Annotated in this window: 51 protein-coding genes and 1 pseudogene; 18 read left to right on the top strand and 34 right to left on the bottom strand. The window is 64.0% G+C overall.

Annotation, left to right across the window (positions count from 1 at the left end):
- Positions 1 to 89 precede the first annotated feature (89 nt).
- A complete protein-coding gene (locus ON40_RS07575; RefSeq protein ID WP_306305376.1) occupies positions 90 to 404 on the top strand; it encodes a 2Fe-2S iron-sulfur cluster-binding protein in 315 nt (104 codons plus the stop codon).
- Positions 404 to 1657 carry an NAD(P)/FAD-dependent oxidoreductase gene (locus ON40_RS07570; RefSeq protein ID WP_040819963.1) on the top strand — a complete coding sequence of 418 codons (1254 nt, stop codon included), beginning with the start codon at positions 404 to 406 and terminating at the stop codon, positions 1655 to 1657. The genes ON40_RS07575 and ON40_RS07570 overlap by 1 nt, the downstream gene beginning before the upstream one ends.
- An 828-nt stretch (positions 1658 to 2485) precedes the next feature.
- On the opposite strand, the gene ON40_RS07565 is transcribed toward ON40_RS07570, so the two are convergent.
- The 9 genes from ON40_RS07565 to ON40_RS07525 form a co-directional block, all read right to left on the bottom strand.
- Entirely contained in the window at positions 2486 to 4102 is a 1617-nt protein-coding gene (locus ON40_RS07565; RefSeq protein WP_040819960.1) for an AMP-binding protein, read from the bottom strand.
- A gap of 130 nt (positions 4103 to 4232) precedes the next feature.
- Positions 4233 to 5831, bottom strand: coding sequence for a GMC family oxidoreductase (locus ON40_RS07560; RefSeq protein ID WP_040819959.1), 1599 nt, complete (start codon positions 5829 to 5831; stop codon positions 4233 to 4235).
- Between the two features lie 103 nt (positions 5832 to 5934).
- On the bottom strand, positions 5935 to 7101 hold the full coding sequence (locus ON40_RS07555; protein ID WP_040819957.1) for an acyl-CoA dehydrogenase family protein: 1167 nt from the start codon (positions 7099 to 7101) through the stop codon (positions 5935 to 5937).
- Between the two features lie 17 nt (positions 7102 to 7118).
- Positions 7119 to 8558 carry an aldehyde dehydrogenase family protein gene (locus ON40_RS07550; RefSeq protein WP_040819954.1) on the bottom strand — a complete coding sequence of 480 codons (1440 nt, stop codon included), beginning with the start codon at positions 8556 to 8558 and terminating at the stop codon, positions 7119 to 7121.
- Positions 8555 to 9361: an SDR family oxidoreductase gene (locus tag ON40_RS07545; RefSeq protein ID WP_040819950.1), complete on the bottom strand. Its 807-nt coding sequence runs from the start codon at positions 9359 to 9361 to the stop codon at positions 8555 to 8557. Before ON40_RS07545 ends, ON40_RS07550 begins: the two co-directional genes overlap by 4 nt.
- A 3-nt stretch (positions 9362 to 9364) precedes the next feature.
- The gene (locus tag ON40_RS07540; protein WP_051192807.1) at positions 9365 to 10543 is read right to left on the bottom strand and encodes an amidohydrolase family protein; all 1179 of its coding nucleotides are present in this window, start codon (positions 10541 to 10543) and stop codon (positions 9365 to 9367) included.
- A 141-nt stretch (positions 10544 to 10684) separates the two neighbouring features.
- Positions 10685 to 12808, bottom strand: a complete 2124-nt coding sequence (locus ON40_RS07535; protein WP_083895474.1) for an acetate--CoA ligase family protein — start codon at positions 12806 to 12808, stop codon at positions 10685 to 10687.
- Between the two features lie 50 nt (positions 12809 to 12858).
- Complete coding sequence (locus tag ON40_RS07530) at positions 12859 to 14112, bottom strand: cytochrome P450 (protein WP_040819948.1); 1254 nt, start codon at positions 14110 to 14112, stop codon at positions 12859 to 12861.
- On the bottom strand, positions 14109 to 14570 hold the full coding sequence (locus ON40_RS07525; RefSeq protein WP_040819946.1) for a nuclear transport factor 2 family protein: 462 nt from the start codon (positions 14568 to 14570) through the stop codon (positions 14109 to 14111). Before ON40_RS07525 ends, ON40_RS07530 begins: the two co-directional genes overlap by 4 nt.
- A 213-nt stretch (positions 14571 to 14783) precedes the next feature.
- Between ON40_RS07525 and ON40_RS07520 the strand changes: the two genes are divergently transcribed.
- Entirely contained in the window at positions 14784 to 15914 is a 1131-nt protein-coding gene (locus tag ON40_RS07520; RefSeq protein WP_040819944.1) for an acyl-CoA dehydrogenase family protein, read from the top strand.
- Between the two features lie 52 nt (positions 15915 to 15966).
- On the opposite strand, the gene ON40_RS07515 is transcribed toward ON40_RS07520, so the two are convergent.
- The 7 genes from ON40_RS07515 to ON40_RS07485 are packed head-to-tail and all read right to left on the bottom strand — an operon-like array spanning position 15967 to position 22453.
- Positions 15967 to 16734, bottom strand: a complete 768-nt coding sequence (locus ON40_RS07515; RefSeq protein ID WP_051192806.1) for an SDR family NAD(P)-dependent oxidoreductase — start codon at positions 16732 to 16734, stop codon at positions 15967 to 15969.
- A 32-nt stretch (positions 16735 to 16766) separates the two neighbouring features.
- Positions 16767 to 17201, bottom strand: coding sequence for a MaoC/PaaZ C-terminal domain-containing protein (locus tag ON40_RS07510; protein WP_040819943.1), 435 nt, complete (start codon positions 17199 to 17201; stop codon positions 16767 to 16769).
- Positions 17202 to 17210: 9 nt separating this feature from the next.
- The gene (locus ON40_RS07505; protein WP_281033008.1) at positions 17211 to 17720 is read right to left on the bottom strand and encodes an FAS1-like dehydratase domain-containing protein; all 510 of its coding nucleotides are present in this window, start codon (positions 17718 to 17720) and stop codon (positions 17211 to 17213) included.
- Between the two features lie 8 nt (positions 17721 to 17728).
- Positions 17729 to 18991 (bottom strand): acyl-CoA dehydrogenase family protein, encoded by a 1263-nt coding sequence (locus tag ON40_RS07500; RefSeq protein WP_040819937.1) that lies wholly within the window; start codon positions 18989 to 18991, stop codon positions 17729 to 17731.
- Positions 18988 to 19968, bottom strand: a complete 981-nt coding sequence (locus tag ON40_RS07495; RefSeq protein WP_051192805.1) for a hydroxymethylglutaryl-CoA lyase — start codon at positions 19966 to 19968, stop codon at positions 18988 to 18990. Before ON40_RS07495 ends, ON40_RS07500 begins: the two co-directional genes overlap by 4 nt.
- Before the next feature lie 60 nt (positions 19969 to 20028).
- On the bottom strand, positions 20029 to 21177 hold the full coding sequence (locus ON40_RS07490; RefSeq protein ID WP_040819934.1) for an acyl-CoA dehydrogenase family protein: 1149 nt from the start codon (positions 21175 to 21177) through the stop codon (positions 20029 to 20031).
- A gap of 37 nt (positions 21178 to 21214) precedes the next feature.
- Positions 21215 to 22453, bottom strand: a complete 1239-nt coding sequence (locus ON40_RS07485; RefSeq protein ID WP_051192804.1) for a CaiB/BaiF CoA transferase family protein — start codon at positions 22451 to 22453, stop codon at positions 21215 to 21217.
- 359 nt (positions 22454 to 22812) lie between these two features.
- Between ON40_RS07485 and ON40_RS07480 the strand changes: the two genes are divergently transcribed.
- The 12 genes from ON40_RS07480 to ON40_RS07425 all read left to right on the top strand — a co-directional run bounded on the left by ON40_RS07480 (position 22813) and on the right by ON40_RS07425 (position 33594).
- The gene (locus ON40_RS07480) at positions 22813 to 24066 is read left to right on the top strand and encodes a TetR-type transcription factor C-terminal domain-containing protein (protein WP_040819931.1); all 1254 of its coding nucleotides are present in this window, start codon (positions 22813 to 22815) and stop codon (positions 24064 to 24066) included.
- Positions 24067 to 24311: 245 nt separating this feature from the next.
- Positions 24312 to 25742 (top strand): OB-fold domain-containing protein, encoded by a 1431-nt coding sequence (locus ON40_RS07475; RefSeq protein WP_040819928.1) that lies wholly within the window; start codon positions 24312 to 24314, stop codon positions 25740 to 25742.
- A 1-nt stretch (position 25743) separates the two neighbouring features.
- Positions 25744 to 26955 (top strand): acetyl-CoA acetyltransferase, encoded by a 1212-nt coding sequence (locus ON40_RS07470; protein WP_040819927.1) that lies wholly within the window; start codon positions 25744 to 25746, stop codon positions 26953 to 26955.
- A gap of 35 nt (positions 26956 to 26990) precedes the next feature.
- A complete protein-coding gene (locus tag ON40_RS07465) occupies positions 26991 to 28136 on the top strand; it encodes a thiolase family protein (protein WP_040819926.1) in 1146 nt (381 codons plus the stop codon).
- 21 nt (positions 28137 to 28157) lie between these two features.
- The gene (locus ON40_RS07460) at positions 28158 to 28928 is read left to right on the top strand and encodes an SDR family NAD(P)-dependent oxidoreductase (protein WP_040819925.1); all 771 of its coding nucleotides are present in this window, start codon (positions 28158 to 28160) and stop codon (positions 28926 to 28928) included.
- Positions 28929 to 28954: 26 nt separating this feature from the next.
- On the top strand, positions 28955 to 29770 hold the full coding sequence (locus ON40_RS07455; RefSeq protein WP_083895473.1) for a crotonase/enoyl-CoA hydratase family protein: 816 nt from the start codon (positions 28955 to 28957) through the stop codon (positions 29768 to 29770).
- 137 nt (positions 29771 to 29907) lie between these two features.
- The gene (locus tag ON40_RS07450; protein ID WP_040819922.1) at positions 29908 to 30129 is read left to right on the top strand and encodes a hypothetical protein; all 222 of its coding nucleotides are present in this window, start codon (positions 29908 to 29910) and stop codon (positions 30127 to 30129) included.
- Positions 30130 to 30204: 75 nt separating this feature from the next.
- A complete protein-coding gene (locus ON40_RS07445; protein WP_157186226.1) occupies positions 30205 to 30972 on the top strand; it encodes a hypothetical protein in 768 nt (255 codons plus the stop codon).
- A 62-nt stretch (positions 30973 to 31034) separates the two neighbouring features.
- Positions 31035 to 31565, top strand: coding sequence for a cytochrome c oxidase subunit 3 (locus ON40_RS07440; protein WP_245567706.1), 531 nt, complete (start codon positions 31035 to 31037; stop codon positions 31563 to 31565).
- Positions 31562 to 31819 (top strand): cytochrome C oxidase subunit IV family protein, encoded by a 258-nt coding sequence (locus ON40_RS07435; RefSeq protein WP_040819918.1) that lies wholly within the window; start codon positions 31562 to 31564, stop codon positions 31817 to 31819. The genes ON40_RS07440 and ON40_RS07435 overlap by 4 nt, the downstream gene beginning before the upstream one ends.
- 259 nt (positions 31820 to 32078) lie before the next feature.
- Positions 32079 to 32915: an alpha/beta fold hydrolase gene (locus tag ON40_RS07430; RefSeq protein WP_040819915.1), complete on the top strand. Its 837-nt coding sequence runs from the start codon at positions 32079 to 32081 to the stop codon at positions 32913 to 32915.
- Between the two features lie 175 nt (positions 32916 to 33090).
- Positions 33091 to 33594 carry an IS1182 family transposase gene (locus tag ON40_RS07425; protein WP_051192801.1) on the top strand — a complete coding sequence of 168 codons (504 nt, stop codon included), beginning with the start codon at positions 33091 to 33093 and terminating at the stop codon, positions 33592 to 33594.
- A gap of 550 nt (positions 33595 to 34144) precedes the next feature.
- On the opposite strand, the gene ON40_RS07420 is transcribed toward ON40_RS07425, so the two are convergent.
- From ON40_RS07420 to ON40_RS07375, 11 genes are all read right to left on the bottom strand, one after another.
- Positions 34145 to 34804: a hypothetical protein gene (locus ON40_RS07420; protein WP_245567705.1), complete on the bottom strand. Its 660-nt coding sequence runs from the start codon at positions 34802 to 34804 to the stop codon at positions 34145 to 34147.
- 62 nt (positions 34805 to 34866) lie between these two features.
- Positions 34867 to 35829 (bottom strand): MlaD family protein, encoded by a 963-nt coding sequence (locus ON40_RS07415; RefSeq protein ID WP_306305375.1) that lies wholly within the window; start codon positions 35827 to 35829, stop codon positions 34867 to 34869.
- Positions 35826 to 36833, bottom strand: coding sequence for an MlaD family protein (locus tag ON40_RS07410; RefSeq protein WP_051192800.1), 1008 nt, complete (start codon positions 36831 to 36833; stop codon positions 35826 to 35828). Before ON40_RS07410 ends, ON40_RS07415 begins: the two co-directional genes overlap by 4 nt.
- Positions 36830 to 37933: an MlaD family protein gene (locus ON40_RS07405; protein WP_040820134.1), complete on the bottom strand. Its 1104-nt coding sequence runs from the start codon at positions 37931 to 37933 to the stop codon at positions 36830 to 36832. The genes ON40_RS07410 and ON40_RS07405 overlap by 4 nt, the downstream gene beginning before the upstream one ends.
- A gap of 1 nt (position 37934) precedes the next feature.
- The gene (locus ON40_RS07400) at positions 37935 to 38948 is read right to left on the bottom strand and encodes an MlaD family protein (protein ID WP_051192799.1); all 1014 of its coding nucleotides are present in this window, start codon (positions 38946 to 38948) and stop codon (positions 37935 to 37937) included.
- On the bottom strand, positions 38936 to 39943 hold the full coding sequence (locus ON40_RS07395; protein ID WP_040819912.1) for an MlaD family protein: 1008 nt from the start codon (positions 39941 to 39943) through the stop codon (positions 38936 to 38938). The genes ON40_RS07400 and ON40_RS07395 overlap by 13 nt, the downstream gene beginning before the upstream one ends.
- Entirely contained in the window at positions 39940 to 41034 is a 1095-nt protein-coding gene (locus ON40_RS07390) for a hypothetical protein (protein ID WP_040819911.1), read from the bottom strand. Before ON40_RS07390 ends, ON40_RS07395 begins: the two co-directional genes overlap by 4 nt.
- A 4-nt stretch (positions 41035 to 41038) precedes the next feature.
- A complete protein-coding gene (locus tag ON40_RS07385) occupies positions 41039 to 41866 on the bottom strand; it encodes an MlaE family ABC transporter permease (RefSeq protein ID WP_051192824.1) in 828 nt (275 codons plus the stop codon).
- 53 nt (positions 41867 to 41919) lie between these two features.
- Entirely contained in the window at positions 41920 to 42810 is an 891-nt protein-coding gene (locus ON40_RS07380) for an MlaE family ABC transporter permease (protein ID WP_051192798.1), read from the bottom strand.
- 291 nt (positions 42811 to 43101) lie between these two features.
- The gene (locus tag ON40_RS51720; RefSeq protein ID WP_157186224.1) at positions 43102 to 43302 is read right to left on the bottom strand and encodes a hypothetical protein; all 201 of its coding nucleotides are present in this window, start codon (positions 43300 to 43302) and stop codon (positions 43102 to 43104) included.
- 10 nt (positions 43303 to 43312) lie between these two features.
- Positions 43313 to 44353 (bottom strand): ABC transporter ATP-binding protein, encoded by a 1041-nt coding sequence (locus ON40_RS07375; RefSeq protein ID WP_051192797.1) that lies wholly within the window; start codon positions 44351 to 44353, stop codon positions 43313 to 43315.
- A gap of 922 nt (positions 44354 to 45275) precedes the next feature.
- On the opposite strand from ON40_RS07375, the gene ON40_RS07370 reads away from it, so the two are divergent.
- Positions 45276 to 46568, top strand: coding sequence for a TetR-type transcription factor C-terminal domain-containing protein (locus ON40_RS07370; RefSeq protein ID WP_040819908.1), 1293 nt, complete (start codon positions 45276 to 45278; stop codon positions 46566 to 46568).
- A 347-nt stretch (positions 46569 to 46915) separates the two neighbouring features.
- Here ON40_RS07370 and ON40_RS07365 read toward each other — a convergent pair whose 3' ends face one another.
- The 3 genes from ON40_RS07365 to ON40_RS07355 all read right to left on the bottom strand — a co-directional run bounded on the left by ON40_RS07365 (position 46916) and on the right by ON40_RS07355 (position 51473).
- Entirely contained in the window at positions 46916 to 48847 is a 1932-nt protein-coding gene (locus ON40_RS07365) for a flavin-containing monooxygenase (protein WP_040819907.1), read from the bottom strand.
- A gap of 292 nt (positions 48848 to 49139) precedes the next feature.
- A complete protein-coding gene (locus tag ON40_RS07360; RefSeq protein ID WP_040819906.1) occupies positions 49140 to 50711 on the bottom strand; it encodes an aldehyde dehydrogenase family protein in 1572 nt (523 codons plus the stop codon).
- 264 nt (positions 50712 to 50975) lie between these two features.
- On the bottom strand, positions 50976 to 51473 hold the full coding sequence (locus tag ON40_RS07355) for a DoxX family protein (protein ID WP_040819904.1): 498 nt from the start codon (positions 51471 to 51473) through the stop codon (positions 50976 to 50978).
- A 165-nt stretch (positions 51474 to 51638) separates the two neighbouring features.
- Between ON40_RS07355 and ON40_RS07350 the strand changes: the two genes are divergently transcribed.
- On the top strand, positions 51639 to 52070 hold the full coding sequence (locus ON40_RS07350) for an SRPBCC family protein (RefSeq protein WP_040819903.1): 432 nt from the start codon (positions 51639 to 51641) through the stop codon (positions 52068 to 52070).
- A 281-nt stretch (positions 52071 to 52351) separates the two neighbouring features.
- Here ON40_RS07350 and ON40_RS07345 read toward each other — a convergent pair.
- The 4 genes and pseudogenes from ON40_RS07345 to ON40_RS49675 form a co-directional block, all read right to left on the bottom strand.
- Positions 52352 to 52723 (bottom strand): annotated as a pseudogene (locus ON40_RS07345) (IS21 family transposase); the annotation flags it as partial.
- 47 nt (positions 52724 to 52770) lie between these two features.
- Entirely contained in the window at positions 52771 to 52992 is a 222-nt protein-coding gene (locus tag ON40_RS07340; protein ID WP_040819901.1) for a nuclear transport factor 2-like protein, read from the bottom strand.
- On the bottom strand, positions 52959 to 53288 hold the full coding sequence (locus ON40_RS51715; RefSeq protein WP_157186223.1) for a hypothetical protein: 330 nt from the start codon (positions 53286 to 53288) through the stop codon (positions 52959 to 52961). The genes ON40_RS07340 and ON40_RS51715 overlap by 34 nt, the downstream gene beginning before the upstream one ends.
- Before the next feature lie 568 nt (positions 53289 to 53856).
- Complete coding sequence (locus ON40_RS49675) at positions 53857 to 55449, bottom strand: DNA/RNA helicase domain-containing protein (RefSeq protein WP_083895469.1); 1593 nt, start codon at positions 55447 to 55449, stop codon at positions 53857 to 53859.
- Positions 55450 to 56603: 1154 nt separating this feature from the next.
- On the opposite strand from ON40_RS49675, the gene ON40_RS07325 reads away from it, so the two are divergent.
- Positions 56604 to 57566, top strand: coding sequence for a glycoside hydrolase family 43 protein (locus ON40_RS07325; RefSeq protein ID WP_051192795.1), 963 nt, complete (start codon positions 56604 to 56606; stop codon positions 57564 to 57566).
- Positions 57567 to 57671: the final 105 nt, after the last annotated feature.

The following is a 57671-nucleotide window of genomic DNA, read 5'->3' as shown; positions in this document are numbered from 1 at the left end:
CTCGACGCTACCAGCAGGTTGTTCGTCGCGTCGGAGGCGTGGTGTGCGCCGATGAATCGGTAACTGGAGGGAGATCAATAGTGGCTAAAGTGACCTACGTACGTCCCGACGGGGACGACGTGATCGTCGAGGTCCCCGACGGAACCACGGTAATGCAAGCAGCATTGGCGAACGACGTCAGCGAGATCGTCGCCGAGTGCGGCGGCACGCTGGCCTGCGCCACCTGCCATGTCTATGTCGACGACAACGACATCCAGCGTCTCGATGCGCCCAGCGCGGACGAGGACGAGATGCTCGGCTACACGGCTTCCCCACGGCTGCCCGGAAGCCGCCTCAGCTGCCAGCTCGTCCTCGGCCCAGAGCTCGACGGCCTCGTCGTGCGCGTCGTGCCGGAGCAGTACTGATGGCGCGGCCCACTGTCATCGTCGCCGGCGCCGGCCAGGCCGGCACCCAGACCGCGGCATCGCTCCGCGAGTTCGGTTTCGACGGGAACATCGTGCTCGTCGGCGACGAACCTCATCTGCCGTATCAGCGCCCACCGCTGTCGAAGGGTCACATCACCGGGAAAGCCGCGCGGGACACGCTCTGGCTGCACCCCGCGACTTTCTACGACCACCACGAGATCGAGCGGCGCATCCCCGACCGAGTGTGCGCGATCGAGCGCACCGCCGGTCGAGTCGAACTTGTCTCAGGCACCACCCTGGACTACGACCATCTCGTGCTCGCGCTCGGTGCCCGCAACCGCACACTGCCTCTGGACGGCGCCGATCTGGACGGCGTGGTCGGCCTGCGGACGCTCGCCGAGGCCGACGATCTGCGCGAGCGGCTGGGCCGCGCCCACAACGTCGTCGTGATCGGCGGAGGATTCATCGGGCTGGAAGTCGCCGCGACGGCGGTCGCACTCGGGCTGCATACCGTCGTGATCGAGGTCGCCGACCGGTTGATGGGACGAGTGTTGTCGCCCCCGATGGCAAGCTTCCTTCTCGATACGCACCGAGCGCGCGGCATGCAGATCGAACTCGGAGCCACCGTCGAGCGCATCGCTGGAACCAGCGGACGAGTCACGGCGGTGTCCACGGCCGACGGCCGGGAATTTCCTGCCGACGTGGTGCTGATCGGCGTCGGTGCCTTGCCGAATACCGAACTCGCCGAAGCGGCGGGACTACCGGTCGCGAACGGCATCGTGGTCGACCAGTATCTGCGGACCGCGGACCCCCGAATCTCCGCCGTCGGCGACTGCGCATCGTGCCCCAACTCCTTCGCCGGCGGCCGCAGCATCCGATTGGAATCCGTCCATAATGCGACTGCGCAGCCACGTGCTCTGGCGGCTCGGATCGTCGGGCGTCCCGAGCCCTATCGCAGTGTGCCCTGGTTCTGGAGCGACCAGTCCGACATGAAGCTCCAGATTGCCGGGCTCACCGCCGCGACCAGCGAATTCGTCTTTCGCGGCGACCCCGAGTCGGGACGTTTTTCGATCTTCTGCTTCGATGACGGACGACTTCAGAGCGTCGAGTCGCTCAATCGCCCGGGCGATCACATGGCGTCCCGGAAGCTGCTGGCAATCGGTGATTGCCTTTCTGCCGAACAGGCCGCCGACACAGAGTTCGATCTGCGTATGCACCTCTCGAGCCTCGCCACGGCGGCCACATCACACTGACAGCCCCGCTGCGCGGCTTGTCGAAGTCGACCCCTGAACCGGCACCGGCAGGACCGGTGTCGCACAGGTGAATGAATCTCCTTGACCCGGGTCCCGGCGGTGCCGGCCACATGGCCGCAAGGATGCTCGCCGAAATCCGCGGAAGCGATGTCGGGGACGATTGCGATACTTGCGGGGATGCTGAATCGGGTCGCTTCGGTGTGGTCGGCAAGGCCATAACGATGCCGCACACCACAGCCGGGCCATCGGCGATCGCAGTCGCTCGGTGAAAGAACCGACATCCAATCCGGGAGAGTGGACGCACCGATTCTGCCGTGCTGGACAGCCCGGTTCACCACGTCCTGGATGGGAGCCGGGGTGCGGGTTCAGCGGGTGATGATGAATCGAAAGCTATCGGCGGGACCGTCGGCTGCCACGGCCTCGACGCCTTGCCTGATGCGGACGTTGATCTCTGCATCCACCTGGGTGCGGCACGCGCTGGGTCTTGCGAAGAACTCGAAAACTCACAGCGGCTCCTGACCTGACGGCTTCACCGCCAGCAGCCGAGATACGAAGAGGATCTGCGACCCGGGTGGCCGGCCAGCCTGCGAACGCCGAACTCGTTCAACACACTGGGCCGGTTCCACACCGCAGGGACTGCTCGATCTCCGAGGAGCGTCAACGCAGACGCCGACTCCAGATGAGCAGTCCCGATCGCGATCAATTACCTTCTCCTCAACGAGTTGCGTCGCTATCCACTGCGTTGAGAAACGACACTCCTGGAGATATCGATTACACCGTTGATCTCCCTGAGCCCATATGGCAATCACGAAATTGCCGTAGCGGGAGTCAGCTCGCCCGGCGATCCGCACGGGCGACGACGTGACCCAGTTTCTCGAAGTCGAATGTGGTCTCGGTGATGCCGCGCTCACGGAGCTTGAACTTCTGCACTCGGCCGTTCACATTCGCCGGCAAGGCATCGAGGAACTCGACGTAGCGAGGAATCGCGTAGTACGGCACCGATTTACGGAAAAACTCGAACAACTCGGGCAGCTCGATCTTGCATTGCGGGGCCAGGACGAGACAGACCTTGATGTCGTCCTCACTCAGCTCGGACGGCACTGCGTGCACGGCTGCCTGCGCGATGGACGGATGGGCGATGATGGCCTGCTCGAGTTCCACCGAGGAGACGTTCTCGCCACGGCGCCGCAGGGAATCCTTCTTTCGGTCGGAGAACCAGAAGTAGCCTTCTTCGTCGACTCGCGCCTTGTCGCCGGTGTGATGCCACAGATTGCGGAATGTCTCCACGGTGCCCCGATCATTGTTCCAATAACCGGAGAACAGCCGGAATGGCTCGTCGGGGCGAACGACGATTTCGCCGGACATACCGATGGGGACCTCGATGTCGTTATCGTCGACGATCTTCACCCGCAGGCCCGGAGTCATCTTGCCCATGCTCCCGGGCCGGCGCTCGCCCCGCGGGTCCCCCAGTAGCGCGGGCCAGCACTCGGACTGGCCGAACACCTCCGCGAACGGCTCGATCCCGAACCTCTCCGCGAACTGCTCGGTGAACTCCGCCGTCGACGGCATGAAGGTGATATGCCGCAGCTTGTGGGTGCGGTCCTCGTCCGACGGCGGCTGGGCAAGGATCGCCATGCCCATCGCGCCCATACCCAGGGCCGCGGTCGCGCCGGTCTCACGAATCCGCGCCATATACCGGCTGGCACTGAACGCCGGTTCCACGATCACGGACCCGCGAACAGCCAACGCCGCTGCCACCAGCCATGTCTGACCGCTGAAGTGGAACAGCGGATTGGCGCCGAATATCACATCACCCTGCTCGTACCAGCCGTAGTCGACGAATACATTGATCAGGTTGCAGTAGTAGCCGTGTGTGATCGCGCAGCCCTTGGACGGGCCGGTCGTTCCCGAGGTGTAGATGATCGCGCACGTATCAGCAGGTGTGATCTCCGGCGCGATGACCTGCGCCGAATTCGCCTCCAGCTCTGCGTAATCCAGCACGGAAGGCCGGGTGCCCGCGGCGGGGTCGTCTCCGACCAGAACGGGCTGGGGCTGCACGGGCAGACCCGCCGACACGGGGGAAAGCATGTCCAGCGCGGCGCTGTCGCCGATATAGATCTTCGGCGTCGTCTGAATCAGCTGGTGCCGCAGGAACTCGCCTCGCAGGTAGGTGTTGAGCGGCACCTGAATCGCGCCGGTCTTCGCTATCGCGTAGATCAGGACGATGTATTCGATCCGATTGGAAAGGTTGACCGCAACGCGGTCTCCCTTCTCGACGCCAAGCGATTGCAGACCGGCGGCGACCCGATCCGAACGCCGATCGAGCTCGGCCAGCGTCACCCAGTCGCTCGCACATTGGACGAATTTCCGGTCCGGGTCGAGCGCCGCTTCTTCCCGCAGCCAATCACCGACAATTCGGTTCGATCGGTTCTTGCCTAGTTCCATGACGATCCCCTTTGTGGCATCCGTCTGCAGCAGATCAGGAGAAGACACGACAGGGTCGTTCTCACGATTGATTTGTTCGAGGCTGGTATTGATTGAAGATGTCATCGCTGACCTACCGTTAGTTCTGAGATCAAGCGCCGAGTATCAGTTCCGCGGCGCGCTCACCGATCATCATGGATGGCGCATTGGTATTTCCGGTGGTAATTTTCGGCATGATGCTGGCATCAGCGACGCGCAGGTTTCGAATGCCGTGTACTCGCAGTTCGGGATCCACCACCGCGAGATCATCGACACCCATCTTGCATGTGCCGACCGGGTGATACGACGGGGTTACCGTCTGCCGGACGTAGCGTTCCCAGTCCGCATCGGTCCGGCAGTCTGCTTCGGGTTGCAGCTGCCCGTTGGTGATGGCGGTCATCGCTGGCTGGGACATGACGCGGTGCACTTCGCGGACCCCACGCAGGCAGTCCCGAACGTCGTCCTGGTTCGCGAGGAACTGGTACGAGATGCGGGGCGTGGAGTCAGGCGCGGAATCGCGGAGTGTGATCGTGCCGCGCGCACGCGGCCTGAGAAATGTCGATGCCGACAGAAAGCCCTCTTCCTTGGCCGGCTGAACGTTGAACATACCGTTCTTGTCCACCGCGCGCGTGATCGCGAAGGGAACGAACTGCAGTTGCAAATCCGGTGAATCCAGACCGGGCTCGGTCCGTCCCATGCACTGAACCTGAACCATCGTCATCGCCAGCAGGCCGCTGCCGTTCCTGACATAGTCCGTGAGGGCTTTGACAATGGTTCCGGCCCGCATCTTGTTGATGGTCGGGATCGTGGACCGCCACCGCTGCATGAGATAAGGGTGCTCGTGCAGATTCTCCCCGACGCCCGGCAGATGATGCACGACCTCCACGCCCACGCTGTCCAGTACCGCGCGCGGTCCGATGCCGGAAAGCTGAAGCAGCCGTGGTGATCCGATGGCGCCGGCGCTGATCACCACCTCTTCCCGGACCCGCGCTTCGGACTCGCCGCCCTTGTGCCGATAACGAACACCGACAGCGGCGCCGCCCTCGGTGAGTACCCGATGCACGTAGCAATCGGTCCGCACGGTTATTTCGCCCTGGAGCACAACCCGGCGCAGGTATTCCCGCGATGCTTGCGAGCGCGTCCCGCGCCGGTGGTTGACCTGTGCGAAACCGACGCCGTCCTGAGTTGCGCCGTTGTAGTCGTGGTTACGCGCGTAGCCGGCCTCCAGGCACGCTTGCAGGTAGGCCGAGTTGGCCTCGCCGTGGTTGCTCTGAGTATTCACCGAAATGGGCCCGGAACCGCCGCGAAGGTCGCTCTCGCCGCCCTCCCACGACTCCATGCGCTTGAAGGACGGGAGCACGGACTCGTAGTCCCAGCCGGTACAGCCCTCTTTGGCCCAGCCATCGTAGTCCGCACGATTGCCGCGAACGAAGACGCAGGAGTTGATCGATCCGCCGCCGCCCATCACCTTGCCCGCCATCCACGCTTCCGGGCGGCCGGTACGAGTGGGATCGGGCTCGGCCGGGTATTTCCAGTTCACCTTCTGGTACGCGACGGCGACAGCCGCTGGAATCCGCACGTCGATTCGTCGATCGCTCCCCCCCGCTTCCAGCAGCAGCACGTGCCCGCCCCCTTCCGCGAGCCGTGCGGCCACGATCGCGCCCGACGAACCACCTCCGACAACTACAAAGTCGAATACCTCGTTATTCACGTGCGTTCCTTCGCGCCCGATGGCAATGTGACCTGGCGCACACTACCAAAATTTGAGTAGATTCTGTGCAGAATCAGCATCTAAATTGAGTTAGATTTTTCGATCAGTAGCTCTTCGGCAGACCGAGCACATGGTGTCCGATGTAGGCGAGCAACAGCTCCTGCGGCAGGGGTGCGATCTTCATCAGACGCGCCTCGCGCCAGTAGCGCGCGACGTGGTATTCCTCGGCGTACCCGAACCCGCCATGCGTCTGCATCGCGATGTCGGCCGCCTGGAAACCGGCCTCGGCACCCAGATACTTGGCCATATTCGCCTCGGCGCCGCACCGTAATTGGCGGTCCAGCATCCACCCCGCCCGATGGGTGATCAGTTCGGCCGCTTCGAGCTTCGCGTACGCCTCCGCGAGCGGAAATGCGATGCCCTGATTCGACCCGATCGGCCGGCCGTAGACGACTCTTTCCTTCGCGTACGCGACAGCGCGCCGCAGCGCGGCCTTGCCCGTCCCGATAGCCTCCGAGGCGATCAGGATCCGTTCCGCATTGAGCCCGTCGAGCAGGTAATAGAAGCCCTTGCCCTCTTCCCCGACCAGATCGCCGGCGGAGACGACAAGGTCGTCGTACACGGTCTCGCACGAAGCGACGGCATTCCGGCCCGCCTTGGCGATCGGGGTGATGGTGACCGCGGGGTCACGCAGATTCGCCATCAGCAGGCTCAATCCATCCGTGCGACGAGCGCATTCCTCGGCGGGGGTAGTGCGGACCAGAAGAAGTACCCTATCCGCATCCTGCGCCTTCGAGGTCCAGACCTTTCGCCCGCGCACGATATACGAATCGCCGTCTCTGACCGCCCTCGTCTTGATCGCCAGGGTTTCGGTGCCCGCATCCGGCTCCGTCACTCCGAAGGCCACGTGGAGTTCACCGGCGGCGACCTTCGGAAGATAACGCTGCTTGATCTCCTCGGATCCGTGCAGGACCAGGGGATGCATACCGAAGATCGACAGATGGATGGCACTGCAACCGTTCATCGCGGCACCGGATGCCGCCACCTCGTTCAGGATGACCGACGCCTCGAGCAGGCCACGACCGCTACCGCCGTACTCCTCCGGTATCGCGATTCCGATCCAGCCACCGTCTGCGAGCGCCTTATAGAATTCCCACGGAAATTCATGGCGAGAATCCAGCCCGGCCCAGTACTCGTCGTCGAACTTTGCGCAGACAGCACGCACACCGTCTCGAATCAGGTCGAGATCTGCATCATTGGAGAAATCCACCGGTAGCTACCTTCCGATCACGCCGTCGCCGGAGCCTGCTGCACGGATTTCAATTCATAGAATTCCGCCAGACCATGGTGCCCCAGTTCCCGGCCGTTACCCGATTGCTTGTATCCCCCGAAAGGCGCGAGCATATTGAAGAATGAGCCGTTGATATCGACCGCGCCGGTGCGAAGCCGCCGGGCGACCCGCATGGCGTGGTCGCGGTCCTGCGACCACACGGCACCGGCCAGACCGTATTCGCTGGAATTCGCGATGTCGACGGCCTCGTCCTCGCTGTCGTACGGGAGGATCGCGAGCACGGGGCCGAAGATCTCCTCGCGGGCGATCCGCATGTCTCGTCGGACATCGGAAAACGCGGCGGGCCTGACGAAATAGCCCGAAGGCAGGCCCTCGGGCAGCTCGTCGGTCCCGCCGTAGATCAGGCGCGCGCCCTCCTCGATTCCGATCCGGACGTAGCGGTGCACGTTGTCACGCTGCGCGGCCGAGGCCAGCGGCCCCATACTCGTCTCCGGATCCAGCGGATCGCCCACCGTGTATTTACCAAGCCGCGCGCGAACGAGCTCCTCCACCTCGGCGAGACTGGCACGCGGGACCAGCATCCTGGTCAGCGCCGTGCAGGTCTGCCCGGTATTGGTGAAGCAGTTGGCCACCCCTACCTTGACGGCCCGCTCGAGATCGGCATCGTCGAGAATGACGTTGGCGGACTTGCCTCCGAGTTCCAGTGCCACCCGTTTCACGGTCCGCGCCGCGACCTCGCCGATCCGCCGACCCGCTCCCGTCGAACCCGTGAAGGTCACCATGTCGATGTCCGGATGGGCGACCAGCTCCTCCCCCACCACCCGGCCAGTACCCGAGACCAAGTTGAACACGCCTGGCGGGAAACCGATTTCGTCGATCATGTCGGCGACGACGAACGCGCTCAGCGGTGCGATCTCCGAGGGTTTCAGCACCACTGTGCACCCCGTCACCAACGCCGCACCGACCTTGCCCAGGACCTGTTGAAGCGGATAGTTCCACGCGGTGATGGCGGCGACGACGCCGATCGGCTCACGCAATACCAGCGAGTCGCCGATCTGTTCCTCGAGCACGAAGGTATCCATCAGATCGCCGTAACTCCGCAGCACCTGTCGCGGAAGTCCGACCTGGACCGCGGTGGAGATCCGCAGCGGGGTGCCGACCTCGGTCGAAATCAGCCGAGTGAGTTCCGCTGCTCGCTCGTCGAGCTTCTTCGCCAGCTGCGACAAGAGACCCAGCCTGACCTCGAGCGGCGTCTGAGACCATGCCGGGAACGCCGCTCGCGCGGCCGCAACCGCCTGGTGAACATCGTTTGCGGTGCCGTCAACGATTCGTCCGATCACCTCGCCGGTAATGGCCGAATGCACATCGAGGAGGCCACCCTCCGAACGCCGCCAATTTCCGTCTATGAAAATCTCTTCACGATCGTGATCGGTCATGATTTCAGCCCCGGGGTCTTGGCATGCAGTCGTCGCATTTTGGATATCCATTCGTCGTAGTCGGCGGCTTTGCCGCGGAAGTACTTCTTGACAGCAGGATGAGGCAGAATGAGGAATTCTTCCTTGCTCATTCCGTCGATCACACAGTCAGCGGCCTGCTCCGGCTCGATCGCGCCGGCCACCGCGAACCATTCGCCTTGCGCGCCGCGCAGCATGGCCGTGCGAACGCCTTCGGCGACGATGCACGACACACGAATGCCACGGTCGCCGTAGTGGATCGACAACCACTCGGTGAGCCCGAGCACCGCGTGCTTGCTCGTGGCGTACGGCGCATTGCCGAGCGCCGTCAGCAGGCCCGCGGCGGAGGCGTTCTGGATCAGATAGCCCGATCCACGCTCGAGCATGTGCGGCAGGACAGCGCGCGCGGCATATACCTGGGGCATGACATTGACGTCCCACACTCGCTGCCACGCCTGGTTGGAGGCCCAGGGGTTTCCGCGCTCGTGCAGCGGGGTCACGCCGTCGTGGGGCTCGCCCCAGAGAACTCCGGCGTTGGAGACGAATGCATCGATCCGGCCGAGTTGCCGCAGCGTTCGATCCACCAACTCGACGACGGCCCGCTCGTCGGACACATCGGCGGCGATCGCCAGTCCGCCGATTCCATCGGCGACTCGCTCGGCACCGGCTGCATCGATATCGGATACGACAACCGAGGCACCGGCGGCGGCGAACCGCCCGCACATGGCCTCTCCCATGCCTGCGGCGCCGCCGGTGACGACTATGACCTTGCCTGCTGGTTCCATCGGCTAGATCAGCTTCGTGAGTTTGGCCGCGTTGTCCCACATGACCTTGCGCTCGGCGACTGGATCTTTCAGCTCGGTGGCGACCTTTTCGTACTGCCGGGGTTCGGCGAGCCCCTCGGGGTGCGGGTAGTCGGAACCGAAAAGTACGTGGTCCGCGCCCATGTGGTGCACGACCTCCGTCAGATTGTCCTCCCAGAACGGTGCGACCCACACATGTTCCCTGAACTGTTCGACCGGATCGGAAGCGAAATAGCCCGGCCGCTGGAATCCGGCACGGTTGAGGCCGGAAATGAGCAGCGGCAGGAACTCCGCACCGTTCTCGACCGAGGCGATACGCAGACTCGGGAAACGCTCGAACAGCCGGTCGCATGTGACGGCGGCGAGGTAATTCGCAATTGCGCGCTCATGGCCCACAGCGATCTGCAACGGCGAGGCGATATCGCCGATGATGTTTCCGTGATAATCGGTGTACTTGTCCAGCCCTGAACCGCCAACCTCTCCGACGTGTACGACAACCGCAGCGCCCGCCTCCTGGACACGAGCCCAGATCGGGTCGAATATCGGATCTCCCGGCGATCGCCAGCCGCCGTCGGTGTATACCGCCTGCGCACGCACGACGAAGATGCGAGCGTCGTGGGCCAGGCCGTGCTCGACCTCAGCGACCGCCGTCTCGACATCACCGAAGGCCAGATACGGCGAACCGAAGATCCGGTCGCGGTAGTTGTATCCCCAATCCTCGAGCAACCAGCGATTGAACGCCTTGAACGCCTGACCGGCCGCCGGCGGATCATATTGGAGCCGCTCCTCGAAACCCATCCCGAGGGACGGGAGCAGCCAGATCGAGTTCAGCTCCTGCTCGTCCAGTTTGGCCAGCCGCGCGTCCCGGTCGCGGTAGTGGGCCGGAATCGGCTCGCGATCAGACAGAATTTCCTGCAGATGCTTCTTCTCGGGATTGCCGCGGAAGTAGTCCGCCATGGCTCCCGGCTTCACGATCGGGTCGAAGGTCGGGTTCGTAACCGAGTAGTCCACCTTGTCGGCGATGATGTGCCGAGTTCGATTCCCGATCTTGGCGATCTGGACCGTGCGAGCGGCCCAATCCTTGGGGCAATGCCTGGTGAATGCGTCGATCGGCTCGTAGTAGTGCTGGTCGACGTCGAGTGCCGGTAGTTCAGTGTTGATCATGGATGCTCCCGATGTTGCGATGACCCCAAGCCGCCTCGTCCAGACGGCGAGCGCAGGCGCGGACAGTGGTCCTGATGCATTCTAAATCTAACAAGAATTTGGTAACTTGACAAGCGCTTTCCAGTTGCGTTTCCGCTGTACCTAGCGGACATACAAGGCATCGATGATCGTCCCGCCGTCCGCGCCGACGATCGCCGGATTCACTTCGATTTCCGCCAATCCCTGGGACCTCAGCAGCTCACCCATTCCGTTGAGCGTGGCCAGAATCCAGCCCTCGTCGAGCGGATCGCTGCCCCGGAACCCGACGAAGAGCTCTGCCATCGCCAGGCGTGCCAGTGCCTTGCGCAAAGTCGGCAGATCGCACGGCAGCGGCACCTGCTCGATATCGCGCAGCACCTCGACCGCCGCACCGCCGACCCCGACGCTGCCGAACACGCCGAGACTGTCCGCGTCGCGGACGGTCAGCACCAACTCCACTCCGCCCCCGATCATCTTCTGCACCAACCAGCTCGCCGCCGAGCCGTCGAGGCGCGGCTGCGCCTGCGTCATTCGCGCGACCGCCGCGGTGACGGCCTCACGACCCGAGAGGTTCACTGCGACGAGGCCCAGTTCGGTTCGATGCGTGATGTCGTCATCGGCGGACTTGACCACGACGGGATAGCCGAGCGCATCAGCCGCATCGGCCGTCGGTTCGACGCCCACACTCACCGTCATCGGCGCGATGTTCAGACCGTGGTCGGCCAGCAGTTGCAGTGCGGGCGCACCCCCGACTGCGGCCGCCCCGGTCGATGACGGCACAGGCGCCTCGTGGGCCGACGCCTGATTAACCCGTTCGGGACCGAGCAGCGCACGGACCACCCGACCCAAATCCGTCGGCCCCTCCGCTACCAGGACCCCTCCCGCGCGCAACTCCTGGATATGCTCTTTGACGGCGGTCCCGCCGTACCAGAGCACGACGAACGGCTTACCCGTCCGACTGCCCACATCGAGGATGTCCTTGACGCTCTGGCCGTTCCATCCCCTGGCGCCCATGGGCAACGGAACGCACAGGGCCTGCACCGCCGGGTCGTCGGCGACTGCGGCCAGATAGCCGCCGAAATCGACGGGCATCGAACCCGGCCCGACGTCGAGGGGATTGGGGAACGTGGCGAAGTTCGGCAGTACGGCCGCGAGGCGATCCGCCGTTTCCGAGCCGAGCTTCGGAAATTCGACGCCCGCGGCCGATAGCTGCTCGGTGGCCAGCACCGCCATGCCACCCGAGTACGCGACCATGCCCCACTGACGCGGAAATTCCCGGCCGTAGTTCCGCATCGCGCCCAGAACCCAGAGATCGTCGGGATCATCGACAACGGTCACCCCGAGAGCGCGCAGCAGGCCGAACTCGAGCGCTCCCCGCCCGATGATCTTGCCGGTGTGACTGGCCGCGGCTCGCTCGCCCGCGGCGGAGCGTCCACCGAGGTAGGTGATCAGCCGCTTCCCGGCGATGTCGAGTTCTTTGACCGCCGCAGCGAAGCGCCGTCCGTCGCGAATCGATTCCATGTACAGCGCGACGGTGTCCACCTCGGGAAGGCCGGCGAAGTACGAGATGAAGTCCGGGATATCCATATCGCGCTGGTTACCGGTGCTGACAATGTGGGAGATACCCACCCCGGCGTCGCGGGCGCGTTCGACGATCGTGCTGCCGATCGCTCCGCTCTGCGCGATCACAGCGATCCGACCGGCGGGAATGGGTTCCCCCTCGGTCAGCACGGAGGTCATGCTCATCGCCAGGCCGGTGCGAACGTTCACCAGGCCGGTGCTGTTGGGACCGACGACGTTGATCCCGTTGTCCCTGGCAAAGCTCAGCAACGAGCGCTCCATCTCGTGTCCGGCCTCGCCCATATCGGCGAACCCCGCGGTCAGGATCAGCACCTGGCGCGCACCGACAGCCGCGCAATCCTCGAGCACACCCAGAACCGCCGCCGCCGGCACGGCGATGACGACGACATCGGGCGCGGAGTCCATCGCGCCGAGCGACGGCAACGCGGGCCGTCCCTCCACCGTCGTGGCCGTCGGATGGATGACGGTGACAGTGCCCCCGTAGCCGTACACCCCGAGATGATCGAGAACGGCACGGCCGCCGGCCTTGTAGGCCTGAGCCGAGCTGGTGGACACGCCGACCACCGCAACCGACTGCGGCTCGAGGAAATACCTCACGACGTCCGCACGCAGCGGCGCGATGTCCTGGTCGGAGTGCGTGGGGAGCGTAGTCTGCTCAACCGTCATGTAACTGTGCCTTCCTGTGCATGTATTGCCCGAGGTCGTGGAAACGCCCGTCAGTCCCGCCAGGTCCGGAACGGGAGGACCGACAGGCTCCTGGTCTGGCCGCCGTGTGCGGAGAGCTCGGCGTTCGGCGGAAGCGAGAAACGCGGGATGCGGCGGAAGATCTCCTCGAACGCGATCGTCAGCTCCAGGCGAGCGAGATGCGAACCGAGGCACCGATGACTGCCCGCACCGAAAACCATCGACTTGTCCACGTGCCGGTCGATGAGGATCTGATCCGCGTCGGGGTAGGCATCCTCGTCGCGGTGAGCCGACGCCAGCGGCAGCACCACCCGATCGCCCGGCTGCAGCTCCACACCATTGATGACCTTGCGCTCCATGACGGTTCGGCTGGCGTGCACGATCGGCTCATATCGCAGCAGCTCCTCGATCGCGCCGGGGATGAGCGAGGGATCCGCGGCGAGCTGGTCCTGTAGGTCCGGCCTGCGCGCCAGGTGAAGGAAGCTGAAGCCGATGGCGGTCGTGACGGTGTCGAGGCCCGCGAGCACCAGAACATACGCGAAGTTCAGGATCTCGCGGTATTCCAGCTTCCGCTGACCGGGCATCTCGGCATTGATGAGCACCGAGATGATGTCATCGCCGGGCTTCTGCAAACGCTCGTCGAGCAAGGCGCGCAGGAAGTTGTGCAATGCCTTGCCCGCGCCGAGCCGAGCCGCCGTCTGCGCTTCGACGTCACCGTGCTCGGCGCCCTTGGTTGTCGTATGCAGAATCGTTCCGGCCCAGTCGCACAACTGGTCACGCTGCTCGACGCTGAAGTCGAGGCCTACCAGCCGGAGAAATACCGCGCTCGGATACGGCTGCGCGAACTCGGCCATGAAATCGAATTCGCGCTTGGCCAGCATCCCGTCGACCAGTTCTGTAGCGTACTCGCGCACCGACGCCGCGATGTGCTCGATCGCCTTGGGCCTGAACAGCGGGTCGACGATCGTGCGGTAGCGGCGGTGATCGGGTGGATCGACCTCGAGCGGAATGAGGGGACGAGTGTGGCCGGGAGTCGCCGGGGTGTCCGCAGGCCAGGAAGAGAAGGTCGCGGCATCGTGCAGGACCGTGGAGACGTCGTCGAACTTCGACAGCACATAGAAGCCGCCGTAGTTGTCTGTGTGCGCCACCGGGCAGGTGGCGCGCAACGCCGCATACTCCCGGTGAGGATCCAGCGCGAAGTCCGGATCGTAATGGTCGTAGTCCCGGCCCAATGCTTGCATCGCTGTGCAACCGCGGGTGGCTTTTCCGGTCTGCTGATCACTCACTGGAGTTCGCCTCGATCGTTGGAGGTATAAGAATTCGCCTGCCCTCTTTCGGCCGGCGATTCGTGCTCGCGGCACAGTTCGCTCAGCGCGTGAGGGTCCTTGTAGTACACGTCGACGCGGATGATCTTGTCGCCGCGTAGGCGGTATATGTCGACGGCATCCACCGGCATACTCCGGCCTGTCGCGCGGGAGGTGAATGTGCCGTGGACCGCGACGGCGACACAGTCGTCGCCGTCGGCGATCTCCGGTGGTTCCAGCTCCACCGAGAAGTCCTGGCCGACCGCACGGAGCATCCGGCGAAATCCCTGCGGGCCGATGTAGTCGCCCCCGAAGGGCAGGCTGGGCGTCTCGGAGAACACGCTGGCGTCGTCGAGCAACTCCAGGCACGCGCCGATATCGCCCACTCGCAGGCCGTCGGTGAACCTTCGGACGATCTCGACCTTGTCCATCACCGGCATTGGCGACCACCTTTGAGACTTGCGAAACCACCCACTCGATGTGGGGAAGCGTGAACCTGATGCATAATTTTCTACACAGATTTTGAACACTAGTCAATGGAAAAGCCCACTAGATGTGTAGATCTTGCTGAGATACTCTGCTTTAAGTTAGATATGACGAAGCGGTGCTCGACCGAGGCCGTCGGCCCGGCCGCGCTCCCAGAGAGGACAGTCGTGACCTTCGCACCCACAGACGAGCAGCGGGAGCTGCAGCGGTTGGTTCGACGATTCTGCGAGGAGAAGTCGCCGATCACCGAGGTCCGCCGACTGATGGAGTCCGACAGCGGCTTCGATACGGGCGTCTGGGACCAAATGGGCAAGGAGCTCGGCCTGCAGTCCCTGCACATCCCCCAGGCGTACGGCGGTATGGGCTTTACCGTGGTGGAGCTGGGCCTGGTTCTCGAGGAGATGGGCCGCGCGCTGTTGTGCGTGCCGTTTCTCTCGTCCGTGGTATTGGCCGCGAACGCGATCCTCGTCGCGGGCGACGAGGAGCAGCGACAGACATTGCTTCCGGGCATTGCCGCGGGTGAGGTCCGCGGTGCGCTCGCGTTCGCGGAGGGCACCGACACCTGGGCGCCCGAGGCCGTCGCGACCGAGGCCGTCGCCGACGGTGACCGGTACCGGCTCTCGGGCGCCAAGACGATGGTCGTCGACGGTCACACCGCGCACACCCTCGTCGCCTCCGCACGGGTGCCGGGCAGCGCCGGCCGCGAGGGCATCTCGCTGTTCATCGTGGACTGCGAGGATGCGCCCGGGATGACTCGGGCGGTAATGCCCACCCTCGACCAGACCAGGAAACTCGCAACGGTGACATTCGACGAGACGCCTGCCCGGCTCCTCGGCAGCGAGGGCGCCGGCGGGCCCGCACTCGAGCGGACCCTGCAACTGGCCGCGGTCGCCCTGGCATCCGAGCAGGTCGGTGGAGCCGCCCGGTGCTTGGACATGTCCGTCGAGTACGCCAAGGTGCGGCAGCAGTTCGGCCGTCCGATCGGCAGCTTTCAGGCGGTCAAGCACCGGTGCGCCGATATGCTGCTCGGCGTCGAATCGGCGCGATCCGCGTCCTATTACGCCATGTCCGCGGCCGCAGACGATATCGAGCTGCCGCTTGCCTCCGCGTTGGCCCGGGCTCATTGCTCCGAAGTGTTCTCCCGGGCGGCGAGCGACTGCATCCAGATCCACGGCGGGATCGGATTCACCTGGGAACATGACGCGCACCTCTACCTGAAGCGAGCACGAGGCTCGGAGGCTCTTCTCGGAGGGATCGGACACCACCAGGACCTGGTGGCCTCCGGCATCGGGTTGTGAAACCGACTCGTGCTCCCTCGACCCCGCTCGCGGGAGCACGAGTCCGTCAGACTCAGACGGAGTATCCGCCGTCCACGCGCAGGGTCTGTCCGGTGACATAGGACGCCTTCGGTCCCGCGAGAAATGCCACCGCATCGGCCAATTCGTCGGCCGAACCGAAGCGCCGTAACGGCGTCGCGCGTTTGGCCGCCTCCAGGGCACGTTCGTCGTACTCACCGCTGGCGATCAGGTCGTCCAGAAGTCCGGCCTCGATCACGCCGACGCCGACGCAGTTGGCCCGAATTCCGTTCTTGCCCTCCTCGGCGGCGATTGCCCGCACAACCTGCTCGACGGCCCCTTTGGGGGCCGCCGACAGAAGATCGCGGGTGGCGTAGCGGAGCAGGGCGGTGGTGACCAGGCAAACGATCGTGCCCCGGCTCGCCCGCAGGGGTTCGACTGCGGGTTGCAGCAGGTTGAAACAGGCTACGGCGTCACGCCGCAGCTGTTCGGCAAACAGTTCGGGCTCGATCTGGGCTGTGTAACACATCGGGATTTGCGGGCCTGCCGCATAGACCACTGAGTCGAGCCGCGGCACACTCCGCACCAAGGCCCGGGTAGCGGTGGCATCGGTCAGATCGAGCTGATGCACCCATGCCTTGGCTCCCAGGTCACGGATCGCGTCGGCCGTCTTCTCCGCCGCCTCGGAGTTGCGGTGGTAGGTCAGCGCGATATCGAACCCATCCCGTGCCAGGGCACGGCAAATCGCCGATCCGATACCTCCGCTCCCACCGGCGACGAGGACCGTACGCTCACCGAGAGGGTCTGCGACATTCTCTTCCATGTTGTTCCTTCGCCTCGCTGATCCGCCGGTATTCAATGCCATTCGCGCGGACATTCGCGCACGCGCGCGTAGCCGGACACCACCGGCTCGCCCTTCTGATTGACGGTCGACAACTCGAGATCAACCGAGGTTCGGCCGTCGACGGCCGCGACCGCGGTCACCGTGGCCTTGGCGGTCAGGGTGTCCCCCGGCCACACTTGACGCTGAAAACGCACGCCGAAATCGGTGAATTCGCCGTCGACGATCCAATCGGTCACGAGCTTGGCGGTGAGCCCCATGGTCAGCTGACCATGCGCAATCACCGAGGGGTATCCGGCGACTTCCCTCGCGTAGACCTCATCGCTGTGCAATGGGTTGAAATCGCCGGACACACCCGCGTACATGACAATCTGTGTCCGCGAGAGATCCTGGACGACCGGCGCTTCGTGCCAGTCTCCGACAGCCAGTTCGGCAATGTTGTTCGACATGTCGGTGCCTCAGTTCTCGACCGGATGCTCGGTGATGACCCGTACCCGGCGCGCGGTCACCGCGAGTTCACCACGCTGGTTGACGAAGCGGGTGATCTCCTCGGAGAATTTCAGCCTTCCGGCTCGCTTGCTGTCCTTCTCCCACGTCCTGCCCATCGACCGTTCGCCCCGGAGAACATCACCCGGGCGCAACGGCAGGTGGTACTGGTAGTGCTGTTCGGCCTGCATGCTCGTGCCCGCGCCGGATGAGGGTGGCGCCGTGCCCGGACCGGCACCCGAGCCGTGCCACGGCACGCCGGGCCGTGGGCGATAAGGCCAGTCGGGGTCGAATTGCGCCGCACCCGCCACGAAGGTCGGCGGGGCGGTGATGCCTCCGCGCCGACGCGTGAGTTCGTCACTGTCGTCGCGATAGATCGGGCTGTCGTCACCGAGTGCCCGGGCGAACATCATAATGTGCCCTGACTCGACCGGGAAAAGAAAAGTGCTCCCGGTCGGCTCGTCCGGTTTCGATTCGTCCACTTCCGCCACTATGTGCGCCCACCTTCCTGAAACTTGGGCTCCCGAGGCAAGCCCAGCGAGTTCTCACCGATGATGTTGCGCTGCACTTCGCTCGTGCCCGCGTAGATCGTCCCGGAATGGGCGGCCAGAAAAACGTCCTGCCATTGATCGACCGCGTAGCCCGGCCCCTGCGGCCGAACCATCGCACCGGGACCCGCGATATCCAGGGCGATCGCGCCCAGTCGGAGGTGGTACTCGCTCCACGCAAGTTTCCATGTCGACATTTGTGGCCCCGGATTTTTTCCCGCGGCCACTTCAGCCACCGTCCGCAGCCAACTGCTCCGCATGATCGTGACCTGTGTTTTCGCCCATGCGAGATCGCGTCGCACCGTCGGATCCCGGTGCCGTCCGGTCCGGCGGGCGAAGGCGATCAACTGATCGAGTTCTCGTTCGCGCGCCTGCAGCAGCATGGTCGTCGCGCGTCCGGCGGCGGCCCGTTCGAAGCCCAGCGTGGACTGAACGACACGCCAGCCGTTTCCCAAGCCGCCGATCACGCCGGACAGCGGCGCGACCGTTCCGTCGAAGAAGACCTCGGCGAACTCCTCGGCCCCGGTGATCTGACGGATCGGACGGGCTTGTATCCCGTTCGATCCCGGAGTGAACTCGGTGATCACATACGAGAGTCCGCGGTGTTTCGCCGCGGCCGGGTCGGTGCGGCACAACACGAAGATCATGTTCGCCGTGGCGAATCGGGACGTCCACACCTTCTGGCCGCTGATCGTCACGTGATCGTCGTGCACGATCCCGCGCGTTTTCGCGGATGCGAGGTCCGATCCTGAACCCGGCTCCGAGAAGCCTTGGCAGTATCGATGCTCACCGGAGATGATTCGCGGCAGATAGTAGGCCTTCTGCTCGTCGGTGCCGTGCAGGATGATCGACGGACCGACCATCGACTCGCCCTGCACCCGGTCGATCCGGGGCAGTCCGGCCCGAGAGAACTCCTCGTCCAGGATCGTCATCTGCGGCGCTTCCCAGCCGCGACCGCCATATTCTTCCGGCCAGGCCGGACAGACCAAACGGGCCTCGCGATTACGCCGCTCCCACTCGAGGAAGAGCGGATGCTCCTGCGCCCGGGCCAGGTCCTGCTCGCTCTGCAGGCTCGCGACCGACCCAGGCAGGTCCGCGCGAAGGCGCCAGTCGATCAGATCGGCCAGTCCCTCCGGAGCGTTCTCGGCGATCCACGTTCGAAGTTCTCGTCGAAGTTCGTGCAGCGGCACGTCGAGGCTCGTCATCGGACGGCCGTCACGGATGTCGACTCGGAAATCGGCGCTTGTACCTCTGCGGCCAGGGCTTGCACCGTGCGCGAAACGCTCGGCCTGCCCAGGCGCTCGGCCATCCAGACGCTCGTTGCCACGAGGCGGTGCAGGTCGACGCCCGTCTCGATGCCCAGGCCGTGCAGCATCCACACGAGATCCTCGGTGGCGAGGTTACCGGCCGAACTCTCCGCGAACGGACATCCGCCTAGACCCCCTGCCGAGCTGTCGATAGTCCGGACTCCGGCCCGGAGAGCCGCCAGCACATTGACAAGCGCCTGACCGTACGTGTCGTGAAAGTGCACCGCGATCGAGCCGATATCGATTCCGGCCTCGACGAGCGCTTCGATCAGGGCGGTCACATGACCGGGAGTCCCCGCACCGATCGTGTCGCCCAGGGACAGCTGGGTGCAGCCGAGCCCCATCATGCGAACGGCGACGTCGACCACCGCGGCGATCGGCACCTCCCCCTCCCAGGGATCTCCGCAGCACATCGACACATAGCCGCGCACGCTCGCGTCTGCCTCCCGCGCCTTAGCCACAACCGGCGCGAACATCTCCAGCGACTCGTCGATCGAGCGCCCGAGGTTGCGTTGCGAGAACGTCTCGGTGGCACTGCCGAACACGGCGATATCGCGAACGCCCCGCCCGAGCGCGCGCGTCAGCCCGCTGACGGTGGGGACCAGGGCCGGGTAGCGCACATCGGCGTCCAGGTCAAGGCCATCGATGACCGCCTCGGCGTCGGCCAGTTGCGGAACCCGCACGGGGTGGACGAAACCGGCCGCCTCGATCGTTCGAAGACCCGCGGCGCCGAGCCGCTCGATGAACTCGATCTTGGCAGCGGTCGGGATCACCCCTTTTTCGTTCTGCAAGCCGTCTCGGGGGCCGACCTCGTAGATCGTCACCGACTCCGGCAGACCCGCTGCAGTGAACCGGCTCGGCGTCAGCATCACCATGTTCGTCTCTCCACTCTTCTCCCCGGGCGCCGCATACGCCGTCGCACCCGCTGGCGTCGGTCACACTCCGAGGGAACGGCCGATGATCTCTTTCATGATTTCGTTCGTCCCGCCATAGATCCGCTGAACGCGGGCGTCGACAAACGCCCGCGAGATCGGGTATTCGGTCATGTAGCCATAACCGCCGTGCAGTTGCAGACAACTGTCGACGACGCGGTTCTGCAAATCGCTGCACCACCATTTGGCGGCGGCGGCCTCCTCGGCGCTGAGTTCACCTGCGTTGTGCGCGAGCACGCATTGATCGACGAATGTCGTCGCGATCAGAATCTCGGAGTGCATCTCGGCCAGGGCGAACCGGCTGTTCTGGAACGAGCCGATCGGCGCGCCGAAGGCTTTGCGTTCCTTGGCGTAGCCCAGTGTCATGGCGAGCGCGGCCCGGGCGGCAGCGACGCTGATGGTGGCGATCGCCAGCCGCTCCTGCGGGAGGTTGCGGGTCAGGTAACCGAATCCGGCTCCCTCCGCACCCAGGAGGTTCGCGACCGGAACGCGGACGTTGTCGAAGAACAGCTCGGCCGTGTCCTGCGCGTGCATCCCGATCTTCTCGAGCCTGCGCCCGCGGGTGAAACCCTCGTGCGAGCGTTCCACGACAATGAGGCTCAGGCCGGACGTGCGCTTCGACGGATCCGTCTTGGCGACGACGATCACCAGGTCGGTGTTGATCCCGTTGGTGATGAACGTCTTCGAGCCGTTGACTATGTAGCTGTCCCCATCGCGGATGGCGGTCGTGCGCACTGCGCCGAGATCGGAGCCCGTACCGGGCTCGGTCATTGCGATGGCGGTGATGAGCTCACCCGTCACGGCCTTGGGCAGCCAGCGCTGGTGCTGCTCGGCGCTGCCACAGTCGAGCAGGTATTGGACACCGGTGTCGTTGTGCAGCGAGAGGCCGAGCCCCGAGGCGTTCACGCCGGCGGCCTGAACCTCCTCGTGGATGACATAGTTGTACCGGAAATCGGTGACACCGCCACCTCCGTACGCCGCGGGCACCGCCATTCCGAGGAAACCGTGTGTGCCTGCCGCAGTGAAGAGCTCACGGGGCACGATGCCGGCCCGCTCCCAGTCCAGATGGTGCGGAACGACTTCCTTGTCCAGGAACCGGCGAAAGCTCTCCCGGAACATCTCGTGTTCGTCCTCGAACAGGGTGCGTTTCATCGGATCCCGATCCCATTCCTGCGCGGCGCGGCTGGCATCAGACGATCCCGCGCTCGTGCAGACCGTTGATGTCCTGCGCGCTGTAACCGAGCTGGTTCAAAATCTCGACGGTATGTTCGCCGAGCGATGGCGCCGGACGCGCGATATCGAACGGTTGACCGCTGACGGGCGCGGGCCATCCGGTGCTGGTATACGAGCCGGCCACCGGATGCTCGGAGTGGTGCACGATCTCGCGCGCACCCAGATGGACATCGCCGAGCGTGCCGACCTTGGAGTTCGCCGGGCACAACGGGATGTCGTAGAGCCTTGCGATGTCCATCCACTCCGCGGATGTTCGCGACCGGAAAATCGGGATGAGCTCGTCCAGCAGATCGGCCCTTCCACCGTCCGCGAAGTCGACGGCGAAAGTCGTGTTCTTAACGTCGATCAGGTCCGGACGATCGACGGCCCGGCAGAAATTGTCCCAGAACTTGTGCTCGATGGCCGCAAGCAGCACCACCTTCGCGTCCTTGGTCTGATAGTAGGTGTACTTGGGGCGCTTACGCGGATCCAGCCCGACCGGAGGTGGCGGATTGCGCCGGTCGGTGATTCGCTCGCCGTTCCAGGCGAGAACCGCGTCCAGGCACTGGTTTGCCAGTACCGCGTCCGCACCGGCGGCATCGATGTAGCTGCCCTCGCCGGTCTGGTCCCGATAACGCAACGCCGCCGCAGTCGTCAGCGCGGCATAGAGCGCAGTCGACAGGGGCCCGTCGATCGAACCGGAGAAGTATTGGCCCTCGGGGGCGATCACCTCGGTGACTACCCCCTCGGCCGAAACCTCCAAGGGAGACTGTCCGGCGACCGCACCCATCATGTAGCCGTGCACCGGGATCTGGCTGTAGTCGCCGCGGGCGCCGAATCCACTGGCCTGGCAGTAAATGATGTCGGGCTTTGCGGCTCGCTGCGCCTGGTATCCGATCCCGAGCTTCTCGCACGCATCACCCGCGAAACCGTCGACGAAGACGTCCGCGGTCGCAAGCAACTCGTAGAAGATCTTGCGCCCCTCATCGCTGCGCAGGTCCAGTTCCACGCTGCGCTTGTTGCGATTGCACAACAGATGGAAGACGCTGTTCTGCGGCGTGATGCGGTCCCCGAGTTCGCGCAGATAGTCGCCGGTGCCCGGACGCTCGATCTTGATCACATCCGCGCCGAGGTCGCCGAGTAAGCGACTCGTCTGATCACCGGTCGGCAACATTGCACATTCGACGACGCGGATGCCGGCCAAGAGCCTGATCATGTCCTTCTCCTCCAGAGCTCCTCAGACCGAGGAAAGATGAGACTGAATATATTCTAACCTAATTCAGATTAGAGTTAACAGTAGTAGGGAACGCCGACGCAGTCAAGCGGATGGGCGGCGCGTACGGCCCGCGCAGACCGCCGATTAGCGCCTGCCGGGCACATCACAGCTGCCCACGACGTTCGCAAGCCCGCCGCGCCCGCAAACGCGAACCGCCGGTGCAGGGCGGCACCCGCAGCGGGCGAGTCGCTACGCCTGCCTCATCCGATATAGATTCGATGTGTAAGTCGGGACTTGCGCGCCGAAACGGACTCGGAGGATTCGTGGGTAGAAAACGAGGCATACCGGACAAAAAGGGAATGGCTACGCGGGCGCGGATCCTCGACTCCGCCGCCCGCACATTCCGCGCCAAGGGATACGCGGGAACTCGCCTCTCCGACGTGGCAAAGGCGGCGGGCACTCAGGCCGGCAGCCTGTACTACCACTTCCCGTCTCGCGAGGAACTCGTGGAGGAGGTGCTGCGCGTCGGCCAGGAACGCACGAGCGGATTCGTGCGGCGACGTGTCGCCGCGCTGCCGGAGGATGCTTCCGATCTCGACCGCCTCCGCGAAGCGACCGCGGCGCACCTGGACTCGGTGCTGGAGATCGGCGACTACACGGCGGCGACGATCAGGATCATCGGGCAGGTTCCCGAGGAGATCCGTAAGCGGCGCTTACACGAACAGCGTGAATACGGCATGTTCTGGCGCGCGCTCGTCAACAACGCGCACGATTCCGGGGAGATCCGCGCCGAGCTCGACAGCTCGGCATTGCGCATGCTCCTGCTCGGATCGATGAATTCGGTGCCCGACTGGTTCCGGCCCCGCCGTGACAGGCTGCCGGTGACCGAGCTCAGACGGCAATTCGAGGCGCTGTTTCTCGAGGGCCTCGCCACCGATCACCCCGGTTCGCGCACGATCGATGGCGCACTCACCGCAGTGTCCACAGCGGCAGGCGCCGTGACCCATCGCAACGACACCGGCGATCGGATGTCCGATGGCGCCATCCGGATCTTGGACGGTGCGGCCAAGGTGTTCCGTGAAAACGGCTATGCCGGAACGAGACTCGCCGACGTGGCCGCCGCGGCGGGCATCCAGACCGGCAGCATGTATTACTACTTCAACTCGCGCGAGCACTTGGTCGTCGAATTGTTGCTGGCCGCGTGGAGACGGACCGACGATCTTGCCCGGGAGAGCGTCGCCGCACTGCCCGCCGGCACCTCGGCCCTGGACCGGCTGTCCACCGTCATCACGGCTCATCTGCTGTCGGTGTTGCGCAGCAGCGTGTATACCTCCGCGCTGGTTCGGATCCTCGGTCAGGTACCGGAGGCGGTGCGCGAACAGACCGTCAATCAGCAGCGCGCCTATCTGGACTACTTGCGTGAGCTGCTGCAGGCCGCCATCACATCCGGTGAAGTCCGCGGTGATCTGGACAGCTCGGTGGTGACGATGCTGCTCACCGGCGCCGTGAACTGGGCTGTCGAATGGTACCGGCCGGACGGCAATCTGACCCCTGAGCAACTGAGTGCACAGTTGTCGGCACTTATTTTGGACGGTATGGCGGCCCCCGCGTAGGTTCGCGCGTCGTGATGAACCCCGCCGGCCCGCCTCCGTCATCCCAGTAGCTGTCAGCAGAGATCAACTGGCAGACAGGCGATTTCCCATCGCAGGGCAGCGGTGACCAGACCACGGACACCGACACGCCCGAAGGGCGAAACCACGGAAGCCGACAACGTACCAATGCTCGGCAATACATTGATTCCTAACCTGAATTAGATTAGAATCAATGTTATCTACCCCGGCAATATAGGGAGCTGTGCGTGACCGGTTTGATCGCCTATGGGGCCCACATCCCGCACCACCGTCTGCGACTCAGCGAGATCGGGGCGGTTCTCGGCGAGCGGCGGCCCGCCGGAACGCGGGCTGTGGCCTCCTACGATGAGGATTCGACGTCGATGGCAGTGGAGGCCGGGCGCGTGGCTTTACGCGGTCTTCCGCACGCCGCCTGGCCCAGCCGGATCTACTTCGCGACCTCCAGTCCCGCGTACCTCGACAAGACCAATGCCGCGGTCATCCATGCCGCGCTGAGCCTGCCGCGAAGCACCCTCGCCGTCGATGTCGGCGGTGCGCCGCGCTCAGCGCTGGGCGCGCTGCTGGCCGCCGCGGATACGGCCGACGGCGCCCTCGCCGTACTCAGCGACGTCCGGACCGGTCGCCCCGGGAGCGCAGACGAAATGCAGGGCGGCGACGCCGCGGCGGCCCTCCTGTTCGGTCGCGGTTCTCCCGACGCACCCGTACTCGCCGACCTGGTCACCTGCGCGTCAGTCACCGACGAGTTCCTCGACCGCTGGCGGACCCCGGGCGCCACGGCATCGCGAGTCTGGGAGGAGCGCTTCGGCGAGCATCTATACACGCCACTTGCCATAGAGTCGTTCACCGCGGCCCTCAAGCAAGCGAATATCACGGCCGACACCGTGGACCACTTGATCGTATGCGGTTTATCGCCCAGGGCGGTGCGGCAGTTCATCGCCGCGAGCGGAGTCGCACACAACACTGTGACTCCCGATCTGACCCAGATGATCGGCAATGCCGGAACCGCGCAACCCGGCATCCTGCTCAGCGACGTACTCGACCGCGCCGTCGGCCGTCAGACCATCGCGCTGGTCCTGCTCGCCGACGGGGCGTCCACGCTGATCCTGCGCACAACCGACGCCCTGGGGGTGCGGCGGCCCACCGTTCCGACCGTGGCCCAGCAGGTAGCCGACGGCGACGACACGTTGAGCTATGCGACGTTCCTGTCCTGGCGCGGAATGCTGGTTCGCGAACCTCCCCGCCGCCCCGAGCCCGAGCCCCCGGCAGGGCCGCCGAGCCACCGATCGGAAAGCTGGAAGTACGGCTTCCACGGGTCACGCTGCGAACAATGCCGGACGGTCCACCTGCCGCCCGTCCGCGTCTGCTATCAGTGTGGCGCCACCGACCAGATGCATGCCGAGCCGATGGCCGACACGCCTGCGCGCGTAGCCACTTACACCGTCGACCGGCTCGCCTACACACCGAGCCCGCCGATGGTTGCGGTCGTCGTCGACTTCGACGGGGGCGGGCGCTTCCGCTGTGAGCTCACCGACGGCGGCGAGACGGTGTCGATCGGCGATCCAGTGGAGATGACCTTCCGCCGGCTGACGACAACCAACGGCGTCCACAACTATTTCTGGAAGGCCCGCCCGGCGCGCGGGCGGCTGGAGGAGAATTGACATGCCTGCACACGGCATCTGCGACCGGGTCGCCATTATCGGCATGGGCTGCACCAACTTCGGAGAACACTGGGATCGCTCGGCCGACGACATGCTGATCGAAGCTGTCACCTCGACCACGGCCAGCGCTGGGGTCGCCCTGGCTGACGTCGACGCGTTCTGGCTGGGCACCTATATGTCCGGCGTATCCGGCCTCACCCTCAGCCGGCCGTTGCGTCTTCGCGACAAGCCGGTCAGCCGCGTCGAGAACATGTGCGCGACCGGCTCGGAGGCGCTGCGAAACGCTTGCTATGCCGTCGCGAGCGGCGCATACGACATGGCGATGGCGGTCGGTGTGGAAAAGCTCAAGGACTCGGGATTCTCGGGCCTGCTGAGACACTCGATCCCCTCCGACGGCACCGGCGGCACACTCGGAACCACCACTGCCCCCGCGAATTTCAGCCTCCTCGGTCCCGCCTACGCTGAGAAGTACGGCGTGGATTCGGGCGAACTCAAGGACGTCCTGACCCGTATCGCGTGGAAGAACCATCACAATGGCGCCCGCAACTCCCGAGCGCAGTTTCGAAAAGAGGTCTCCACCGAGACCATCTCCCGCTCGCCGCTGGTGGCCGGCCAGCTCGGCGTGTTCGACTGCTCGGGGGTCTCGGACGGCGCCGCGGCCGCGATCGTGGTCCGGGCCGAGGACGCGCATTTTTACATCGACAAACCTCTCTATGTCAAGGCACTGTCCTTCGTATCCGGCGCCGCGGACGGCAACGTCGATCCCGCATACGACTTCACCTCGTTCCCGGAGGTCGTCAGCTCGGCGCGCAACGCCTATAAGGAAGCGGGCATCCGGGACCCCCGCGCCGAGATCGCCATGGCCGAAGTGCACGACTGTTTCACCGTCACCGAACTGGTCTTGATGGAGGATCTCGGATTCGCCGAGCGCGGCACCGCGTGGAAGGCCGTGCTCGACGGCGCATTCGATCTCGACGGGGACCTGCCGGTCAACCCCGACGGCGGTTTGAAGGCCTTCGGTCACCCGGTCGGCGCCAGCGGGCTCCGGATGCTGTTCGAATGCTGGCTCCAACTGCGCGGCGAGGCGCCGCAGGACCGGCGCATCGGCACGACGGCCGCGGGCAAGACGATCGGTCTCACCCACAACCTGGGCGGCGGCCCGGGCGAATGTGTTTCCTTCGTGTCGCTGGTCGGCACCGAACCCAACTCCTGACCTCTCACACGATCCCGCCCCACGGAGGCAACCCAATGCCTGATGCTGTTGTCATCGATGCAGTTCGAACACCGGTCGGACGCAGGAATGGCGGACTTGCACACGTCCACCCCGCCGATCTGAGCGCGGTGACGCTGCGTGCGCTGACGGAGCGGACCGGCCTCGATCCGGCATTCGTCAGCGACGTCGTCTGGGGATGCGTGGGTCAGGTCGGCGAGCAGACCGGTGACATCGCCCGCACCGCCCTGCTGTCCGCGGGCTGGCCCGAGCACGTCCCCGGAGTGACGATCGACCGCCAATGTGGTTCGTCCCAGCAGGCCATCCACTTCGCCGCTGCCGGCGTCATCGCCGGCCAATACGACTTCGCGGTGGCCGGCGGTGTCGAGTCCATGTCACGAATCACCATGGGACTCGCCTTCACCCTCGGCGGAGACCCTTATGCCGGACAGGGCTGGCAGAGCCGGTACGGGCGCACCGCGCACCAGGGCGTCGGCGCCGAAACCGTCGCGCGCACCTGGGATCTGAGTCGCACGCAGCTCGACGAGTACTCGTTGCGGTCACATGCGCGCGCGGCCGCGGCCCAGGATTCCGGGGCGTTCGATGCTCAGATCGTTGCGGCCGAGACCCCGGACGGTGTCGTCGAACGCGACGAGGGCATCCGCCGCGGCGGGACTCTCGAGACCCTCGCCAAGCTCACGCCGGCATTCGTCGAGGACGGAGTGATCCACGCCGGCAACTCGTCTCAAATCTCCGACGGCGCCGCGGCGCTGCTCCTCACCACCAGTGACCTTGCCCGCAAGCACGGTCTGCGCCCCATGGCACGGATACACACAGCGGTGGTCACCGGCTCCGACCCGATGATCATGTTGACCGGACCGATACCCGCCACCCAGAAGGCGCTCAAAATAAGTGGCCTCAGGCTCCGAGACATCGGCGCCTTCGAAATCAATGAAGCGTTCGCCCCGGTGCCGCTCGCCTGGGCCAGCGACCTGGCAGCCGATCACGCTGTGCTGAACCCGCTCGGCGGCGCCATCGCGCTCGGTCATCCCGCGGGCGGTTCGGGTGCGCGACTGGCCACCACCTTGCTGCACCACATGCGGGACAACGGCATTCGCTACGGCCTGCAATCGATGTGTGAGGGCGGCGGCCAGGCGAACGCGACGATCTTCGAACTACTTTGACCAGGACATAGGAGAAACGCAGTGGATATCAGCGGTAAGGCCGCAATCGTCACCGGCGGTGCGGGCGGTCTCGGCGAAGCAACAGTCCGGCGCCTCGTGGCGGACGGCGCCCGGGTGGTCATCGCCGACCTCGCACAGGAGAAGGGCGAGAAGCTCGCCGCCGATCTGGGAAACGCCGCGACCTTCGTCCGGACCGACGTGACCGATGACGCATCCGTCGCCGCCGCCATCGCCGCTGCGGCCGAGCTCGGTGAGCTCCGGGTGACCGTCAACGCGCACGGCGGACCCGTTGCCCAGCAACGCATCCTGAGCAGGGACGGCGCCCCGATGCCGCAGGAACTCTTCGACCGAACCATCGCGATCTACCTCTCGGGCACGTTCAACGTCCTGCGCCAGTCCGCCGCCGCGATGGCTGCTCTCGAGCCGCTCGAGTCCGGGGTGCGCGGCCTTGTCGTCGATACGGCCAGCATCGCGGCGTTCGAAGGTCAAGTGGGACAGTCCGACTACAGCGCGGCCAAAGGCGGCGTGGTCGGTCTGGGGCTGGTCGCGGCGCGCGACCTTTCCGCGGTGGGTGTCCGCGTCGTGACGATCGCCCCCGGAACGTTCTTCACGCCGGCATTCCAGCTCGACGAGGAGCAGGCCGAGCAGACGTGGGGCCGTGCGGTTCCCTTCCCTAAGCGGATGGGCCGACCCAGTGAGTACGCCGATCTTGTGTCCTTCCTGATCGGAAACGACTACATCAACGGCGAAACCATCCGCATCGACGGCGCCCAGCGTTTCGGGCTCAAGTAGCCGAAGACATCCCGCGAACACCTGCGATTGGAATTACGTTGTCCAGCCTCACCTCCGACTCGGTTACCGTGACCCGCGATCAGCACACTCTGGTGATCACGATCAACCGCCCCGCCGCGCGCAATGCCGTCGATGCAGCCGTTAATCAGGCGATCGGCGATGCGATGGAAGCCGCGGACATCGATCCCGACATTCGGGTGATCGTCCTTACCGGCACTGGCGACAAGGCGTTCTGCGCCGGAGCAGACCTCAAGGCCATCGCCCGCGGAGAGATCATCGTCCCTACCGAAGGACCACGGGCAGCGTGGGGATTCGCCGGATACGTCTCGCACTACATTTCCAAGCCCACCATCGCCGCGGTCAATGGCGCGGCGCTCGGCGGTGGCACCGAGCTCGTGCTGGCGAGTGATATCGCTGTCATCTCCAGCGAGGCCGCGCTGGGACTACCGGAAGTGCGGCGCGGCATGATCGCCGGCGCCGGCGGGCTGTTCCGCCTGCCTCGCCAGATCCCCCAGAAGGTCGCGCTCGAGCTGATCTGCACGGGCGAGCCCATTTCGGCGCAGCGCGCCCTCGAGCTCGGTCTGGTGAATTACGTTGTGCCACCAGGTGAGGTCCTCGAACGCGCGCTCGAGCTAGCGCGCACGATCGGCGCCAACGCGCCACTCGCGGTTCAAGCGAGTAAGCGGATCGCCCGGCATATCATCGACGGCCTGTCCAGCGCCGAGTCCGCGGACTGGAAGCTCACCGAAATGGAGTATTCGGCGCTTCGACAATCAGATGATGCCCGGGAAGGGCCTCGCGCGTTCGCCGAAAAGCGGACGCCGATTTGGACCGGCCGCTAATGCTTCGCCCGGAAGGTTGGTGTGATGTGCAGGCGGCGTTGGACGATCACCGCGTTCCCGCTTGGTGGTCTACCGGTGAAATTCCTGCTGGTGAGCCAGAGGTGCTCATTCGGCGCTGCCCGAAAAGACCATGAACCATGACCTCCGAGACATGGTTCCCACCCGGAGATGATGTCCACCTGCGGATATGGCTGGGGGGCACGATCTTCGACTACACGGTCAATGCTGTCGCGGCGCGCAACCTGATCGACGACTGGAGCCGGATGCGTTGGTGCACAATCGAATTCATGCGCCACACCACCGAGGAACGTCGGCTACTGGAACGCCTGCCGTGCGAACGATTATTCCTCGGGCCGTGACCTGGCCGAACCAGCTCGGTCACCTCGATTCCAGCGGTTTTGGTTCACTCATGAATGATTCGCACAGGAGTCAATATGCACAACACCTGGTCTCAGCGGCTGTGCGTCTGGAGCGGTCCGCTTTTCGCACTCTTGTTCTTCATAGGGTACGGCGTGGTCGCACGGTATATCCCGCCACCCGATCCGGCCAGGAGCGCCGCGCAGGTCGCGGGATTTTACCGCGGCCATGCGAACGCCATTCGTCTCGGCATGGTCCTGAGCATGTTCGGCCTGGTCTTCTGGGTTCCCTTCGTCGCCGCGATCTCTGTGCAACTCGAGCGCATCGAGGGCCGGCACTCACCGCTCACCTACGCTCAGCTCGGACTCGGCGCCACACTTCCCGTGGCATTCATCCCCGCCCTCTATTATTTCGAGGTCGCGGCATACCGCCCGCAGCGCTCCGACGAGTCGATCCAGATGCTGAATGACATGGGCTGGCTCCCGTTCACCGGAATCATCTACGCGATCTTCGTCCAGAACATCGTCATCGGCGTCGCGGTCCTGTCCGACCGTCGCACCGTCCCGATCTTCCCGCGCTGGTACGGCTTCTTCTGCCTCTGGTGTGGGCTGCTGTACTGCCCGGCGTGTCTCGATGTCTTCTTCACCCATGGTCCGCTGGCCTGGAACGGGCTCTTCTCCTGGTGGCTATCGCTGGTCGCCTTCTTCGTATGGCTCATCGGCACCACCGTGGTCACGCTGCGCGCGATCTCCATTCAAGCCCTCACGCCAAGCGCAGAAAGCACCGAGGCGGACAGCCCCCAGCCGACCGGGACCCGCACGCGCCCGGGCCTGTTCATCGAATGAGAGACACCGCCGTATCCGGGGGACGAACCAGCCGGGAGCGCCGACTGCCGGCGGAAGCGGGCGTGTGGGTATTCATCGGTGGCGACCTGATCGTCTTCGGCTTCGTGTTCGTTGTCTACCTCGGATATCGCGCGAAGGATCCGGACCTCTTCGCGCGCTCGCAACGCGCACTGAGCGTCGATGCGGGCGCGGTGAACACGCTTGTCCTTCTCACCAGTTCGCTGCTGGTCGTACTCGCGGTGCGAGCGATCCGCGCGGCCGACCCGCGGGTGGCACCACGCCTGGTACTCGGCGCGATGATGTGCGGCGCCGTATTCGCAATAGTGAAGGCGTTCGAGTACTACCACGCGATCGCGCACCATCACACCCCGACCGGAAATGACTTCTTCCTGTTCTACTTTCTGCTGACCGGCCTGCACATGTTTCATGTGGTGCTCGGCCTGGGTTTACTCATCTTTCTGTGGTCACTCGCCCGGCGCGCACATCGGCTCAGCCCGCTCGGGATATCGTTCGCCGAGGGATGCGCCTGCTTCTGGCACCTCGTGGACCTGCTCTGGATCGTCATCTTCCCGCTCGTCTACCTCGTCCGGTGAACCCGCTCAGAATTGCCGGGGTCTGCGTCTGGCTTCTGCTCGTCGCCGCGACCGCGCTCTCGTGGGCGCTCGGCACCGAGACGGGAGGTGCGGTCACCTCGCTCGCGGTCATCGTCGTCGCGTTCGCGAAGGTGCGCCTCGTCGGACTGCACTTCATGGAGTTGCGCGATGCCCCGATTGGCCTTCGCGCAGCGTTCGAGGTGTACCTCATGGTCACCGGCGGGCTGACCGTCAGCGTCTATCTCGCCGGATGAGGCACCGCCCACAGTCGCGATCCGAGCTCGAATTCTGTGCATAATTTCATCGACGCCCACGGGCTCGACGAGGGAGAATTCGAGATACACAGCGCACCAACGACACTCACTCGCACAGATCTGAGACGTGCTGGCGCAGTCCGTTACTTTGACTCACTAGCTAACCTATATTAGGTTGGCTTCGAACTACGCTGGGGGAGACTACGGCCCCAGGCGATCCGGCACAGCCGGGTCCTCGACACCGACAGGAGCCGAAGCAATGACTCTCCGTTTCACCGGCGTCGGCGGCGTCGAATTGGCCGCGGAGCTCACCGGCCGGTGGGATGCCCCCCTAGTGGTACTCCTCCATGGCGGAGGTCAGACCCGATCCGCCTGGGGCGGTGTGGCCACCACACTGACCGCCGCCGGATACCTCGTGCTGTCGCTCGACCTGCGCGGCCACGGCGACAGCGATTGGGCCGCCGATGGCGATTACTCCATGGATGCCTATGCGGAAGATCTCCGCCGGGTCGTGCAGTGCCTGGCCCGGCCCGCGGCGCTCGTCGGCGCCTCGCTCGGAGGACTCGCCAGCATCACTGCCGCCGGCGAGTCGCCGGCCGTCGACTGCACCGCGCTGGTCCTGGTCGACGTCGTACCCCGATCGAACGAAGCCGGTAAGGCGGCGATCATGTCCTTCATGCTCGCCGACCAGGACGGCTTCACCTCCGTCGAGCATGCGGCCGAGGTGGTCGCCGGATATCTTCCGCACCGTCCACGGCCCGCGAACACCACCGGCCTGCAGAAGAACCTGAGACGTAGAGATAACGGTCGCTATTACTGGCACTGGGATCCGCGAATGCTCGGCGAGGAAACGAGCCCGCGAAATATCAGCGAAGAAAGACTCGAGCAGGCCCTCGCAAATGTGCGGGCGCCGATTCTGCTCGTCCGCGGCGATCGCAGCGAAATCGTACGCGCGGAGAATGTGGCCGCTTTCCAGGCGGTCGTCCCGACTGCCGAGTACGTCGAGGTCGCCGGCGCCGCGCACATGGTCGCCGGCGACCGCAACGATATGTTCGGCGGTGCGTTGATCGAGTTCCTCGACCGCCATGTGCGGTAAGCCGACGTCCCGCTGCCGACCATACCTCTAGGTGACCGGTGTTCTTCGTGCGGTGACCGGCTGGTCTCGAGCAGAATGCTGGGGTGACCTCGGGGCGTGTGCCGAGCCAGGGTGATCTGCTGCGGTCGACGGTGGAGTTCTGCGCGGGCCGGGTGGCCGAAGACTCGATTACGGTGTGCTGCACCGTGAATGCGGTCGGTTGTTGCCGGATGAGTTGTTCGCTGATCTGTTCACCGACGCCGGGCGGCGGTCGGTGCCGCCCTCGATCGTGGCAGTGGTGATGGTGCTGCAGCGTATCGAGGGGCTCTCGGATCGGGAAGCGGTGGAACGCTTCGCGTTCGATGCGCGCTGGAAGTACGCCGCTGGTGGCCTGGATTTCGATTATCCAGGCTTCGTGCACACGGTGCTGGTGGACATGCGTGCCCGGCTGGCCCGCTCGGACCGGCCGAACCGCATCTTCGACGCTGTGCTCGAGGTCGCTCGCGCAGCCGGGTTGGCGGGCCGGCGCCGCGTGCTGGACTCGACCCCGTTGTATGACGCGGTCGCCACGATGGACACCATCACCCTGGTCCGGTCAGCAATCCGCGGCGTGCTCGCCGCCGCGGATGCCGAACTGGCCTCTGCGTTGCGGGGACTTGTCACGAGCGTGACGACTACGCCAGCGCCGCCAAACCGGTGATCGATTGGGACGATCAGAGTGCACGGGAACAGTTGATCAATTCCCGCGCCCGCGACGGACACGCGATGCTGACCGCGCTGGACGGACGTCGACGAGCCGACCGGCAGGGGGGCGCAACTCCTGGCCACCGTACTGGGCCAGGACATCATCGAAGACGACGGCGGTTGTTTCCGGATTGTGCGTGGCGCTGCGACCGACCGGGTCATCTCCAGACCATTGCGGCCCGGTGTCCTGCGAACCGATCTGTTCGGACGGGTGCGTGCGCGTGCACAGGATGTATGGCAGTTCACGTGGACGGTGACGGCTGGTGTCCAAGTCCGCCAGCAGGTGTGGTGGCGTCCGGATCGGCAGGGTTGTGGGTGACAGGGCTGTGGTCGGGTAAGCGCCCGAGGGTGATCGAGTCCGTGGTTGCTTGTGTCATAGATTCCTTCGATGATCAGTGGCTACGGCAAATGCTCGGCGTACGGGATTCCTTCCCGGAAGCGGCCGAATTTGCCGTCGATTTCGGGAACATACGCAGTGACGGCCGTAACATCGGGTGCGACGTGCTTTACCTCGGTGCCTTGCCTGGCGTCAGGGCCGAGTCGATGCCGCCGATGTCGGTGATGAGCCAGTTTTTGTGACTGTCGACGGTCAGTTTGTAGGTGGCCGTGGATTGGATGCCGTCGGGTGCCTGACTGTTCTTGGTAAGCACGTTGACGAAGCAGTCGACCGAGTACGCCCCGTTCGACTCCGAGGTGACCTTGGCGGCGACCGGTGCGGCCGTCGACACCCACTGCAGCGGCGTGATGATCTGCTCCATCGAGGTGCCCGCCTGGGACAGGCGGGTGGACAGCTCCGGGCTCGTGCCCCTGGTCAACCGGCCGCGCCACGAGGCCAGGTCGTGGAAGTCCATCTGCGCGGCGCCGGTGGCATAGTCCAGGGCCACCTGCTCGGCATGGGCCTGGGCGGCCATGCCGGCGTGCAGGTGATCGAGATCGTTCGATGTGGAGTGCAGCTGCCAGCCGAGCACGCCCAGGGCGATGACGACCGCGGCGGCCACCGCCGCGGACACGATCGTCTTCAGTTTGATGGCGGCTTCACCGACGCTCTGTCCCCTGCGGACGACCGCGCCGACGGCCGCGGATCCGCGCTTGTGCTGCGGCGAATCGGTGTCGGCCGGCGCGTCGGTGCCGGGCTTGTCTTCGAACAGTGCTGTTTTCTGGGTCATTCTTCTTGCTCTTCCTAGTAACGGGCGGGTCGACGGTCGTTCGCTGTCAGTCCGGTATCGACCTACTTTCCCGGCACGCGGAGGTGGATGGTGAGGCTGTCACCGGAATCGGTTGCGGCAAGCGCATTGTCGAGCACCTGACCCACGTTCACCGTCGACATCGCCGCGGCACCGGCCCGCACGCCCGGCAGCAGATCCACACCGAGCGTGTGCAGATCGGTAGCATTCTTGTCCAGGAAACCCTGGAGGTCGACGAGGAACGGGCCCGCACCATCCCGGATGCCGACCGTGGTTGGGCCCCTCCCCTGGGCGAACCGGATCCCGTTCAGCAATTCGCCGAAAGTGGAACCGAATTGCGCGATGGTCGGCGTGGTGTTGGCCAGGTCTGCGGGCACCTTCCCGCTGCGCAACAGCAAAGGCTGCATGGCCTTGAACACCGTGGTGAGACTGTCCGCCTGGTTGGTGATCATGGTGGCCAGCAGTTCACCGGCATGATTCAGGTTGCCCAGGACCTGGGTGTCGTCGGGCAGAGAGACGTTCAACTCATGGAAGACGTCCCGAATCTTGTCCGGATCGACCTGTTCGAGCATGCGGGTCAACCGCGCCGACAGCTCCTTGAAGGTGGTCGGCTCCGTCACCTCCGCGGGGTTGACGGTGGCATGATTCGCCAGATACGGGCCCGATTCGGTGTCCGGGGTGACCGCGACGTAGGCCTCACCCAGCGCGGACAGGTTGTCCACCCGAAACCGGCTGTCGGCCGGGATCCGATACCCGTCATCGTATTTCATCGCCACCGACGCCCCCTCGGCCGAAGAGGTGATGTCGGTGACGTGACCGATCTGGACACCACGCAGCAGCACCCGGGAACCGATGACAAGGCCGTTGGTGTCCGGCACCGCCATACTGACGGTGCGCACGTGCTCCATGACCCCGGTCTCGAGACCGAGGTGATCCATGTAGACGAACGACGCCACCGCCAGCGCCGCCATCCCGGCAACGGAAATACGTGTCTTAGTGAGGATCATTTCACCGCTCCCAGCATGCGCAGCACATTCTCCACATCACCGATCACCTGATCGCCCTTTGCGGATTGCACCGACCGAATGTTCACCGACGGGTCCTTCACGAACGGCGCCACCGTGTTCTGCAGGAAGTTGGTCAGCTTGTCCGAGGAGGTGACGTCGTAGATGTCGCGGATCTGCCCGCCGGCATTGGCCAGCGAGTCCAGCATCGGGACCATCCAGAGCCCGCCCTTGAAGATGCTGCCGATTGCGGGCAGAATCTGCGCAATATACGAGACGATGTCCTTGGCCGCCAGATACCAGAAACGTACTCCGTGCTGGGAGAATATCTCGGCGAGGGTGGGGTTGTTGGCGTCGATCGCGGCGGCGGTGGCGTTGGCGCCGTTGAGCATCCGGTCGATCTGGCCGGTGTTCCGGGACAGGTCGTGGAAATCGGCGGCCACGACCGAGGCCATGTTCTGCACATCGGGCAGATTCGGCATCACCCGGTTGATCCGGGTCATCGCGTCCTCCACCTTCTGGATGCTGCCGCCGTTGACGAAGTAGGCCAGCACCGCCATGGTGTCCTCGAGCTGCGGCGGAGACGTGGTGCGGCTCACCGGAATAACGCCATCCGGCTGCAGCACAGTGGTCATGGGCGTGTTCGGGTCGTGATCCAGCTCGAGATAGGTGTCACCGAGCAGGGTGTCCTGGCGGATGATCGCGTGCGCGTCGACCGGCACCCGGGTGCCGGCCTTCATCTGCACGGCCACCGACACATCCCGGCCCGGGGACACATCCACGCTGTGCACCACCCCCACGCGCAGGCCGTCCATCATGACGTCCGCACCCGCGGGCAGGTTCATCACGCTGGCGAACTGCACGGTCAGGTCGTACGACTTGCCGATCCCACCCGTCACCGACGGCAGATCGTTCGGGCCCAGCGAGCACGCGGTGCTGGTCACCACGACACTGCAGCACAATGCGGCCGCGCCCATACCGGCCTTGAGCCTGGTCGAGAGTTTCATCTACTTCCCTTCGCAACAACCAGGTCCAGCAGCCGCAACGCGGACACCTGGACATGCCCGCCCGCGTTGGTGCAACTGCCCGCGGTCATGTGGTTGAGCACATCGCACATCTGCCCCGCGTCGGGCGCATTCACCTGCACCGTCGGCGGCTGGTAGGCCACGGCCAGCCCGCCCGAGCTGTGCGACTGTTGCCGCAGCACCGAAGCCACCGACGGGATCGAATCCACCAGTCCCGCAAGATCCTTCGAATGACCCGCCGCCAGATGGATCGCATCGGACACCGGGCCATCCAGCGACGGCCACAGCAAGTCGCCGTAGTCGGACTGGATCATGTACAGCGTGGCGACCAGCCACCCGACAGAACCGACGGCGACTTTGTTCGCAGCCGCAATCAGATCGGTAGCGGCCGGCGCGATCGCCGGCGCCTGGTCGAGGATCGACTGAATGGTCGCCCATTTCTTCAGCGCTTCGTCGCTCATGGGCGCCATGTTGTGGATGATCGAGCCGATGTCCGAGACGAACTGGTTCGGGCTCGACATCGCCTCCGAGGCATGCTGCATCATCTGGCTGGCCAGCTCGCCGTTGCCGTGCATGGCCTTGTCGAAACCGTCGACCGCCTGCTGGAAGCTCTTCTTGTTGTCGTTCGGGCTCATCGCATCGATGAAATCCGCCGCCGACCCGGCGATCTGGGAAATACTCTTCGGTGTGAACGTCCGCGAAGTCGGAACACACAGGCCCGCAGCCAGTTTCGGACCGGAAGTGTAGTTACCGACCAATTCCAGGCTGCGATCGGCCAGCAGCGACTTCGAGCGCGTCACCGCCTTCACATCCGCCGGATACGCCCGCCCGGCATCGAGACTGAAAGTGACCTTTACGTGATCGCCCTCCGGGTGCACACTCTCGACGTGCCCGACCTTGAAACCCATCTGAGTCACCGGATTCCCCGGATACAGACCCACCGTGTCGGACATGTCGGCACAAAAGCCCGATCCTCCGCCGGACCCGCCGCCGTCGGTGCTAGCCGCGTATCCCACCGCACCGGTGGCCGCGAGGCCCACCACCACGGCGGACACGAGCGCTACTTTGCGATTCTTCTTCATCTCAGCACGCCCGTCCGGGAAGCGGGACACAGATGTCCGCGGCCGATATCGTTCCCCCACCCAGGGTCGCCAGCCCGTCCGGTCCCAGCCACGCCGCCAGCCGATCCCGCAGGTTCTCGAGCTGGTCCAGGGCCGGGCCCATAGAGGTCTGGAAGTCGGTGATCGAGGACCGCAGCTTCTCGATCATCGGCTTGATCTGGGGGTTGTGCTCGAGCAGGAAACGCATCACCGGCGTCACCCGATACAACACGTCACCCAGCAGCCGGTAGGCCTCGTTGAATCCGACGTGGGTGTTGTCATAGGTGGTCAGGACCATCTCGGTTTTGCGCAGGAGTTCGAACACCCACTCGCGGCTGCTGTTGAACGACTGCAGATATTCCGAGGCCAGATCGGTGATCGTGCGGACCTGCTCGCGTTGCTGGTCCATCACGGTCGCGATGCTGTTCATGCCCTGGATGATCGAGGAGACCGAGGACGAATTGTGTTGCAGCGCTTGGGCTACCTGATCGATGTTGGCGTCGATCGTGCCGCCCTTGACGTTGTCCGTGGTGTGCGGCACGGCCTGCAGCACGTCGCCGATCGAGTACGGGACGCTGACGTGATCGACCGGAATCACCTTCTCGCCCAACGCTTCGGTGCCCGCCGGAACCACGGTCACCGCATAACCACCGACCGGGGTCAGCATCCTGACCTCGACCGTGGAATCCGTGCCAACGAACGTGCTGTCGGAGACCCGGGCCTCGACCTGCACCGTGGCCGGCCGGATCGACACCTTCGATACCTTGCCGACATCGATACCGGCCACGCGCACGCTCTCCCCGACATTGATCGAGGAGGCGTCGGTGGTCTCGAACCGGATCGTCTTCTGGTTCATCGGACGCATATACAGCAGCCCCGCCGCCGCCAGGGCGATCACCGCGACCAGCACCACCACCGACCCCAACAGCATGTGGCTGTGCCGAATCCGGCCCAGCACGGCCTTCACGCCGGCGGCCGGTTGCCTTACTTGTTGCATGCCACGACCTCACTGCCGTTGAGCAGGACCTTGACGTCCGTAGGAAGTTTCACCACGCCCTTGCTGCAGCCCAGGGTTTGCCCGGCCACCATCGCCGGCAACTGCAAACCGGCGATGGTCACCGGCAGCAACCGCAACGCATTCGCTGCGGCGGGCAGTGAGGAGAACGTGTGCTGCAGCAACTGGTCGACATCGAACTCGCCATTCAAACCGAGCTCGACGATCAAACGGTGCACCGGGGTCATGAACTCCGGTCCGAAAGTACTGGTCTCGTAGAACTTGTCCAGGATGGAATTCGCCTTGTCGATCGGGATCTCCGCCGCATGCATGAAATCCATGACCTGCGGCGAACGACCGCCCATCGAGTCCGAGATGTGCGCGATATTCGAGGTCAGCGTCGAGATCACCTGCTGACGATCACGCGCCATATCCGCCAGCTGCTGGACACTGTCCATCATCGGCGCCAAACCTCCACCGTCGCCCTGCAACACGGTGATCGCGTTCTGGGTGAACGCGTTGATCTGATCGGTGCTCATCGTGGCCAGCACCGGCTGCAAACCGTTGAACAGCTGCGTGATATCGAACGACGGCCGCGTCTGCTGGGTCGTCAGATGATCGATCCGCTGACCGGGCTGGGCGGGAACCTGCAGATCCACATACCGGATACCGGTCAGGTTCTGGTACTTCACCGCCAGCACCGTATTGTCGGTCAGCTCGAACGGCTTCTCCAGCGTGAACCCCACTTTAGCGATACTGCGGCCGCCCTGACGGATCAGGTCGATCGAGGTCACCTTGCCGACCTGCACACCCTTACTGCGAATATCACCATCGACGTGCAAACCCGACACATCGGTGAAATCCGCGACATAGTGCCGATCCGCGTGCTCGTCCGGGTTCTTGATCCCATTGACCACGATCACGGTCAGCAAGGCCGCCACCACGCCCGCACACGCCAGCTTCACCAGCGTCGCAACCAATGTGACCTTCGGGCTCATCGCTCGGCCCCCTGCCCCGGAACCTGCGGCAGACCGGTCGCCGCCAGCGGTGCGGCCATGCCGGGCAGATCATCGAGCACCACCCGCATGTTCAACGTCTTCGAGCCCTCGGGCCCATTGCTGAACGCGCGGTTGTAGCGATCCACCAGCGTCGAGAGCTTGCCGGGCATCGCGCCACCGTCCATCATGTGCGGCAACGCATCCACCAAAGCCTGCACCAACTGAACATCCGGCGTGAGCTCGTGCTCATGCGAGGCCAGCAACTTGCCCGCCGACCCGAACAAGTCGGTCGCGGCCAGGCCCAGGCCCTTATCGATATCGGAGAACGCGGCCTCGTTCGCACCGAAGGAGCCGCCGGGCCCGGACTTGTTGTAATCGTCGTTGTATATGTTGTACAACATGTCGATCGCCTGCTGACTGAATGCCGGCAGCACCTGCAGAATATCGTCGGCACGGCCGAACAATTCGCTCGGCATCGCCTGCTGGGCCTTGGCCACGCGGTCGGCGAACACGATGCCGGTCTGAATCATCGGAGTCAGGCCGTCGGTGTACTTGATGACCTTGTTCAGAGACTGGATCATCGAATCGGTCAGCGTGCCGTCGATCGCGATCGACCCCTTCTGCAGCATCGTCGACATGGTGAAATCACCCGTCGGCATCCGATTCAGCACCTGACCCGAAGCCAGCTGCTTGCCACCGGCCTTGGTGACGAGGTTGACCGCGCTGATACCGAAGTAGTTCTCGGGACGGAAGTCGACGTCGAAGTCGTCGGTCAAACCATGCACCTGGCCCGGGTTCAGCAACAGGCTCATCCGCACGACCCCGTCGCCGTGATTGGCCAGATCGGTGAGCTCGCCAACCTCGGCGCCGTGCAGGATCACCTTGGTGCCCTTACCGACACCGGGCGCGACGAACGGGACATCGACGCTCAGCGGCATTCCGCTGGGCTTTTCCACGTGGGGACGAACCCACACCATGCCCACCACCACCACGGCCACGATCGCGATCATGGCGACCGCGGCGATGGTGACGACGCGGGTCTGCTGGGCGTCGGTACCGCGCAGGAAGTCCTGGTTTCTCGGTTTGCTCATCGCCTCATCCTTTGAAGACCAACATGGGACTCAAACCCCAGATGGCCACTGTCATTGCAAAGTTCAACACCACGATCGCCACCAGGCTGGCGCGGATCGCCCGCCCCGACGCCGCACCCACACCGGCCGGCCCGCCGCTGGCGAAGTATCCGTAGTAGCAATGGATCAGGGTCACCATCACGCAGAACACCAGCACCTTGGCCAGCGACGCACCCAGATCCGGCAGCGTCAGCATCTGCGTGAAGTAATGGTCGTAGGTGCCCGCAGCCTGATTGTCGAAGACCTTCACGATCAGCCCGCAAGTGAAGAAGCTGACCACCAGTGCCATCAGATACCCGGGCAGCACGATCAACATCCCACCGATCACCCGGGTACCCACCACGAACGGAATCGCCTGCAGGCCCATCGATTCGGTCGCATCGATCTCCTCCGAGATCCGCATCGCACCGATCTCCGCGGTCATGCGGCACCCCGCCTGCGCGGCGAATCCGATACCGGTGATGATCGGCGCGATCACCCGGAGATTGCCGAACGACCCGACGATTCCGGTCAACGCACCGAAGCCCAGCAGATTGAACGCCATGAACGCCTCGATCGCCACCACCGCGCCGACCGCCACCCCCAGGAACAGCATCAGGCTCACCACACCGCCGTCGACGATCAACGACCCACTCCCCCAGGCCATCCCGTTCATCGTCTTCCACGTCGCGGACCGGTAATGCTTGACCGTCTTCGGCAACAGGATCAGCGTCTTGCCGGTGAACACCCCGACCTGACCGATCTCACCGAGCATGTCGGAAAGCCGGCGCCCGGCCGACCGGACCGACCGCATCAGCACCGAGGAGAACGGCGCCGGAACGTATTTCGAAGCAGGAGTGGTCATCATCACGCCAATCGGTCCGGGAAGAACATCGTCTGCAACTGGGTGATCAGCAGGTTCATCACGAAGATGCAGAACACACTCAGCACCACCGACGCATTCACCGCATTCGCCACGCCCTTCGGGCCGCCCTTGGCCTCCAGGCCGCGCAGACTCGCGATCAACACCACGATCACCGCGAACACCAACGCCTTCAACACCGAGAACGCCAAATCCGTCGTCGTGGCAAACGCGCCGAACGAAGCCCAGAAGCTTCCCGGCACAACATGATTCACATTCGCCGAAATAATCAGGCCAGCGAACACACCGGCCGCCACGATGATGATGCACAGAATGGGTGCGATCGCGACCATCGCCAACAAGCGCGGCATCACCAACCGCTCCACCGGATCCACACCCATCACTCGCATGGCGTCGATCTCCTCACGGATCGAGCGCGCACCCAGGTCCGAGGCGATCGCCGACGCGGCCGCACCACTCATCAGCAGGCCCGCGGCCATCGGCGCGCCCTGACCGACCACACCCAGACCCGACGCCGCGCCCGCCAGTGAGTTGGCGCCGACCTGGTTCATGATGCCGCCGACCTCGACCGCGACCTCCGCACCGACCGGGATCGCCATCAACAGCGCCGGCAGTGAGGTCACCTTCAACAACGTCCACATCTGATCCACAACCTCGCCCATCGGCAGGCGCATGCGGACCAGATCCACGAACGTGTACCGCAACACCTCCACGGTGAGCTCGGCCGTGCGGCCGATCGTCGCCAGTGAGCGCGCCGGCCGCTCCTTCAGTTGCCTCCCCACCCGCGACAGGACCGAGGCCCCCCGCAACTGCGGTTCGGACGCGGAGCCCGGCTGCTGCGGCTGCGTGAGCGGAGGCCGTAGTGTGGTGGTCATCGGGCGCCGCCCTTCGCCGTATTGCAAGTGGCAACGTGCCACCGCGACGACGCCCGGGAGATGCCCGGGCGCGTCGTCCGGCAGAGCGGCGACTTCGATTTTGCAATCTCGTTTTCCATGATTACTCCTGCCATGCAAAGGCATTCGGTATCGGTGAATGCGCCGACCGATACAAGCATACGGGTGCCGGATATGAGACGACGCGTGTTATTCGATGGCTATTATCAATTCACCTGCTCACCCGAGAATCTCGAGACGAGGGTGGAACAACTCGACGTGCCCGCGAAACGATTACGAACTTCGAACACAAAAGCCAAGTTCAGCACCACTTGTCGCGAAAGCGATCGGTCGAAAGTATTTAATTTGCATTAAATAATCACCGGCCGCACGCAAGGGAGGCGCGGCGTACCGATCGAGCGCACCCTCCGGCACCGGCGTATCACCAGTGGTCGGCGGCGGATCGGCCGCCATCGGCTCGGTAATATCAGTCATGATCCGTACCTCATATTCGAACTGCCTGCGGTGAGCCCGAAGGCTCGTCACCGGGGTGGGCCGGCTCGCCGAGCTCTGCAAGACTGTCGATGATCGCGGTCTGGGCGCTGAGCGGCAGCGAACGCATCATTGCGCGGACCCGCTCTTGGCGACGGGCGACCGCCTGCCGAATCGGCATTCCAGGGGTTGGCCGCAGCTGCGGGATAATCCCCTCGACATGATCGACGCCACCGTGGTGGTGGCCGGCGTCGACCATCGCTTGCTCGTGTATCATCTGGGCCTCGTCCTTTTCTTCGGACATCCCGATCGGCCCGATCATGGTGCCGTTGAGGAATTGCTTTACGACTGGTTCGTCACTGGTCAACAGCACTTCACGCGGTCCGAACATGACAAGTTCCCGTCGAAACAGCATGCCGATGTTGTCGGGAACCGTTCGCGCCAGATTGATGTTGTGCGAGACGATGAGCACCGTAGCGTCGATCTGGGCATTGATATCGATCAGCAGTTGGCTGATGTAGGTCGTGCGGACCGGGTCAAGTCCGGAGTCCGGCTCATCGACCAGCAATATCTGTGGGTCCAGGACCAGCGCCCGCGCCAGGCCGGCCCGCTTGCGCATGCCACCCGAGATCTCGCCCGGAAGTTTGAGCTCGGCTCCGAGGAGACCGACGAGCTCGAGCTTCTCCATCACGACCCGGCGGATCTCGGACTCGGACTTCTTGGTGTGCTCACGCAGCGGGAACGCAGTGTTGTCGAACAGATTCATCGAACCGAACAGCGCACCGTCCTGGAACAACACACCGAAAAGCTTGCGGACCTCATAGAGCTCTGCACTCGTGCACCGCACGATGTCGGTCCCGCCGATGAGGATCGAGCCTCGCTCGGGAGTCAACAGACCTATCAGCGACTTCAAGAACACCGACTTGCCCGTGCCGGACGGGCCCAGCAGGACGCTCACCTCTCCCGGCGGCAATGTCAGCGTTACGTCCGCCCAAATAGTCTGCGGACCAAATGATTTGGTCAATCCTTCGACCACGATCTCGAGCCCTGCCATCGCCCTCACTACCTATGCGTTTCAGTACCATGCCACCCGTTGACGGCTCGTCGGCTCTGGCCGAAGACCCTCATAGGTGACTCCATATCGATCTAGAAGTGATGAGATTTTTCGATCCGGCGATGCAGGGACCGCGGGTTCCGCAACACCTACCGGGTGTGACGCATTCGGACTCCCATGCATTGTGTGCGCTGAGTCACAGGGATCTAAACTAACACAGATTTTATGGCTCGGCTAGGGGTAGCCTTGTCGTCGTTGAGTCCTGCTGACCGCTGGACGCCGAGCCGGATTCGAGCACGAGACATGAGCTCGGCCAGCCCTGCGGCGCAGGACCCCACGAAACATCCACCCCTCTCGGAGCGCGCGACACAACTCCGAGGTAGGCGTAATAAGAGCAGTTCAATCCGCATTATTCCGCCGGCTCACCCGAAGGAGAACACGATGATCATCGACCTGGTCGACCCGATCCAGCACCTGGTCGCGGCGATCGCATGGCTGTTGATCCGAGGCCAGCTCCCACCGGCCTGACACGTGCCGGGGCCTGAATTCAGTGTCGAATTTAGATATGAAAACTACATCTATCGACCAGCGTGCTACCCTACCCGGCCTGCGGTTTATCCGACCCACCCGCAGCATCGGCGCAGTGCAGGAGGCAACCCCCCGTAGCGATCGACGACCACGTGTGCCGACACGCGGTGCCTCGCGGCCGCCGGGCCCGGAACTAACGGCGGCCAGTCCCTGACGGCTGGAGACATGCCCCGTCAGGCCGTCTCGAATCTAATCCAACTTTTTCTGTCGATCGGCCGGCTGCCAGCGGACACATGCTGATGCCAGCGCTATGACGGCCGGTATGCTGGTCTCATCCGGCGTAGATTCGAACGCCGTCGAGAGCAACTGCCGATAGACAGGATTCGAGGGATCTGTGGCCCAGAAGCGAGCCAGGACCGGCAAGAAGGGCGTCGCTACCCGCGCACGCATTCTCGATTCCGCCGCGCACGTGTTTCGCGCCAAGGGGTATGCGGGAACTCGCTTGTCCGACGTCGCCGCGGCCGCCGACACTCAGGCGGGCAGCCTTTACTACCACTTTCCATCGCGTGAGGAACTTGTGGAAGAGGTGCTGCGCGTAGGCCAGGAGCGCACTAGCGGCTTCGTCCGCCGCCGAGTGGCCGCCCTGCCCGAGGATGCGTCGGATCTCGACCGTCTGCGCGAGGCGATCGACGCACACCTCGCCTCTGTCTTGGAGATGGGCGACTACACGGCGGCAACCATCAGGATCCTTGGGCAAGTCCCGGAGGATATCCGCAAACGGCGGCTGCACGAGCAGCGAGAATACGGGACCTTCTGGCGGACGCTGGTCAACAATGCGTACGGTTCCGGGAGCATCCGCGCCGACCTGGACAACTCGACATTACGCATGCTGATCCTCGGAGCGATGAACTCCTCGCCGGACTGGTTCAGACCCCGCCGGGACGGGTTGTCCACCGCCGAATTCAAGATCCAGTTCGAGTCACTGTTCATGGAAGGGTTGGCGACAAGCCACAGCAGTTCCCGTTCGCTCGATCGCGAGCTCGCTGCGGTGGCAGCAGCGGAGCAGACGGTAGCCGAACGCGCGCTCACCGGCGACAAGATGCCGGAGGGCGCCCAGCGAATCTTGGACGCCGCGGCGAAGGAGTTCCGCGAGAATGGCTATGCCGGAACGAGGCTCGCCGATGTAGCCGCTACCGCGGGAATTCAGACCGGTAGCATGTACTACTACTTCAAGTCGCGCGAACATCTGGTCGTCGAACTCTTGCAGCTCGCATGGAAACGAACCGACGATCTCGCCCGCGAAAGCCTCAACTCGCTTCCGGCGAATGCCACCGCCCTGGATCGATTCTCCACCGCGCTGACCGCCCATTTGCTGTCGGTACTGCGAAACAGCCTGTTCACCTCTGCGCTGGTGCGGATCCTCGGCCAGATCCCTGAAGGGGTCCGAGAGCAGACCATAAATCAGCAGCGCGCCTACCTGAGTTATTGGCGAGAGTTGCTGCAGGACGCCATCACTTCCGGCGAAATCCGGGACGATCTGGATCTCTCCGCGGTCGTAATGGTGCTGACGGGCACCCTGAACTGGGCGGTCGAGTGGTACCACCCGGAGGGCAAGCTGACCCCGGAGGAATTGGCGGATCAGTTCACGATGCTGGTCTTGGACGGAATGGTCAAGGCCAGCGGTTGACATTCGCTTCTTGCCGCCGATCGTGTATACCTCGACTTGCTGTCCGTACTTGTCGGGTATAGAACGCAGTGCAGGATCTCGATACGAAGGTCAGAGAATGTCTCGTGCATTGCTGGCCGTGGCCCCGGCGTGTCCGCGCACTGTTCATCGACGCCGTGACCGCGGCTTTCGACGCGATGACCGACGCCATGGTCGACGCCGCTGGCGGGCAACACCCACAGCGTCGACGCTCTTGTGCGAATAGAAGTCCAGTACCGAGATCTACTGGTCGACCGTTCAGCGGCTCATGCTGCCGATGCACGGGTCCGCGCTGGCGCGAACCCAGACGTACAAGTGTGTCCGTTCGGTCACTCCGAGGGGGGCGCCACCGAGGCTGTAGCACGTTCGATGACGAAGTCCGCCGGATCCGGATCGTGGGTCATCAACCAATAGTCGACAACGCGGTAGGGCGAATTCGTCACAACCCGTCCCTGGGAGTTGCGGTAATACGTCGACATTCCCGGATGAGACCACACCATGTGGGCGTGCGCGGCATCGACCTCACGCACCCAGCGGTCGTGCGGTTCGGGTCGGCATTCGACCGCCCCCAGGCCCTCACGAACCATGCGCTCTATGACTTCGATGATGTACCGACCCTGCGACTCGCCGATGAAGAAGTAAGAACCCCCAGCACCCGAATTCGTGTTCGGCCCGTACATGAAGAAGAGGTTGGGGAAATCGGGCACCGTGATGCCCAGGTACGCGGTGGCGTCGTCATCGCCCCATATGTCGCGCAGCGACTTGCCGCCACGACCGAATACCTCCATCGGCTGCAGGTAGCGAGACGTTTCGAAGCCGGTCGACAGCACGACGACGTCCGCATCGACTTCCCTTCCGGCACTGCTGATCACGCCGGTCTCGGTGATTCGGCTGACGCCGGCGGTGATCAGCTCGACGTTGTCCTTCTTGAGCGCGGCGAACCAGCCGTTGTCGAGCAGCATTCGCTTGCCGAACGGCGGGTACTTCGGAAGGCACTTCTCGATCAGATCCGGACGGTCCGCGAGTTGTTCGGTCAGGTAGCGGGTGAAGTATCGGCGGTGGCCGTCGTTGACAGCGTTGAGCGAGCGGTCGGGATGTTCCCACCCGGGGTCGATCTGCAACGTCGCGTGGACCCGGTCATTGAAAACCCATGCCAGGCGGAACCGGTACCACGCATGATAATTGGGCACGTGCTCCATCAACCAGTGCACGTCCTCGGGCACCGGAGCGAAATACTCCTCACTGGGACCGATCCACTGCGGCGAGCGCTGGAATACGGTCAGTTGCCCGACCTTGTCCGCGATCGCGGGAACCACCTGCATCGCACTCGCCCCGGTGCCGACGACCACGATCTTCTTTCCAGTCACGTCGAGACCGTCCGGCCACTCCGCGGTGTGAAATATCGGTCCCCGGAAGGTGTCGATGCCCGGGATGTCCGGCAATTTCGGCTTATTGAAGAGCCCGACCGCACTGATCACGACGTTGGCGGAATACTCGCGCACTGTCCCGTCGTGATCGCGCGCGGTGACCGTCCATCGCTGCGCGGTCTCGTCGTACGCCGCGGATTCCACGTCGGTGCCGAACACGATGTCGCGTCGCAGATCGAAGTGGTCCGCCGCATCCGCGAGATAGCCTGCCATCTCATCGCGCTTGCCGAAATGCGTCGACCAGTTCCGCTGGAAGAAGGAGAACGAATACAGGTAGCTCGGGGTATCCACCCCTGCACCCGGATAGGTATTAGTGAGCCACACACCGCCGACCTCCGGATTGCGCTCGAGGATCACGAATGGTATGTCGAGTTCACGTAGTCGTACCGCGGCGATCATTCCGGAGATTCCCGCTCCGACGATCAAGACCGAGAAATCTCCCGCCTGCACAGGCCGGGGCTTGGGCGCGGGCACGAAGCCCATCTCTTCCCGCATCACCCGCTCGTATTCGGCCGGAATTTCCTCGCCCATGCAGATGGTCAGCATCTCGCGGAGCACCTCCGGGCCCGGGTTGGGCATCGCTGCCGGCACCCCCCGCGACCAGGCCACCACCGCCGACACCGCGCAGGACCGAATCTCCTCGGCTATCTCTGGCGCGAACCCCCCCGCATCGTTGGGCCCCAGCCCACGCGACCTGGCCGGGCGGTAGGGATCTTCGAGCCACCGCTCATCCCCGGTCAGCTGAAACAGCACCATCGTGAGCGACGGCAAGTTGGCCGCTTGTACCGCTTCCTTCAGACGCGCTTCGTCGATCGGGTACTCCGGATTGGTCATCGACGGCACGTTCTCTCCTAGAGGTCGTATGAGCCGGAAACATTCGTCCATTCTAAATTATGTTAGATATTATTGTCGACAGGCGCTCGATTGGCAACACATACAGAGCTTTCCGATGCGCATCTAGCTGGTGTTATAGGTCACACGATGTTAAGAACTGAACCTAAGTAGACATAGATTTCTTGCTCACAGCTGCATCCGCTGCAGTACCTCGGCCATTAAGTGCCACTGCGGGACGTGGACAGCCGAACGCTCGGCACCGACATTCCGGAGCCGAGCGGTCTTGGGCCGATCACCTCTTGGGCGTCCGCCCGAGGCGACGACGCCAGTCGTGGGCACCGAGAAACCGGACCATCTTCGCCTGAAGTTCGCTCTTCTTCGGCACATACGGGTACCAGTGCGGTTCCGAGCTCAGATGAATCCGCTCCGTGACCACCGACTGCTGCCGGCAGAACTTGAGCATCCCGGGCGCGCCGCCGGAGCGACTTCCGACTCCGGATTCTTTCCAGCCGCTCATCGGTATCGTCAGCTGAAACGTGCTCATCATGACGTTGTTCACATTCACGGCGCCGGCCTCGATCTGGCGGGCGATGCGATCCGCGCGCGAGCGACTTCTGCTCCACACGCTCGCACTCAGCCCGTAGCGGGAGTCGTTGGCGAGCCGCACGGCCTCTTGTTCGGAGTCGACCTTCATGATCGGCACGGTGGGGCCAAAGGTCTCGTCACGCATGCACAGCATCGAGTGATCGACATCGACCAGGACCGTCGGTTCGAAGAATTGCCCGTCTTCGGCGCGCTTTCCGCCGGTGAGAACCCGGGCGCCTTTCGCGACCGCGTCGTTGACATGCTTCTCGACGATGTCCAACTGCGCGGGGGTGCACATCGCTCCGATATCCGTGGTGAAACTTCCGTCCGGATCCATCCCCTGCCGCAGATTCTTGACCTTGTCGGTCACTTTCGCCACGAACTCGTCGTAGACCGGCGCCTCGACGTACACCCGCTCCACCGAGATACAGATCTGGCCCGAATTCCACATGCCGCCCCATGCGGCCGCGCTCGACGCACGATCGATGTCGGCATCGGAGAGTACGACCATCGGGTCCTTGCCGCCAAGTTCGAGGCTGCATGGAATCAGCCGCTCGCCGGCGCGCGCCGCGATCTTGCGCCCGGTGCGCGTCGATCCGGTGAACATGATCATGTCGACCTCGTCCACGACCGCGGCGCCCGCCTCGGGCCCGCCCGTGACGTTTGCCAGCACCGGCGGCGCACCGATGTCCTCGAGCCATCCTCTGGATGCCTCGGCCCAGGTGAGCGGGGTGACTTCGGAGGGTTTGAACAATACTGCAGCACCGGCCATCAAGGCCGCGACACCGTCGAGCATCGGACCGCCGAGCGGGCCGTTCCACGGCGTGATCATGCCGACCAGCTGATGCGGCCGGGCGAATACTCGCAACTTCTTCGTCAGTCCGCTGGCCCCCCAACTCGGAACCTTGCGGTCGGCGAGAAACTCCGCGGCATGGCCGCTGTAGTAGTTGATCAGGTCGACCGCCATGGAGACCTCGAGCGCGGCATCGCCCCAGGACTTACCGGATTCCTCCTGCATGATCCCGACCAGGTTGGCCTCGTTGTCGAGGATCCAGTCGAGAAAGTTCCGCATGTGCTCCGCGCGACCGTCGGGACCGAGCGCCTCCCATGCGGGCTGCGCGGCACGCAACTGTTTCGCCGCAGCCTGTACTCCGGCCGCCCCAAGATCGGGAACCCGCCCGACGATCCTGCCATCGGCGGGACAGCGAACCTCGATGATGCCGCCGCTTGCCTGGAGCACGCCACTGACGCCGGTCTGCTCCGTGGTTCCTGCTGTCATTTTCCGAGTTCCTCTCTGAACGCGGGCAACTTGCCGAAGGCGAGTACCGTCTCGGGCCGGGAATCGAGCACCAACGGGCAATCTCAACTCTCAATGCCCCTCAAAATCTGAACTGATTTAGATGCTATCGCCTGCTCTGACCCCCGGCAACACCGTCCGCCGACAGCCACCCTCGAACGTCGGATCGACGAGCGGGCCGAAGGCCCGACCATGGGACACTCCGGCCCTGCAGCAGGGACGCGATGCGGCCCGCCGCAGGGGCGTCTACCGCCCCGGCAAGGGACGGCGCCAAAAGACCGCAAGCTGAACCGACGCCGCAGCCAACCCGAGACCTGCCGCAAGCGCGGCTCGCCTGACGCCAGATCCCCGACCCTTACCCCACACGAGCCCGTCGACGCTCCACCGTCCACTCCCCAGCGCACTGATCACGACGGATGCGGTCGCCAGGTTGAGCACGTACTCATAACCCTCCGAGGTGATGAAGAAGCCGTTGGCGGCGTGCACAGTTCGCGCCGCGACCGCCATCGTGGCCACGACCGCCGAGCCGGCCAGCGGCGTGCCCGCTCCGGCGATCATGGCGGCACCTGCTCCCACCTCCACCACCGCGCTCGCGCGGGCCTGGGCCCGCGACTGCGCGAAGCCGATCGATTCGAACCAGCCCGCGGTGCCCTCCAGGGACCTGCCGTGCTTCACGCCGTGGGCGATCATCGTTGTCCCGACGACCGTACGCAACATGACCCGCGCCAATTCAGTACCGTCCATCCTCGCCGATCCTTCCGCAGGGCCTCTCGAACTTCGATCCATCTAAACTGAGCCAGAATTTGATAGTATCTTACGAACTTGTCCCTGACAGGTTTGGGCATACGACGGCCCATCTTCGACCGGGCTGGCCACCGATGACCAGCCACAACCACGGAGGCTAGAGAAGTGAGTAACAGCATCGCCGAGTCGACCACTATCAAGGCTACCGCCGAAAAAGTCAGGTCAGCCATACTCGATGTCGAGGCCTACCCCACCTGGCAGAAGGAAATGCTGAAGGTGGAAATCGTCGACAAAGATGCTCTAGGACGACCAGCGACAGTCAAGTTCGACATCTCCGCGATGGGCCAGAAGGCCAGCTATACGCTCGTTTACAGCTACCCCGACGAGACCACCATCGAGACACACCTGACCGAGGGCGACACGATTGTCAAACAAGATCAGACCTATGGCATCACGTCGGTTGCGGCTGGTGTCGAACTCAACTATCAGCTGGACATGGCGGTCAAGTGGTCGGTGCCGGACTTCATGCTGAAGGCAATCATCAACAAGGGCATCAAGGGCACTCTGACCGGCATCAAGACCCGCTCGGAGGGTTGATCGCCCGCCCGTATCGACCGTGAACTCCGGGCAAGGCCCCGGGCTCCCACCGACCCGTGCGTGACAGTCTCCCGTCATACGGCTCTTGTCGTCCTGTCCGTCCGGCAGCCGGTTTCACCCAGGCCCAGTGCGCGAAGTGCCGGTCCCCGATGGTGCAACCCGGTAATGGAGTCCGGGGTGTTCGATCCGTTTTCAGTTGATTTCGCAGGCCACGGGGTGGTGGGTGTGGCTGCAGCGGGCACCGTACTCGGCCGGGGTCAGATACCCCAGCGCCGAATGGCGATGCCGCCGGTTGTGATCGACCTTGAAGTCGCCGATCCCCGACCAGCACGGTAGGACTCCTTGGCCGCAGCGACCACGCGGCGGATGGTGCGGTCGGTGCCGGTGAACCCCACTGCGACCAGACGTCTGTGAACGTGGTCGGCGCCGACGCGGCCGTTCGATGCCTCGACGAGTTCTTCGATCTTGGGCATGAACTCATCGATCAGCCGGGCTCGACGGGCTGGAACCGCGAGATCGGTTCCAGCCCGACGTAATTGGACGTAGCGGCGCACCGTGTGGTGGTCACAGCCGACCAGTTCGGCGGCTCTTCGGTAACTGCCGGTCAGATCGTAGGCAGCCAGAATCTCCATGATCTCCTCGTCGGTCTTCACCGCTACTGTTGATCCTGTGGGCGGGTTCGGGTTGGATTCGGCTGGTCTTATCGGTCGAGTTGGGCTTGGAAGATGGCTCGGTTGAAGTAGGCGCGGGCTTCGTGAATGAGCCCGTCGTCATCGAGGTCATAGACGTTGATCCCCGACCAGTTCACCGGGGTTCCGGTCGTGGTGACGGCGGCTCCGGACCAGCAGACCGCGACCGAGTCTCCGACGGTGTGGGCTTCGCGCGGGGTCAGGCCGAGGAACGGGCTGAAATTGGGCAGCACCGAGGCGATGAACTCACGGATCGCGGGGCGCCCACGATCGGCGGCTCACCGACCGGATCGTGGAACACGCCGTCGACGGCGAAGGCATCGGCCCAGGCGTCGGCATCAGCGGACTGGGACGCGGCGAAAGACTGCATCACGGCGGCGGGCATGGCGGGCATTGTCATCGGGGAATCTCCTGGGTTGATAGTGGTGGGAAAATCGTTGCCGCCGCCGGTTCCTGGGGCGATACGACCGCAGTCGCCGATGCCTTGCACCGCAACCAGCTCATAGCCGAGCGAATCATCGCTCGGCATAGCCAACCAATCCCACGTAGGTAGCTGCGCGCCAGCAAATGGTCCGTTCCGTCGGCGAAACCTCCACACGGTAAGGGCAGACGGCTCGCCAAGACACAGCACTGTCTGCCTACAGCAGGTAATCCGGCTCGATCACAGCCGAGCTAACCCTACGACTACGTGGGGTTGGCACGGGTGTCGTATGCCGCTGACGCCCCAAGATCGGGTCATAGCTGGTAATCGGCTTCAATCAGCAACTATTCTATCGGAAACCGCAGGTCAGAACCGTTCCCGTGTTAGCAGTACCCGCCGAGGGCACTGTGAACACGGGAATGACCAGCTGCCCAGGGCACGATCATCGCAACCCTTAGATTGGGTACGTACCCACGATGACCAGTCGTTTTCCGGTTGCCCACGTTTTTTGTGTCCTGCCGAGGGCACCAACCTGCAACAACCGTCTACGCCCGCCATGCGACGCCGTTACCGCACTCTGCCCAGTCAGGCATAAGGTGTACGTTTGAAAACTGTTGGGCCGCATCAGGTTTCGGACCCTTCGCCTGCTATTGTCAGAGAATCGACACCCACGGCACTAGCCAACGAGACTCGTGAGGAACTCTTGTGTCGCTGGGTCCACTGCGTGGATTACCACTCCCCGCATTCCGCGTGTCAGCAACACCTTGTAGGAGTTGCGCACCAACCTCTCGAACTCTTGATCATAGACCGGATTGCTCTTCGCGCCTTTTAACGCAGGATCCATATTGGCGTCCCTGCGAACAGTCAAATGCTGCCCGTCTACTGCAATGTCCGGCCCAAGGATCACGCCAGCCCAATCATATTCAAAGCCCTGTGCAGTGTACACGGAGCCGACCTGCTCGAAGCCGCGCGGATCTGTTGCCCAGAACGCCGCAGGAGGAGCTTCACCACTTAGCTTGCCTTCAAATTTGGGCCATGGCTTCGACCAGTTCCCGATCTTGACGTCATCTATAAGCGTGCCGTCCATACTCAACTGCTTATTCCAAGGCCAGCAGTATCCTGCCGCGATGCGCGCCGTCTCGCCAGCGTTGATCTTCGCGCGGAGAAAATCTTCCATCTCTTGCGGTGATGCCGCGACACGCACTTCGAAGTCGTTGTCTCCCCTCCACTTCGAAGGACCTAATGCTCGCAACCCGAGCAGATTCAGCAGCCACTCCTCATATGCAGCACTCCCTCCATAGCGGAACCGCCCCTCAAGTCTGATATGGATTACGGGAAGCCCGAGGCGTGCCGCGTGGCCACTGATCAGATCAAACGTTCCGACTTCATCTGGCCTGACGATCTGATTCTCGTCCAGAAAGAACACCGGAACCCTTGCAGCCGACATCAATTCATCGACTTGCGGCCGGCCCGAGTTCAATGCTCGCGGCGTGAATCTGGTCGAGGACGTCTTCCTGATTCGATGGGCGTCGTCGCCGATCAGAACATCGAGTCCGTTGGGTGCAGCGTTAGTCAGGTTCCTGTAATAGGTGAAAAGTCGTTGCACTTCAGAGCTTCCTCTACCTACAGATTTCCTCATGTATTCGATGCGGGTGGAGGATCCAGATGCATACAGCACCCGACGGCCGTCCTGCCGGAGGGCAACGAGCAGAGACATTGCGAGCACGCTTTTTCCACTCCCGGGCCCACCAGTGACGATGATGACGCGCTTGTTGTTCGCCTGGAAGGCATCTCGAATCTGGCTCAGTACACCCTCATACGTAGCGGAAGAATGAGCTCCCGGCCATTCGTGCCGCAGATTCTCAAGGTTCAAGGATTCATCGCTTCGAGCTACTTGGATGTGAGAGTGCGGCGATGGTGGGTCAAGTTCACCAGGACGGTCGCGAACAGCCCACTGCCACGCATCCACCCCCCCGCGTTGATGCGACGGCGTCAACTCGACAGGCATATCGTCCGACGCTCGATTCGGCAGGAGAATCCAGTTTGGCGATGCGTCCAGCGCGACAGCCAGCGCCATCAGATCGTCGACATCGATCCGCCGCTGCCCCTTCTCGACCTTCGCCAACGCCGAGATGTCGATCGGCCGACCAAGGTCCACCAGCCTCGATGCCAGAGTTTGAAGTGTAAGACCTTGGTCGCGACGAAGGTCTCGCACACGCTGTCCAACACGGATTCCCACAGGACCCAGCGCCCCTACTTGCTTGGCCATGCCAGAACTCTATGTTATTTGTCGAAAATCGACAACCAGAATGTTCCTCTTGACCAAATCGGTCCCAACGGGAAGGCTTGTCGAGAGACGAGGACGGCTGGCCCGCCGATAAGGCAACGCCCCCAGGCAACGGGCCGTTCTCGTCACGACCGTGTTTTAGCAGGGAGGACGAGAATGCCGCCAGCAACCGGCTCTGGCAGCCAGCAGCCACGTGGCCGATCCGGGAGCGACAATCGAGACGAGTCGATTGTCTCTTTGCGGTCGGCCGTGATCATCGGCTTATCCGTTGTGGTAGGCCTGTGTGCTGGCGGAGCGGCGGCAGCAGCAGCTGGATTACCCGTTACAAAGCCTATGGCGCGGGAGCCGGCTTGATAGCAGGGTTCGTCGCAGCCGTGTCAGCCGGGCTACTCGCTGCACTGGCAACTGCTCGCCATCTCCACGAGCTCATCGACCAGGGAAGGGGCTAGGCCACCACTCGTCCATGGTGTCGAAAAAGAGTGAGCCCGGAAGCAAGTTCGCACCGGCTACCGGGTTCGCTCGGGTATCGCCCCGCCGATCGCTCAGCTTGACCCGACGACAGTACCCGATCCCAATCCACCTGCTGGACTCCAACGTCACCAGCGCGGCGACATTCACCCACGAACCAGCCAGAAGATCCTCTCGCCCCTGCGACGATAGATGACCAATGATCATCGACAGGAATAGCCGACATGAAAGACGCTCGCCTACATCCTATTACGGCAGAAAACACCCACCGACAGCGTTGAAACAACCACGGAAATTACCTATGTTAGATGTCATCGAACACATGGTTCAGGCAAATCTGCCGCACTGAGGGGTTCAAGTCCCCTCTCGCGCACGAAAACGACGGCATCCGCGCATGCCGTCGTCTCGCGCTACCAACCGGCCAGTACGCCGATCACCGGATCACCAGTGGTCGGCGTTCGGTGTTTCCAGGGGTCCCGGTGATCGCACCCATCGTGCCGCCACAGGCACTCCTGCAAGAACTACTGCACGGCCCGATCGCCTGTTCATCGGCGACAGGGGCCGGGTCCCGGTTGACTGGAGCGATGGGGTGGGTGATCGGCAGTAGACGGTCATCGCTTGCCGCGGAGCCCGTTTCGGGATCGACGATGAGGGGTAAGGCCGTTCCAGTGATCGAGAATTCAGCCGCCGCCGGCACGGGAACCGCTGGGACGTTTCGCAATCCGCTCAACCAGGGGCCGGACCCGTTCATGACCTACTACGACGGGAACTACTATCTGTCCGCCAGCCAGGGCACTTCCTTGCAGATCTGGAAGGCCGCCTCGCTGGCCGATCTGGCTACCGCGCAACCGAATACGGTGTGGACCGATACGACCCCGTCCCGCAATCAGGATATGTGGGCGCCGTGTTTTCGTCTGCTGGAAGGGAATTGGTACTTCTACTACACCGCCAGCGACGGCAGCAACGACGCTCACCGTATCTACGTGCTGAAGTCATCGGGCACAGATCCGTTGGGGCCGTATACATTCGTCGGTCAGCTCGGGGATGCGTGGGCGATCGATCCGGAGTTGCTGATTCTCGACGGCAAGTACTATCTGATCTGGAGCGGCCCGAACAATCTGCTGCAGATCGCCCCGATGAGCGATCCGGTCACCCTGTCCGGGCCCGCGGTGTACCTGCCGTCGTCGGGCGGATGCACCGAGGTGCGTGAGGCCCCGGTGACGATCCAGCGCAACGGCACCACCTACCTGCTCTACTCCACCTGCGACACAGGAAAACCGGACTACCAGCTGTGGATGCGAACGCTCCCGCCCGGCGCCGACCCGCTCAACCCCGACAACTGGACCCAGTACCCCAACGCGGTGTTCGGCCGCAACGACTCGGCCAACGTCTTCGGCCCCGGCTCGAACAACTTCTTCCAGAGCCCCGACGGCACCGAGGACTGGATCGCCTACCACGGCAAGACCACCAGCACATACACGTACGACGGCCGCACCACCCGGGCCCAGAAGTTCACTTGGAACACCGACGGCACACCGAATTTCGGCCAGCCGCTGTCCCTGGACACCGATATCGCCCTGCCGTCGGGGGATCCCAAGAGTGCGGCCGTCACGGCCGCCGAACGGGTGTAGACAGGTCGAGGCATTCCTGGGTCACAAACTGGTCTGACCACTTGACCTCTGACCACTGTGAGCTTACTGTCCGAATGTGGCATTGCGACGGATCGATCGAAGAAC

The sequence above is a fragment of the Nocardia jiangxiensis NBRC 101359 genome (genome assembly GCF_000308615.1).
GTDB classification, from domain to species: domain Bacteria; phylum Actinomycetota; class Actinomycetes; order Mycobacteriales; family Mycobacteriaceae; genus Nocardia; species Nocardia jiangxiensis.
The sequence above is the reverse complement of the archived record's forward strand: the minus strand, read 5'-3'. Positions and strand labels throughout refer to the sequence as shown.

Bases quoted from the DNA above. Each gene is read 5' to 3' on its own strand.
- ON40_RS07445 (WP_157186226.1), top strand. From the start codon at position 30,205: ATGCACAACACCTGGTCTCAGCGGCTGTGCGTCTGGAGCGGTCCGCTT.
- ON40_RS07525 (WP_040819946.1), bottom strand. From the start codon at position 14,570: ATGCCGGTGATGGACAAGGTCGAGATCGTCCGAAGGTTCACCGACGGC.
- ON40_RS07405 (WP_040820134.1), bottom strand. From the start codon at position 37,933: ATGAAGAAGAATCGCAAAGTAGCGCTCGTGTCCGCCGTGGTGGTGGGC.
- ON40_RS07380 (WP_051192798.1), bottom strand. From the start codon at position 42,810: ATGACCACCACACTACGGCCTCCGCTCACGCAGCCGCAGCAGCCGGGC.
- ON40_RS07540 (WP_051192807.1), bottom strand. From the start codon at position 10,543: ATGATCAACACTGAACTACCGGCACTCGACGTCGACCAGCACTACTAC.
- ON40_RS07465 (WP_040819926.1), top strand. From the start codon at position 26,991: ATGCCTGATGCTGTTGTCATCGATGCAGTTCGAACACCGGTCGGACGC.
- ON40_RS07545 (WP_040819950.1), bottom strand. From the start codon at position 9,361: ATGGAACCAGCAGGCAAGGTCATAGTCGTCACCGGCGGCGCCGCAGGC.
- ON40_RS07535 (WP_083895474.1), bottom strand. From the start codon at position 12,808: ATGACGGTTGAGCAGACTACGCTCCCCACGCACTCCGACCAGGACATC.
- ON40_RS07395 (WP_040819912.1), bottom strand. From the start codon at position 39,943: ATGAGCCCGAAGGTCACATTGGTTGCGACGCTGGTGAAGCTGGCGTGT.
- ON40_RS07485 (WP_051192804.1), bottom strand. From the start codon at position 22,453: ATGATCAGGCTCTTGGCCGGCATCCGCGTCGTCGAATGTGCAATGTTG.
- ON40_RS07515 (WP_051192806.1), bottom strand. From the start codon at position 16,734: ATGGAAGAGAATGTCGCAGACCCTCTCGGTGAGCGTACGGTCCTCGTC.
- ON40_RS07415 (WP_306305375.1), bottom strand. From the start codon at position 35,829: ATGATCCTCACTAAGACACGTATTTCCGTTGCCGGGATGGCGGCGCTG.
- ON40_RS07565 (WP_040819960.1), bottom strand. From the start codon at position 4,102: ATGGAACTAGGCAAGAACCGATCGAACCGAATTGTCGGTGATTGGCTG.
- ON40_RS07400 (WP_051192799.1), bottom strand. From the start codon at position 38,948: ATGCAACAAGTAAGGCAACCGGCCGCCGGCGTGAAGGCCGTGCTGGGC.
- ON40_RS07360 (WP_040819906.1), bottom strand. From the start codon at position 50,711: ATGACAGCAGGAACCACGGAGCAGACCGGCGTCAGTGGCGTGCTCCAG.
- ON40_RS51715 (WP_157186223.1), bottom strand. From the start codon at position 53,288: ATGCCGAGCGATGATTCGCTCGGCTATGAGCTGGTTGCGGTGCAAGGC.
- ON40_RS07500 (WP_040819937.1), bottom strand. From the start codon at position 18,991: ATGACGAGCCTCGACGTGCCGCTGCACGAACTTCGACGAGAACTTCGA.
- ON40_RS07450 (WP_040819922.1), top strand. From the start codon at position 29,908: ATGACCTCCGAGACATGGTTCCCACCCGGAGATGATGTCCACCTGCGG.
- ON40_RS07570 (WP_040819963.1), top strand. From the start codon at position 404: ATGGCGCGGCCCACTGTCATCGTCGCCGGCGCCGGCCAGGCCGGCACC.
- ON40_RS07390 (WP_040819911.1), bottom strand. From the start codon at position 41,034: ATGAGCAAACCGAGAAACCAGGACTTCCTGCGCGGTACCGACGCCCAG.
- ON40_RS07490 (WP_040819934.1), bottom strand. From the start codon at position 21,177: ATGAAACGCACCCTGTTCGAGGACGAACACGAGATGTTCCGGGAGAGC.
- ON40_RS07550 (WP_040819954.1), bottom strand. From the start codon at position 8,558: ATGACCGATCACGATCGTGAAGAGATTTTCATAGACGGAAATTGGCGG.
- ON40_RS49675 (WP_083895469.1), bottom strand. From the start codon at position 55,449: ATGGCCAAGCAAGTAGGGGCGCTGGGTCCTGTGGGAATCCGTGTTGGA.
- ON40_RS07385 (WP_051192824.1), bottom strand. From the start codon at position 41,866: ATGCGGTCGGTCCGGTCGGCCGGGCGCCGGCTTTCCGACATGCTCGGT.
- ON40_RS07470 (WP_040819927.1), top strand. From the start codon at position 25,744: ATGCCTGCACACGGCATCTGCGACCGGGTCGCCATTATCGGCATGGGC.
- ON40_RS07480 (WP_040819931.1), top strand. From the start codon at position 22,813: ATGGCTACGCGGGCGCGGATCCTCGACTCCGCCGCCCGCACATTCCGC.
- ON40_RS07375 (WP_051192797.1), bottom strand. From the start codon at position 44,353: ATGGCAGGGCTCGAGATCGTGGTCGAAGGATTGACCAAATCATTTGGT.
- ON40_RS07355 (WP_040819904.1), bottom strand. From the start codon at position 51,473: ATGGACGGTACTGAATTGGCGCGGGTCATGTTGCGTACGGTCGTCGGG.
- ON40_RS51720 (WP_157186224.1), bottom strand. From the start codon at position 43,302: ATGACTGATATTACCGAGCCGATGGCGGCCGATCCGCCGCCGACCACT.
- ON40_RS07365 (WP_040819907.1), bottom strand. From the start codon at position 48,847: ATGACCAATCCGGAGTACCCGATCGACGAAGCGCGTCTGAAGGAAGCG.
- ON40_RS07510 (WP_040819943.1), bottom strand. From the start codon at position 17,201: ATGTCGAACAACATTGCCGAACTGGCTGTCGGAGACTGGCACGAAGCG.
- ON40_RS07410 (WP_051192800.1), bottom strand. From the start codon at position 36,833: ATGAAACTCTCGACCAGGCTCAAGGCCGGTATGGGCGCGGCCGCATTG.
- ON40_RS07420 (WP_245567705.1), bottom strand. From the start codon at position 34,804: ATGACCCAGAAAACAGCACTGTTCGAAGACAAGCCCGGCACCGACGCG.
- ON40_RS07430 (WP_040819915.1), top strand. From the start codon at position 32,079: ATGACTCTCCGTTTCACCGGCGTCGGCGGCGTCGAATTGGCCGCGGAG.
- ON40_RS07495 (WP_051192805.1), bottom strand. From the start codon at position 19,968: ATGGTGATGCTGACGCCGAGCCGGTTCACTGCAGCGGGTCTGCCGGAG.